This is a genomic window from Microbacterium sp. NPDC055521, assembly GCF_053619695.1.
Genome location: NZ_JBSHJX010000006.1, coordinates 112,128 through 169,798, shown reverse-complemented (window position 1 = coordinate 169,798; position 57,671 = coordinate 112,128). Strand labels below are relative to the sequence as shown.

General features: G+C 70.6%; 45 protein-coding genes (2 of these 45 cut by a window edge). 35 read left to right on the top strand and 10 right to left on the bottom strand.

What is annotated here, in order from left to right; genetic code table 11:
- The 31 genes from ACWGSM_RS08415 to ACWGSM_RS08265 form a co-directional block, all read left to right on the top strand.
- On the top strand, positions 1–5,091 hold the 3' portion of the coding sequence (locus tag ACWGSM_RS08415) for an Ig-like domain-containing protein (RefSeq protein ID WP_452322468.1). It extends 828 nt beyond the left edge of the window; 5,091 of the gene's 5,919 nt are visible here — the last part of the coding sequence; the start codon falls outside the window, past its left edge; its stop codon occupies positions 5,089–5,091.
- 46 nt (positions 5,092–5,137) lie between these two features.
- A complete protein-coding gene (locus tag ACWGSM_RS08410) occupies positions 5,138–6,103 on the top strand; it encodes an AAA family ATPase (protein ID WP_452322467.1) in 966 nt (321 codons plus the stop codon).
- Positions 6,100–7,473, top strand: a complete 1,374-nt coding sequence (locus tag ACWGSM_RS08405) for a DUF58 domain-containing protein (RefSeq protein WP_452322466.1) — start codon at positions 6,100–6,102, stop codon at positions 7,471–7,473. The genes ACWGSM_RS08410 and ACWGSM_RS08405 overlap by 4 nt, the downstream gene beginning before the upstream one ends.
- On the top strand, positions 7,470–10,010 hold the full coding sequence (locus ACWGSM_RS08400; protein WP_452322465.1) for a transglutaminase domain-containing protein: 2,541 nt from the start codon (positions 7,470–7,472) through the stop codon (positions 10,008–10,010). Before ACWGSM_RS08405 ends, ACWGSM_RS08400 begins: the two co-directional genes overlap by 4 nt.
- On the top strand, positions 10,007–11,542 hold the full coding sequence (locus ACWGSM_RS08395) for a DUF5684 domain-containing protein (protein ID WP_452322464.1): 1,536 nt from the start codon (positions 10,007–10,009) through the stop codon (positions 11,540–11,542). Before ACWGSM_RS08400 ends, ACWGSM_RS08395 begins: the two co-directional genes overlap by 4 nt.
- Positions 11,539–12,366 carry a PP2C family protein-serine/threonine phosphatase gene (locus tag ACWGSM_RS08390; protein ID WP_452322463.1) on the top strand — a complete coding sequence of 276 codons (828 nt, stop codon included), beginning with the start codon at positions 11,539–11,541 and terminating at the stop codon, positions 12,364–12,366. Before ACWGSM_RS08395 ends, ACWGSM_RS08390 begins: the two co-directional genes overlap by 4 nt.
- A gap of 1 nt (position 12,367) precedes the next feature.
- Positions 12,368–12,961 (top strand): hypothetical protein, encoded by a 594-nt coding sequence (locus tag ACWGSM_RS08385; protein ID WP_452322462.1) that lies wholly within the window; start codon positions 12,368–12,370, stop codon positions 12,959–12,961.
- Between the two features lie 121 nt (positions 12,962–13,082).
- A complete protein-coding gene (locus ACWGSM_RS08380; RefSeq protein ID WP_452322461.1) occupies positions 13,083–19,187 on the top strand; it encodes an Ig-like domain-containing protein in 6,105 nt (2,034 codons plus the stop codon).
- A gap of 59 nt (positions 19,188–19,246) precedes the next feature.
- Positions 19,247–20,218 carry an AAA family ATPase gene (locus ACWGSM_RS08375; RefSeq protein ID WP_452322460.1) on the top strand — a complete coding sequence of 324 codons (972 nt, stop codon included), beginning with the start codon at positions 19,247–19,249 and terminating at the stop codon, positions 20,216–20,218.
- Complete coding sequence (locus ACWGSM_RS08370) at positions 20,218–21,480, top strand: DUF58 domain-containing protein (RefSeq protein ID WP_452322459.1); 1,263 nt, start codon at positions 20,218–20,220, stop codon at positions 21,478–21,480. Before ACWGSM_RS08375 ends, ACWGSM_RS08370 begins: the two co-directional genes overlap by 1 nt.
- The gene (locus tag ACWGSM_RS08365) at positions 21,477–23,864 is read left to right on the top strand and encodes a transglutaminase domain-containing protein (RefSeq protein WP_452322458.1); all 2,388 of its coding nucleotides are present in this window, start codon (positions 21,477–21,479) and stop codon (positions 23,862–23,864) included. Before ACWGSM_RS08370 ends, ACWGSM_RS08365 begins: the two co-directional genes overlap by 4 nt.
- Positions 23,861–25,162, top strand: a complete 1,302-nt coding sequence (locus tag ACWGSM_RS08360) for an RDD family protein (protein WP_452322457.1) — start codon at positions 23,861–23,863, stop codon at positions 25,160–25,162. Before ACWGSM_RS08365 ends, ACWGSM_RS08360 begins: the two co-directional genes overlap by 4 nt.
- Positions 25,159–25,968 (top strand): PP2C family protein-serine/threonine phosphatase, encoded by an 810-nt coding sequence (locus ACWGSM_RS08355; protein ID WP_452322456.1) that lies wholly within the window; start codon positions 25,159–25,161, stop codon positions 25,966–25,968. Before ACWGSM_RS08360 ends, ACWGSM_RS08355 begins: the two co-directional genes overlap by 4 nt.
- The gene (locus ACWGSM_RS08350) at positions 25,965–27,302 is read left to right on the top strand and encodes an FHA domain-containing protein (protein ID WP_452322455.1); all 1,338 of its coding nucleotides are present in this window, start codon (positions 25,965–25,967) and stop codon (positions 27,300–27,302) included. The genes ACWGSM_RS08355 and ACWGSM_RS08350 overlap by 4 nt, the downstream gene beginning before the upstream one ends.
- Entirely contained in the window at positions 27,299–28,942 is a 1,644-nt protein-coding gene (locus ACWGSM_RS08345; RefSeq protein ID WP_452322454.1) for a serine/threonine-protein kinase, read from the top strand. The genes ACWGSM_RS08350 and ACWGSM_RS08345 overlap by 4 nt, the downstream gene beginning before the upstream one ends.
- Entirely contained in the window at positions 28,939–29,652 is a 714-nt protein-coding gene (locus tag ACWGSM_RS08340) for a hypothetical protein (protein ID WP_452322453.1), read from the top strand. Before ACWGSM_RS08345 ends, ACWGSM_RS08340 begins: the two co-directional genes overlap by 4 nt.
- Complete coding sequence (locus ACWGSM_RS08335) at positions 29,649–31,049, top strand: RDD family protein (protein ID WP_452322452.1); 1,401 nt, start codon at positions 29,649–29,651, stop codon at positions 31,047–31,049. Before ACWGSM_RS08340 ends, ACWGSM_RS08335 begins: the two co-directional genes overlap by 4 nt.
- Before the next feature lie 22 nt (positions 31,050–31,071).
- A complete protein-coding gene (locus ACWGSM_RS08330; protein WP_452322451.1) occupies positions 31,072–35,580 on the top strand; it encodes an FtsK/SpoIIIE domain-containing protein in 4,509 nt (1,502 codons plus the stop codon).
- Between the two features lie 231 nt (positions 35,581–35,811).
- Positions 35,812–36,099 (top strand): WXG100 family type VII secretion target, encoded by a 288-nt coding sequence (locus ACWGSM_RS08325; protein WP_313355075.1) that lies wholly within the window; start codon positions 35,812–35,814, stop codon positions 36,097–36,099.
- Between the two features lie 214 nt (positions 36,100–36,313).
- Positions 36,314–36,601: a WXG100 family type VII secretion target gene (locus tag ACWGSM_RS08320; RefSeq protein ID WP_313355075.1), complete on the top strand. Its 288-nt coding sequence runs from the start codon at positions 36,314–36,316 to the stop codon at positions 36,599–36,601.
- A gap of 73 nt (positions 36,602–36,674) precedes the next feature.
- A complete protein-coding gene (locus ACWGSM_RS08315; RefSeq protein WP_452322450.1) occupies positions 36,675–37,013 on the top strand; it encodes a hypothetical protein in 339 nt (112 codons plus the stop codon).
- Positions 37,010–38,257 carry a hypothetical protein gene (locus tag ACWGSM_RS08310; RefSeq protein ID WP_452322449.1) on the top strand — a complete coding sequence of 416 codons (1,248 nt, stop codon included), beginning with the start codon at positions 37,010–37,012 and terminating at the stop codon, positions 38,255–38,257. Before ACWGSM_RS08315 ends, ACWGSM_RS08310 begins: the two co-directional genes overlap by 4 nt.
- Positions 38,258–38,277: 20 nt before the next feature.
- Positions 38,278–38,784, top strand: coding sequence for a hypothetical protein (locus ACWGSM_RS08305; RefSeq protein ID WP_452322448.1), 507 nt, complete (start codon positions 38,278–38,280; stop codon positions 38,782–38,784).
- Entirely contained in the window at positions 38,781–39,359 is a 579-nt protein-coding gene (locus ACWGSM_RS08300) for a hypothetical protein (protein WP_452322447.1), read from the top strand. The genes ACWGSM_RS08305 and ACWGSM_RS08300 overlap by 4 nt, the downstream gene beginning before the upstream one ends.
- Positions 39,356–39,913: a hypothetical protein gene (locus ACWGSM_RS08295; protein WP_452322446.1), complete on the top strand. Its 558-nt coding sequence runs from the start codon at positions 39,356–39,358 to the stop codon at positions 39,911–39,913. The genes ACWGSM_RS08300 and ACWGSM_RS08295 overlap by 4 nt, the downstream gene beginning before the upstream one ends.
- Positions 39,914–40,041: 128 nt before the next feature.
- The gene (locus tag ACWGSM_RS08290) at positions 40,042–40,329 is read left to right on the top strand and encodes a WXG100 family type VII secretion target (RefSeq protein ID WP_313355075.1); all 288 of its coding nucleotides are present in this window, start codon (positions 40,042–40,044) and stop codon (positions 40,327–40,329) included.
- 162 nt (positions 40,330–40,491) lie between these two features.
- Positions 40,492–40,677: a hypothetical protein gene (locus ACWGSM_RS08285; protein ID WP_452322445.1), complete on the top strand. Its 186-nt coding sequence runs from the start codon at positions 40,492–40,494 to the stop codon at positions 40,675–40,677.
- Positions 40,677–40,958, top strand: coding sequence for a hypothetical protein (locus tag ACWGSM_RS08280; protein ID WP_452322444.1), 282 nt, complete (start codon positions 40,677–40,679; stop codon positions 40,956–40,958). The genes ACWGSM_RS08285 and ACWGSM_RS08280 overlap by 1 nt, the downstream gene beginning before the upstream one ends.
- 3 nt (positions 40,959–40,961) lie before the next feature.
- On the top strand, positions 40,962–42,521 hold the full coding sequence (locus tag ACWGSM_RS08275) for an EI24 domain-containing protein (protein ID WP_452322443.1): 1,560 nt from the start codon (positions 40,962–40,964) through the stop codon (positions 42,519–42,521).
- Positions 42,521–43,018, top strand: coding sequence for a hypothetical protein (locus tag ACWGSM_RS08270; protein WP_452322442.1), 498 nt, complete (start codon positions 42,521–42,523; stop codon positions 43,016–43,018). Before ACWGSM_RS08275 ends, ACWGSM_RS08270 begins: the two co-directional genes overlap by 1 nt.
- Positions 43,015–43,668, top strand: a complete 654-nt coding sequence (locus tag ACWGSM_RS08265) for a hypothetical protein (protein WP_452322441.1) — start codon at positions 43,015–43,017, stop codon at positions 43,666–43,668. The genes ACWGSM_RS08270 and ACWGSM_RS08265 overlap by 4 nt, the downstream gene beginning before the upstream one ends.
- Positions 43,669–43,679: 11 nt before the next feature.
- Here ACWGSM_RS08265 and ACWGSM_RS08260 read toward each other — a convergent pair whose 3' ends face one another.
- Together ACWGSM_RS08260 and ACWGSM_RS08255 are read right to left on the bottom strand one after the other, a co-directional pair.
- Positions 43,680–44,138, bottom strand: coding sequence for a recombinase family protein (locus ACWGSM_RS08260; RefSeq protein WP_452322440.1), 459 nt, complete (start codon positions 44,136–44,138; stop codon positions 43,680–43,682).
- Between the two features lie 78 nt (positions 44,139–44,216).
- The gene (locus ACWGSM_RS08255; protein WP_452322439.1) at positions 44,217–45,206 is read right to left on the bottom strand and encodes a malate dehydrogenase; all 990 of its coding nucleotides are present in this window, start codon (positions 45,204–45,206) and stop codon (positions 44,217–44,219) included.
- Positions 45,207–45,304: 98 nt separating this feature from the next.
- Here ACWGSM_RS08255 and ypfJ point away from each other — a divergent pair, with 98 nt between their 5' ends.
- Complete coding sequence (gene ypfJ / locus ACWGSM_RS08250) at positions 45,305–46,183, top strand: KPN_02809 family neutral zinc metallopeptidase (RefSeq protein WP_452322438.1); 879 nt, start codon at positions 45,305–45,307, stop codon at positions 46,181–46,183.
- 2 nt (positions 46,184–46,185) lie between these two features.
- Here the strand turns inward: ypfJ and ACWGSM_RS08245 are convergent, their stop codons facing one another.
- Both ACWGSM_RS08245 and ACWGSM_RS08240 read right to left on the bottom strand, forming a co-directional pair.
- Entirely contained in the window at positions 46,186–47,946 is a 1,761-nt protein-coding gene (locus ACWGSM_RS08245) for an aldehyde dehydrogenase family protein (RefSeq protein WP_452322437.1), read from the bottom strand.
- 37 nt (positions 47,947–47,983) lie between these two features.
- Positions 47,984–48,247 (bottom strand): glutaredoxin family protein, encoded by a 264-nt coding sequence (locus tag ACWGSM_RS08240; protein ID WP_452322436.1) that lies wholly within the window; start codon positions 48,245–48,247, stop codon positions 47,984–47,986.
- Between the two features lie 134 nt (positions 48,248–48,381).
- On the opposite strand from ACWGSM_RS08240, the gene ACWGSM_RS08235 reads away from it, so the two are divergent.
- On the top strand, positions 48,382–49,575 hold the full coding sequence (locus tag ACWGSM_RS08235) for a glycosyltransferase (protein ID WP_452322435.1): 1,194 nt from the start codon (positions 48,382–48,384) through the stop codon (positions 49,573–49,575).
- A 3-nt stretch (positions 49,576–49,578) separates the two neighbouring features.
- Here the strand turns inward: ACWGSM_RS08235 and ACWGSM_RS08230 are convergent, their stop codons facing one another.
- The gene (locus ACWGSM_RS08230) at positions 49,579–49,953 is read right to left on the bottom strand and encodes a hypothetical protein (RefSeq protein ID WP_452322434.1); all 375 of its coding nucleotides are present in this window, start codon (positions 49,951–49,953) and stop codon (positions 49,579–49,581) included.
- 109 nt (positions 49,954–50,062) lie between these two features.
- Here ACWGSM_RS08230 and ACWGSM_RS08225 point away from each other — a divergent pair, with 109 nt between their 5' ends.
- Together ACWGSM_RS08225 and ACWGSM_RS08220 are read left to right on the top strand one after the other, a co-directional pair.
- On the top strand, positions 50,063–50,563 hold the full coding sequence (locus tag ACWGSM_RS08225) for a MarR family winged helix-turn-helix transcriptional regulator (protein ID WP_452322433.1): 501 nt from the start codon (positions 50,063–50,065) through the stop codon (positions 50,561–50,563).
- Positions 50,564–50,680: 117 nt separating this feature from the next.
- Positions 50,681–50,938 carry a DUF6458 family protein gene (locus ACWGSM_RS08220; RefSeq protein ID WP_271638677.1) on the top strand — a complete coding sequence of 86 codons (258 nt, stop codon included), beginning with the start codon at positions 50,681–50,683 and terminating at the stop codon, positions 50,936–50,938.
- Between the two features lie 84 nt (positions 50,939–51,022).
- On the opposite strand, the gene ACWGSM_RS08215 is transcribed toward ACWGSM_RS08220, so the two are convergent.
- From ACWGSM_RS08215 to ACWGSM_RS08195, 5 genes are all read right to left on the bottom strand, one after another.
- The gene (locus tag ACWGSM_RS08215) at positions 51,023–51,943 is read right to left on the bottom strand and encodes an NADP-dependent oxidoreductase (RefSeq protein WP_452322432.1); all 921 of its coding nucleotides are present in this window, start codon (positions 51,941–51,943) and stop codon (positions 51,023–51,025) included.
- Positions 51,944–52,076: 133 nt separating this feature from the next.
- Positions 52,077–53,552 (bottom strand): deoxyguanosinetriphosphate triphosphohydrolase family protein, encoded by a 1,476-nt coding sequence (locus ACWGSM_RS08210; RefSeq protein WP_452322431.1) that lies wholly within the window; start codon positions 53,550–53,552, stop codon positions 52,077–52,079.
- Between the two features lie 39 nt (positions 53,553–53,591).
- On the bottom strand, positions 53,592–55,358 hold the full coding sequence (locus ACWGSM_RS08205; RefSeq protein WP_452322430.1) for a sulfatase: 1,767 nt from the start codon (positions 55,356–55,358) through the stop codon (positions 53,592–53,594).
- A 36-nt stretch (positions 55,359–55,394) separates the two neighbouring features.
- Positions 55,395–56,642, bottom strand: a complete 1,248-nt coding sequence (locus ACWGSM_RS08200) for an MFS transporter (protein WP_452322429.1) — start codon at positions 56,640–56,642, stop codon at positions 55,395–55,397.
- 152 nt (positions 56,643–56,794) lie between these two features.
- A protein-coding gene (locus ACWGSM_RS08195; protein ID WP_452322428.1) for an aldehyde dehydrogenase family protein crosses the window boundary here: on the bottom strand, positions 56,795–57,671 show its 3' portion. 509 nt of this gene lie beyond the right edge of the window; only the last 877 of its 1,386 coding nucleotides appear in the window; its start codon lies off the right edge, out of view — the gene reads right to left on this strand; it ends in the stop codon at positions 56,795–56,797.

Below are 57,671 nucleotides of genomic sequence, written 5' to 3'. Positions count from 1 at the left end.
CGCGGCGACGACGTGCTGATCGCCGACTCGAACGGGCTGGTGTCGGTGACGCTGCGCAGCGGTGAGGTCGAGCGCCTCGCCGACGCCGACGGCGTGCCCGCCGCCCCCGTCGTGGTCGGCTCGACGCGATACGCGGCGTGGGTCGATACGGGTTCGGCGACGCTGTGGTCGGACGGCGGCGTCACCGCGCTGACCGTGCCCGGCGCGGCGCTCGAATCGGCTGACATCCAGCCGGTCTTCCGCGCCAACGGTGATCGCGCGGTGCTCACCGAGCTCGCGACCGGGCTCATCTGGACGGCTCCCGACGGCCGGCTGGTGCCGCTCGAGCAGTGGGATGTCGACGACGAGACGCAGGAGCAGGAGGGCCGGGTCGTCGTCGAGGACGTCGCCGAGCAGCTGCCGCCGAACGCGGTCGACGACACCTTCGGGGTCAGGCCGGGGGAGCAGGTCGTGCTGCCCGTGCTGCTGAACGATCACGATCCGAACCGCAAGGACGTGCTCACGATCGACGCGTCCTCCATCGAGGGCGGACTCGCAGACCCCGCGTTCGGCGAGCTGTCCCTGGTGGGCAACGGTCAGTCGCTCGTGGTCGACGTGCGGGCGACATCCGGCCAGACCACCTTCAGCTACACGGTGACCGACGGCGCGGCGGTGTCGCAGCCGGCGACGGTCACGCTCACCGTCGCCGCAGACGACGCGAACACGGCGCCCGTCTGGTGCGGCGTCGACGGCTGCCGGCAGGACTGGCCGTCTCCCGAGCTGCTGCCCGGGGGCAGCACGATCGTGCCGGTGCCCTCGGGATGGGTCGACCCCGAGGGCGACCCGTTCGTGCTCAGCGACGCGTACGAGGTCGACAGCGCCGATCCCGTCATGGTCGTGCCGACCGCAGACGGGCGCGTCGCGATCCGGCACACCGACCCCAATGAGGCGGATGCCGTGATCCCCGTCACGGTCATCGTCGCCGACTCCCGTGGTGCCGCCACCGAGAAGACACTCGAGGTGCGGGTGAGCAGCAGCCCCGCGATGCAGGCCTCGCCGGTGGCGATCACGGCGCGCATCGGCGAGCCGCAGGTCGTGCGCATCGGCGATCATCTCACCGGGGGATCCGGCTCGTACCGGCTCGTCGACGCGGTGCAGACCGCCGCGACCGCCGAGGGGATGACGGTGGTGCCGAACACGGCATCCGGCGACGTCGAGGTGACCGTCCCCGAAGCGGGCCAGTACGTCGTGACGTACACCGCGCAGGACACGACGACCCAGGCCGAGCAGTCGGCGGTCATCCGGATCACCGCCGTCGACGGTGCCGCGTCGCTGAGCATGGCGCCGGTGACCGCCTTCGTCCGCGAGGGTGAGGACACGACGGTCGACGTGCTGCGCGCCGTGCAGAACACGAGCGGACGCGTGCTGATTCTGGCCGGGGCGGTGAGCTCGACCCCGCAGCTGACGGCGAACGTGGTCGGCAACGAGCGTCTCCGCGTCAGCGGCACGACCCCCGATGGCGAGCCGGGTGTCATCGGCAAGGCCACGGTGACCGTGGCCGACGGGTCGGGGGCCGCGGTCGAGGGGACGGTGACGGTCTTCCTCGCGGCGCCGTCGACCGTCATCCGGCCGATCGTGTTCCCCGACGCCGTCACGGTGCGCGCCGGTACCCTGACGCGGATCGACGTCACCGCGAACGACGTCGCACCGCGCGGAGAGCCGCTGATCGTGCGACCTGACGTCGGCGGATCCGACCAGGAGGGCGAGCTCGTGTTCGCCGACGGCGGTGCGCTGCGCTACCTCGCACCGGCCACCCCCGGCACGTACCGCCTCACCTACGCGGTGTCGCTCGAGCGCCGCCCTGAGCTCTTCGACAGCGGATCGGTGACGGTGACCGTCGTGCCCTCCGGCACCAACCGCGCACCGAATCCGCCGACGCTCACCGGACGCGTGCTGAGCGGGCAGACCGTGTCGCTCACCGTGCCGGCGAACGGCGTGGATCCGGACGGCGACCGCGTGACCCTCGCGAGCGTGGATCAGCCCGATCGCGGCCGGGGGACGGCCACCATCTCCGCCGCCGGTGACGCGATCGTCTATCGCGCCCCTGCCGGCGGGGTGGAGGGCGGGCAGGTGACGTTCCGGTACTCGGTCCGCGACTCGCAGGGCGAGACAGGCTCGGGCCGGATCCGCATCGGCGTGCTCGACGCAAGGGTGACGGATGCCGCGCCCGTCGCGTACAGCGACTACGTCCGCGTCGAGGCGGGCTCGGCGACGCCCGTGGTGCTGCACCCCGCGGCGAACGACTCCGACCCGGGGCAGGGTGAGCTCGAGATCGTCGATCTCGTGCCCAACGCCCCCGCGGTGCCCGGCAACCCGCTGCACGCGCGACTCGACGCGCTCATCGACCCCGCCACGTCGCTCGACGACGGACGGATCGTGCTGCGCGCGGGTGACATCGCGGGCACGAATTCGTACTTCTACACGGTGCGCTCGACCCGCACGGCGAGCACCGCGCAGGGACTCATCGTCGTGTCGGTCACCGACGGCGCCGTCGTCGATCAGCCGGTCGTCTCCGACACGGTGCTCACCGCCCGCGACCGGGCCGAGCTGGCGTCGGGCGGCATCGACGTGCTCGGCGACCGCGTGCAGTGGGCGTCGGGCGACGTGCGGTCGCTGAAGCTGAGCCTGTGGGGCGATGCCCGCGGATACACGGTGAAGGGCAGCCGGATCATCGGCACGGCCCCGCAGGACGGCGATCTCGTGCCGTTCCAGGTCACCGGCACGTCGCCTGCCGGGCGCGACGTCGTCGGGTACGGGTTCCTGCACATCCCCGCGTTCGACGACATGCGCGTGCAGCTGAAGCAGGGTGTGAAGCCGGTGGTGGTCGACGAGGACGCCTCGAAGACCTTCGACGTGCGCGAGCTGCTCGATCTGCCGGCATCCGACGATGTCGACCTCGGCGACGGTCCGTTCCTCACCCAGCGTGCGGCCGCCGGCTGCACCGCCGGTTCCGGCACGACGGCGGTGTACGCGGCGGGACGCGACGCCCCGTGGTCGGACAGCTGCCTCGTCTCGGTGCGCCTCGACGGGCAGCGCGCCTGGTCGTACGTCGACGTGCCGGTGGGCATCCGCCCGTCGGCGCCGCAGCTCGTGCTGTCGTCGATCTCGCACACGGTCGCTCCGGGTGCCACGACCGACATCGACCTGTACACCGGGATGGCCTCGTGGGAGGGCGGACGCGAGGGCGACCGCTCGTCGCTGCAGTACCGGATCGCGTACGCGGGACCGTCCTTCATCGTCACCCAGCAGGGTGCGACGCTGAGCGTCGAGGCGCGAGCGGATGCCCGCTCCGGCGCCGTCGAGCAGGTCGCCGTGACGGTTCCGTCGGACGGCGAGCCGACGGCCGTGCTGCGACTCGTCGTCGGCGCCGCACCCCCCGACGCCCCGCGTGGCGCCACCCTGACGCGTCAGTGCGTGGTCACCAGCGGCGGATGCTCGATCGACGTCGTCGATGTCGCCGGCGAGTACGACCCGTTCGCGGGCAAGCCGGGAGCCGGACTGCAGCTGGTCTCGCTGGGCGCGGGAGCCCGCTGCGATGTCGCCGCGCTCACGGCGGCGAACGGCCGAGCAGTCACCGTCAGCTGGCCGGCCGGCGGGCAGGCGCCCGGCGGGCAGTGCACGGTGCCGTTCACGGTGTCGGATGCTCAGGGTCGAACCGGCGGCGGTACTCTCACGCTCGATCTGCAGGGGTTCCCCCAGCCGCCGGCCAGCCTCACGACGATCGGCTTCGGCCGCTCCAGCGTCGAGCTGGAGGTCGCGCTGGGCGAGGCGGCGCGTGCGCATCCGTCACTGACCGGCGTGACGATCCTGCGCGACGGCGCACCGGCGGGCGCCGCCTGCCGGCCGGCGGGCAGCGCATACCGGTGCACGGTGAACGGCCTGGTGAACGGGGTGCCGCACGCGTTCACGGCAGCGGCGGTCAACGCCGTCGGAACGTCGGCGACCACCTCGGCGCACACCAGCTGGGCGTACCAGGCGCCCGAGATCTCGAACGCCACCGCGACCCCCGTGTACCGGCACGGCAGCAGCGACCGCGGCAAGGGAGTGGTCTCGCTCGCCGTCACCGCGGCGAACGACGCCCGCGCGTTCCGGGTCGCCGAGACCGGTGACGTGATCCAGCGCACCGGGGCCACCACGACCGCCGAGCTGAAGCTGGCTCCCGGAGCGCAGACCATCACGCTCGTGCCGGTCAGCCAGTTCCAGCCGCCCACCGGCGGTGGCAACGAAGGGGCCTCGTACCCCGTCTCGGTCACGGTCGCCGGCGCCCCGTACTTCGATCCCGCTCAGACCCAGGCCACCGCCGTGTCGAACACGGCCGTGAACCTGTCGGGCATCGCGCCGCAGGCCAACGGCAGCGCCGAGCCGCTCGAGGTCGTGTACCTGGCGTGGCGATCGGGCAGGGTGACATGCAGCGCCGACGATTCCGGTGCCCTGCAGGTCTCCGGAGCGGACGTCACCTCGTCGTCGCCGTCGCTGCAGGGCCTCGAGGCGTACCAGGCGTACAACGTGAAGGCCTGCGTGTCGAACGGCTACGGCGTCGCCGAGTCGACCACCGCGCGGGTGTTCACCTTCACCTTCGTCGACGGCCCCGGCGGCGACACCACGTACAAGGTCGGCGAGAACCCCACCCGTCACGGTGATCGGTACTCGTACCCGCTCGCCTCGGCGCCCGCGATCAACGTCGAGCCGGGCTTCGTGGCCCAGTACCAGATGTACGGGTCGTGGCGCAGCGACTTCACGCTGAGCGCGGACGCCTCCCCGGGGCAGGTCCGCGCCCGGGCCTGCCACGCGACCGAGACCGAGCGATGCTCCAACACCGTGAACATCACCGCGACCACGGCGCCCACCATCGTCGAGGTCGACTTCGCACAGTGCCTGCCGGTCGCCGACCCGTCCGCCGCCGTGCGGGTCTCGTCCGCCGCCCGCGGCTCGTACCGGGTGATGTCGGTCGAGCTCGCTGACGCGCCGGGCTCGTTCGACGTGACGCTCTCGTGGAACGCCGCGTACGCGACGCTGTCTCCGATCACCCAGAGGATGACCGGATGCCCGTGACCTTCGGCGGCGCACCCGCCGCCCGCCCCCGTCGAGAGGATGCTGCATGACCATCGCCCCCGAACAGGCCTCCTGGTTCGCCGAGACGTTCTCGCTCCTCTCCGAGAACGTCGAGCAGGCCATCCTCGGCAAGCGGCACGTGATCGAGCTCGTGCTCGCGACCGCGGTGACCGGCGGCCACGTGCTGCTCGAGGACTTCCCCGGCACGGGCAAGACCGCGCTCGCACGCTCCATCGCCCAGACGGTCACGGGCACGAGCACGCGGATCCAGTTCACCCCGGACCTGCTGCCCGGCGACGTGACCGGCATCACGGTGTACGACCAGAAGGCGGGCGAGTTCGAGTTCCACGCCGGTCCCGTGTTCGCCAACATCGTGCTCGCCGACGAGATCAACCGGGCGAGCCCGAAGACCCAGTCGGCTCTGCTCGAGGTGATGGAGGAGGGAACGGTCACGGTCGACGGTGTCAGCCGGGCCGTCGGCTCGCCGTTCGTCGTGCTGGCCACGCAGAACCCGATCGAGCAGGGCGGCACGTACCGACTGCCCGAGGCGCAGCTCGACCGCTTCATGATCAAGACCTCGATCGGCTACCCCGACGACGCGGCCACGATGCGGATCCTGCAGGCGGCCCCCGAGGCGCAGAAGAAGCTCGCGCCGCTGGTCGGCACCGACACTCTGCTGACGATGGGCGAGATCGCCAGGGGCGTGTACGTGAACCCGCTGATCTCCGACTACATCATGCGCATCGTCGATGCGACCCGCCGGGCATCCGAGGTGCGCCTCGGTGTCAGCGTGCGCGGCGCGCTCGCCCTGTCGCGGCTCGTGATGACCTGGGCGGCGAAGAGCGGACGCACGTTCGTCACCCCCGACGACGTCCGCGAGCTGGCTGTGGTGGCGCTCGCCCACCGCCTCGTGCTCGAACCCGAGGCGGAGTTCGACGGGGTCACGGCGGTCGCGGTGATCGGGCAGATCCTGCTCGACGTCGACCCCCCGCGCGAGAACGGCACTGCGTGAGCTTCAGCACCGAATCGCGGATCACGAGGACGGCGGCGCGCACCAGCACGTCGACCCGCACCTCCACGGTCACGCGGTACTCCACCACGACGCAGCGCGGTGCCGTCCGCGGTGCGGTGTCCGGCCTGCGCCGGACCGCGCGCGCCCTGGGGCGGGCAGGCCGCATGGCCACCGCGTGGGTGCAGGAGACGGTGACCGCCGCGGGCGCGCTCGTCGTGTGCGCACTCGTGCTCGGGGTCGCCGCCGGACTGGCCTTCGGATGGGTGGAGGCATGGGCGGTCGCCGCGATCTCGCTCACGCTGCTCGTGCTCTGCATCCCGTTCGTGCTGGGTGCGCACGACTACCGCATCGGACTCGCGCTCGACCGTGACCGCGTGGTGGCCGGCTCCGAGATCGCGGCGACTCTCGATGTGCACAACCACGGCACGCGCCTGTCGCTGCCCGGCGTCGTCGACGTGCCGGTCGGCGACGGGCTGATCGAAGCGCATGTGCCGCTGCTGCGGCCGGGCGCGCAGCACGGGGAAGAGCTGACGATAGCCGCACACCGCCGCGGGGTGATCGACGTCGGCCCGATGACCATCACTCGCGGCGATCCGATCGGACTGCTGCGCCGTGAGCTCAGCTGGCCCGACGTGCAGCGCATCCACGTGCATCCGGTGACCGTCGCCATCCCGAGCACCGCAGCCGGTCTCATCCGCGATCTCGAGGGCACGCCCAGCACCACGCTCGTCGATGCGGACCTCTCGTTCCACGCGGTGCGCGAGTACGTGCTCGGCGACTCCCAGCGCCACGTGCACTGGAAGTCGACGGCCAAGACCGGCCGGCTGATGGTGCGTCAGTATGAGGAGTCGCGCCACGCGCGCATAGCCGTCCTGCTCGACCTCGCCGCCGACTCGTACGACGGCGACGACGAGTTCGAGAACACGGTCAGCGCCGCGGCGTCCCTCGCCCTGCAGGGCGTGTTCGAGGGCCGCGACGTGCTGTTCGCCGTCAGCGGGATCGTGTCCGAGCACGACGCCACGACGACGCAGTCGATCCGGACGCTGTCGACCCTCACCCCGCGCACGCTGCTCGACGGCACGTCGACGCTCGATCTCGCCGACGACGTGATGCGCCTCGAGGCGGTCACCGCGCTGACCGCCCAGGCCTACCCCGACCTGTCGATCGCCTTCCTGCTGACCGGATCGCGGATGCCGACAGACCGGCTTCGTCGCGCCGCCGTGCGGCTGCCCGCGGCGGTCGAGGCGGTGGCGGTGCGCAGCGAGCCCGGCGCGGAGCCGACGCTGCGCAACGCCCGCGAGCTCTCGGTGCTCACTCTCGGCGCGCTGGGCGACCTGCCGAAGATGCTGGCCAGGGGAGCGCTGCGATGAGCGGGACGGATGCCGCCGCGCGGGCACGCCGTCGGCCGCCGGCCTCGCGTGCCCTGACCCTGTGGGCTCTCGCCTACCTGCTCGTCGGCGTGGCGCTGACGACCGCCGCCGCATGGCCGGTCTACGAGTCGCCGCGGGCGATCGTCGTGGCCGCGACGGGTGGGCTGACCGGCATCGCCGTGGGGCTGCTCGTGCACACGCGTCGGCTCGGGCCGGTGCTCGGCACCATCGCGGTGGTCGGCGCCTACCTGGTGCTCGCCGTACCTCTTGCGGTGCCCTCGGGCCTGACCTCCGCTGCGGCGTTCGGTGCGGCGCTGCGTGACGCGGTGCTGGGGGTCGTCGTCGGCTGGAAGCAGATCCTCACCCTCGCGCCGCCGCTCGGTGAGTATCAGGCCGTGCTCGTCCCGCTGCTGGTCGTCAGTCTGTTCGGCGCGTTCCTCGCGAGCCTCCTCGCCCTGCATCCCGGCCGGCGGGCGGCGGCTGCGGTCGTCGTGGTCGCGGCGATGGGCGTGTTCGGCATCGCCTTCGGCCTCTCGGCGCCTAGCCCCACGATGACGCTGGGACCCGTCTCGCTCCCCGCGCCGCGGGAGCTGGCCGTCGGTGTCGCACTCTTCATGGCGTCCCTCGCCTGGCTGGTCGGACGATCCCGGCTGCAGCGTGCTGCCGCTCTGCGCGCCGTCGCCGCTCGCGGCGTCGCTCGCCGCGGCACGCCGCTCTGGCCGACCGTGCGCCGTCGTCTGCTCGCCGGCTCTCTCGTGGTCGTCGCGCTCGCCGCCGGCGCCCTCGTCGCCCCTGCGGCGGCGGTCTGGTCGGACCGCTCGGTGCTGCGCGATGCGGTAGAGCCGATGATCGTCGTGCGCGAGCAGCCGAGCCCGCTCGCCTCGTACCGGTCATGGTTCGCCGGCGATCACCTCGACGCGACCGTGCTGAGCATCGACGGCGACGCGGGCGCGATCGATCGCATCCGGCTGGTGACGCTCGACCGGTACGACGGTCAGGACTTCCACGTCTCACCCGAGGCCCGCTTCAGCCGGCTGCCGCGCACCGACGCGCCGGGGCCGGGCAGGTCCGAGCTGGAGATCACGATCGGCGATGCCTACCGCGGCATCTGGATGCCGGTGCCGGGCGCCCTCGTCGCAGCGCCGAAGTTCGCGGGCGCGCGTGCGGACGCGCTGGCCGACGGCTTCCACATGGACGACGGTGGCGACACGGCCATCACGATCGCCGACGCGCCCGGCGGCGGCAGGGGACTGGCGCCCGGAGATCGCTACACCGTGCTCGCCGAGGCCGCCGCCGGAGATCGTGACGGCTTCTCGGCGGCGCAGGGCGGCGAGTCGCTGCTGGATGCGCAGGCGCACCCCGAGCTCGTCGACTGGGCGCAGCGTCAGGAGCAGCCGCGCACCGGCGCCGGGTATCTCGAGCTGATCGACCGGCTGCGCTCGCGCGGCTACCTCAGCCACGCGCTGCTCGACGACGCGGCTGCCGCCGGGTGGATCACCGACCTGAAGTCGGAGGGGTACTCCTTCGCGGCCAGCTATGCGGGGCACTCCTCGGCTCGCGTCGAGGAGGTGTTCGCCTCGCTGCGCCGGCAGGAGGTGAAGGTCGGCTCGGACGCCTCGCCCGAGATGCTCGTCTCGGCGGTCGGCGACGACGAGCAGTTCGCCGCCGCCGCGGCCCTGCTGGCCAGGTACTGGGGCCTCGAGTCGCGAGTCGTCATCGGTGCGCGCCTGGCCGCCGCCGAGGAGGTGCCCGGCATCGCCCCGTGCACCGATGTCTGCACCGGCGCCAGCATGAGCGCCTGGGTCGAGGTGCGCGCACCGGGAGCCGAGTGGGTCGCCGTCGACGTCACACCGCAGTTCGCGCTGCTGCCCAGCACCATCACCGAAGGCGAGCAGCTTCCCGAGCATCCGACGATCCCCGAGCAGCCCCGCAGCGAGGCTCTCGACCCGCCCCCGGCGCAGAACGACTCGCAAGCCGATGCGGCGCCGCTCGAGCAGAGCGACTCGCCGCTGCTCGGGGGGTTCCTGCCCGTGGTCCGCACGATCGCGATCAGCCTCCTCGCGGTGCTGCTGCTCGCGCTGCCCCTGCTGACCCTGCTCATCGCGAAGGCGATGCGTCGGCGCGCGCGCCGCACCGCCGACGATGCCGAGCTCGGTCTCGTCGGCGCCTGGGAGGAGCTGGTCGACCTCTACGTCGACAACGGCGTGGCGATGCCGGCTGAGGGCACGCGGGTGCAGCGTGCCCGGTCCGCGGGACGGCCGGCGGCCGAAGAGCTCGCCCGACTCGTCGACACCGCCGTCTTCGCACCGCATCCGCCCGCCGACACCGACGCCGCGAGCGCGTGGGCGATCGTCGATCGCGAGCGGTCAGAGATCGAACGGGCCACCGGACGGTGGCAGCGGCTTCGCAGCCGTCTGCGCATGCGGTCGCTGCTCGACCGGATCCGGCCGCGCCGGGGGTCGGCGCTTTCGGTTCGCAGGCCGGTGCTCGATACGCTCACAGTGGCCGGCGCGCGCCGGCAGGAGGAGGACGCATGATTGCGCTCGCAGACCCGCGCTCGTTCGAGACGGCGGCCGGGCCGGGGATGCCGTTGCCGACGATCGTCGTGATCGGCATCGCTCTCGTCGTGGGCCTGGGCTGCTACCTCTGGTACGCGATCGCCCTGTCGAAGCTGTTCGCGCGGCTGGGCGAGGAGGGCTGGAAGGGCTGGATCCCCGTCCTCAACGAGGCGACGATCCTCACGCTCGGCGGCAAGCCCGCCTGGAACGCCGTGCTGCTGTTCATGCCGATCGTGCAGCTGTACGGGCTGTACGTGAAGATCGTCGCGGTGCACCGCATCAACAGGCGATTCGACCGCGGCGCCGGCCTGACCGTGCTGGCCGTGCTGCTCCCCCCGGCCTGGGCCACAGTGCTGGTCGTCGGGCCGCTGCCCTACCCCGAAGGCGATCGGCTGGCCGGAATCCGTCCCGGTCCTCTGCGCAAGCCCGCGGATGCCGGATCCGCTGATTCGCACGGATTCCTGGCGCCGCCGATCCTGCCGCCCGGGTCGGTCGCCCCGCCCGCACCCACCTACAGCGGGGGTGGGGGGACTGCGCCGGGCGTCTCCGGGGCACCCGCTCATGCGGCGTCGTCGGTCGTCCCGCCCCTTGCGCCTCCCCTGGAACCCGCTCCGGCGGCCGGCCCGGCCGGCACAGCTGCCCCGGCCGATCGGCCGTCGGTGCCTGAGCACGTCGGCGGCTCGGCGGCTCTGATCGAGTCGGTTCCGTGGGCGTCCGGACAGCCGACGGTCACGGCACCCGCACCGCCGCCTCCGGCGGCTGCGCCGGGGGCATCCGCGGCGCCTGCCGCTTCGGTCCCGCCTGCTGCTCCAGCACCGGCGCCTGCGGCACCCCTTCCGCCTGCTGCTGCTGCTCCGGCACCGACGTCCGCTCCTGCCGCTCCGGCGGCAGGTTCCGCGCCGTCGTCGGACTTCGCGACGGCCGACACGGTCGACGCGCCGCCGGCGGTGCTGCGCGCCAGAGGCGCCGACTCGCCCTTCGCGCCGCCATCGGATGCATCGGGTCGTTCCCCGGTCACCCGAGCCGACCTGGCCGCGCAGGTCCGCCCGGCACCGACGCCACTGACGGCACCCGCCCCGGCGGCACCAGCCGGCGCCTCCGCTGTCGCAGCAGCAGCAGCAGCAGCAGCAGAAGACGACGACGAGGAGTTCGACGCCACGGTGGTCGTGTCCCGCCGACGCGGGGCTCGGCGCGTGCTCGTGCTCGACGACGGTCGGCGCTTCGCGCTGTCGGCGACGAGCATCGTCATCGGCCGCAACCCGGAAGGACAGCCGGGCGAGCAGCGACTGCCGATCCCCGACCGCACGCGCACGCTGTCGAAGACGCACGCCCGGCTCATCGTGCAGGGCGACGAGTGGCGCCTCACCGACCTGCAGTCGACGAACGGCGTCGTCGTCGTGGCGGACGACGGCGCCGAGACGCTGCTCGACCCCGGTGAGAGCGTGATCGGCGCCGGGCGATTCATCCTCGGCGAGGTCGGCATGCACGTGGCCGTGGAGTCCGCTTCGTGACGACGGGGGTGGTGCTGAACGTCGCCGCGCTCACCGACGTCGGCCTGAAACGGGCCATCAACGAGGACGCGGTGCTGGCGCAGTCGCCGGTGTTCCTCGTGGCCGACGGCATGGGCGGGCACGAGGCCGGCGACCAGGCCAGCGCCGCCGTGGTCGAGGCGTTCGCACCGCTGGCGGGGTCCCCCGTCTCGATGGAGGGGATCGGCGCGGCGCTGGCGCGTGCTAACGAGACGGTGTCGGCGATCTCGGCGCAGCATGCCCGCGGTGCGGGAAGCACCGTGGCGGCGGTCGCGCTGGTCGAGCACGACGGCGCGCCGCACTGGCTGGTGTTCAACGTCGGCGACTCCCGCGTGTACCGGCATCACGGCTCGACCCTCGACCAGCTGACCGTCGACCATTCCCTCGGGCAGGAGCTGGTGGATGCCGGCGAGCTGCGCCCCGAGCATCTCGCGAACTTCTCGAAGCGCAACGTGATCACCCGCGCGGTGGGCGCGGACGACAGCGTCGCCGACAGCTGGCTGGTGCCGGTGGTCGACGGCGAGCGGCTGCTGATCTGCTCCGACGGGCTCACCGGCGAGATCAGCGACGAGAGCATCCGCGCCACCCTGACGATGTGCGGCCGGCCCGAGACGGCCACCGAGGCTCTGGTGCGCCGCGCGAAGGAGGCCGGTGGCCGCGACAACATCTCGGTGATCGTGATCGACGTGGTGGCCGGCGGCGCGGTTGGCGCGTCGGACGGCACGACCGACAGCCACCTGCCGTCTGGTCCGCACACCGAGTCGATGCTCGAGAGCACCACGGTTCCCGTGCGGAGGCGCGGCTGACATGGGCGAACACGATCCCGGCTCCGCGACGGCCGGAGGGCTGACCCGCCGCGCGCGTCGCGGACGCGACGCCGACCCGCGCGAGGCCGGGGCCGCCGCCGCGCTGTCGGAAGAAGACCCGCTCGACGAGCACACGGTGGTGATCGACCGCGGTGACGTGCACGAGCGCACCGTGGTGATCGACCGCGGTGACGCCGACGAGCGCACCGTGGTGATCGACCGCCGAGCGCCGGCGCACGCCGCGCCCGAGGGATCCGGGACCGACCCGTCGACCGCCGACACGGTCATCGTCCGGTCTCGGCATCCGCACTCCGAAGCCGACCTGTCGACCGTGGACACGGTCGCCGCACCGCCCCGGCGAAGCCCGACGGAGACCACCCCCGCGATCTACAAGCCGCGTCCCGCGCCGATCGTGCCGCGCCGGCCGCCGGCGATCGTCGGCGGAGCGGCGCCGACGCGCGACAGCGGCGCCGTTCGGGCCTCGGTCGTGCGCCGCGACCGGCGGACGGGCCTCATCGCGGTGACCGCGGTCGTCGTCTCCTGCGTCGTCTCCGTGGCGGGGCTCGGCGGCCTGGCACTCGCGCTGCTGGGCTGACTCCGGCTCCCCATGGGGATCTCTCCCCATGGGGAGCCGGGACACGCCCGAGTTAGGATGAACACGTATGCCCGCCCCACGGTGACGCGGGGCGGACCAGCTGTGATTCCGGGGGAAATGCATGAGGGCACTGTCGTGGGTGCGGTCTCGACCGAAGACCGCGGCATCGATCGCCGGTGTGGCGATCGGTGCGGTGGCACTGACGACCATGGCGATGGCGTACGACGGACTGCCCACCACGAAGGTCGACCTCAACGATGCCGGCGTCTGGCTCACGAAGTCGTCGAGCTTCCTCGTGGGGCACTTCAACCACGAATCCACGGTGCTCGACGGCGGCATGCGCGCGGCGAGCGACGAGTACGACATCCTGCAGGACGGCGGGACCGTGCTGGTGGCCGACAGAGGTGCGAGCACGCTCACCGCCGTCGACCCCGCGCGGATGGCGCTGAGCGACAGCGCATCGGTGCCGGGCAGCGCCAAGGTCGCGCTCGGGGCGAAGACCGTGGCGATCCTCGACCAGAAGTCGGGAGATCTGTGGGTGACCGCGGCGAAGGCGCTGTCGGGGTTCGATATCAAGGGAGCGGATCCGACGGCCGAGCTCGGCAAGGGTGCCGATGTGACGGTCGGCCGCGACGGCACCGTGTTCGCCCTGTCGGGTGAACGCGGCGAGGTCGTCGAAGTCCCCGTCGACCCGGACGGACTCCCGCAGGAGCCGACCTCCCGGTCGGTCGGCGAGATCGACATCAGCAAGACGCCGAGCATCACCGCCGTGGGCTCGACGCCGATCGTGCTCGATGCCGCGGCCGGCATCCTGACCACACCGGGCGGGTTCCGCACCGAGATCGATCAGGCCGCCGACGCCGTGCTGCAGCAGGCGTCTGCGCAGTCCGAGGCCGTCGCCCTCGCCACGCCCACCGCGCTCGTGCAGGTGCCGCTCGACGGCGGCGAGCCGGTCGAGACGCAGGCCGACGGCACCGGCAACCCCGCCGTCCCGGTGCAGCTGCGCGGCTGCACCTACGGTGCGTGGGCGGTTTCGGCGACTTTCATCCGGGACTGCTCCGGCGACTCCCTCGACGTGAAGGAGACCATCCCCGGCGCGGAGGATGCCGCAGCGCTGACCTTCCGCGTGAACCGTGATGTGATCGTGCTCAACGACATCATCGGCGGCGCGGCGTGGCTTGCGAACAAGAGCCTGCAGCGCGTCGACGACTGGAGCGTGCTGGTTCCGCCGGAGGGCGACAGCGAAGACGACGAGAACACCACGCAGGAGACGGTCGAGACCTCGCTGCCCGACCGCAAGGAGGAGAACACGCCTCCGACGGCGGAGGACGATCCTGACCTCGGTGTGCGTCCGGGCGGCACGACCCTGCTGCCCGTGCTCGACAACGACAACGATCCCGACGGCGACGTGCTGGTCGCGTCGCTGGTGGGCAAGCAGCCGTCGGTGGGCGAGGTGCGTCCGATCCTCAACGGCGCTGCCCTGCAGATCTCCGTCCCCGACGACGCGACGGGCACGGCGTCGTTCGAGTACGAGATCGACGACGGTCGCGGCGGCAAGGACACGGCGATCGTCACCGTCTCGGTGCACGACGAGGAGACCAACGGCGCACCGCGAGCGAAGCGGGCCAGCAAGCTCGCCGTCGAGACCGGCGGTACCGTCTCGTACAACGTGCTGCCCGACTGGAGCGACCCCGACGGCGACGACCTGTATCTGAGCGGCGTGGTCGCGGCGGACGGCGACGAGGTCGAGTTCACCAGCGACGGCAGGATCACCTACCGCGCAGTGGCCAGCCTGCAGGGTCGCAAGGAGATCCTCGTCATCGTGTCGGATGCCATGGGCAAGGGCACCGAAGGCAAGATCCTGCTCGATGTCAAGCCTGAGGGCTCGACCAACCCGGTCACCAACGCCGACCACGTGGTCACCCGCGTGGGCGAGTCGGTGACCGTCTCACCGCTGGCCAACGACACGAGCTCGGGTCGCGAGCAGCTGCGCCTCGCCCGCGTCGAGGACACCCCCGGCGCGGAGCTCGATCGCGACTACGCCAACCGCAAGTTCACGTTCAAGGCGCAGGCGGCCGGCACCTACTACGTGCAGTACCTGGCGACCGCCGGCCCGAAGCCGGCGAAGGGCATCGTGCGGGTCGACGTGCTCGACAAGCAGCAGAGCGAGCTGCCACCCGTCGCGGTGCGCGACGTCGCCATGCTGACCAGCGGCAGCGAGGCGCTCGTCGGCGTGCTGGGCAACGACAGCGATCCGGCCGGCGGTGTGCTGGTCGTCCAGTCCGTCACGGTCCCGCCCAGCAGCGGGCTCAACGTCTCAGTCCTCAACCACGAGACGCTGCGCATCAGCGATCAGGGAGGTCTCGACGAGCCGGTGCGCATCACCTACCGGATCTCGAACGGCAGCGCGTCGGCGGAGGCCGACGTGGTCGTCATCCCGATCCCCGCGCCGACCAAGCTGCTCGCCCCGGTCGCCAAGGACGACGAGGCCGTCGTGCGTGCCGGTGACGTCGTGACGATCCCGGTTCTCGACAACGACGTCCACCCGAGCGGCGACAAGATGCACGTCGCTCCCGACCTGGTCGAGCCGCTGGTCGAACCCGAAGACGGGGAGGCGTTCGTCTCGCAGGATGCCGTGCGCTTCCGTGCGAGCGAGAAGCCGGGCACCGTCTACCTCACCTACGAGGCCGTGGACTCCCGCGGCCAGAAGGCCGGAGCGCACATCGCCGTGCAGGTGCTGCCGGTCGACGAGGACGGCACCAACGCCGCGCCGCGTCCGCGCGACCTGACGGCCCGCACGCTCGCGGGGTCGAAGATCAACATCCCCGTACCGCTCGACGGCCTCGACGCCGATGGCGACTCGGTCGAACTGATCGGGGTCGACAGCGCACCCGCCAAGGGCCGCATCGTCGAGCAGGGTGCGAACTACCTGACATACGAGGCGTACGACGACGCGAAGGGCGTCGACACCCTCAGCTACCGCGTGCGCGACCGCCTCGGGGCAGAGGGGCGCGCGACCATCCGCGTGGGCATCGCTCCGCCCGAGGCCACCAACCAGGCCCCGTACGCGGTGAACGACTCGGTCGTGGTGCGGCCCGGTCGCTCCGTGGCCGTGCCCGTGCTCGCGAACGACTCCGATCCCGAGGGCGATCAGATCGGTCTGATCAAGTCGGGCCTGACGCTGCCGCCCGACGTGGAGGGGATGTCGGCCAAGATCTCCGGTGACCGGATCATCGTCACCGTGCCGGACAAGGCCATGGAGACCTCGCTGCAGTACACGATCAGCGATGCGAAGGGCGCACGGGCGACCGCCGCGATCTTCGTGAAGGTCGACGAAGACGTCCCGCTGATGAACCCGATCGCGCGCGACGACCGCGTGCAGGTCGAGGACGTCGAAGAGGATCTCACCGTCGATCTCGACATCCTCCGCAACGACGAGGATCCCGACGGCACCATCGAAGGCGTCGACGTGACGCTCGAGGACGGCGCCCGGATGCTCGGCGACGGCAAGGTCCGCGTGACGGTGGGGGAGCAGCGTCAGCTGCTGCGCTACGTGATCACCGACCAGGACGAGCTCAGCTCGTCGGCCTTCATCTTCGTTCCCGCGCTGAATGAGCTGCGCCCGCGGCTGAAGTCCACCAAGCCGCTCGAGGTGAAGAGCGGCGAGACCAAGGAGATCCCGCTCGACAAGTACGTCGTCGTCGCCGGCGGCGGCAGTGTGCGCCTGACGGAGGCGTCGAAGGTGAGCGCCTCGTTCGCGAACGGCGATTCGCTCATCAAGGACACCACGACCCTGGTGTACACCTCGAAGGACCGCTTCTTCGGCGAGGACGCGCTGACGTTCGAAGTGACCGACGGCGACGGGCCGGAAGACCCGAACGGGCGCAAGTCCACGCTGACCATCCCCATCACCGTGCTGCCGCCCGACAACCAGCCGCCGACGCTGAGCAGCGCCGAGATGCAGATCGCACCGGGTGAGAAGGCGACCGCGCTCGACCTGGCCGGCCTGGCGACGGATCCCGATCCCAAGGACAACGGCAAGCTGCGCTTCTCGGTGACGTCTAAGCCGGGCAAGGGCATCGATGCGCGCATCGACGGCAGCACCCTCTACGCCGAGACCGGCTCCGAGACGCCCAAGGGCACGACGGCCACGATCGGCATCAGCGTGACCGACGGCACCACCGAACCCGTGCAGGGCACGGTGCAGGTGGCCGTGACCGCGTCGACACGCTCGCTCGCCGTCGCGAGCCCCGACTCGGTCGACGAGGCCGACCAGGGCGAGACGATCACCGTGCCGGCCCTGGCCAACGACATCAACCCGTTCCAGGCCGAGGGCAAGGCCCTCAAGATCCTCTCGGCGACCGTCGAGAGCGGCGAGGGGCAGGCCAAGGTCGCCGGCGAGGGGGTCGCGGTCACGTCGAGCAAGTCGTTCGTCGGCGTGATGGTCGTGCGGTACCGCGTCCAGGACGCCACCAAGGATCCCGACCGAGAGGTCGACGGCCGCATCACGGTGACCGTGCAGGGCGTCCCCGATGCGCCCGGCCGGCCCACGGTGACAGCCGTCGAGGACCGCACGGTCGTGCTCAACTGGTCGGCGCCCTCGAACAACGGCGCCGACATCTCGGGGTACACCGTGAAGTCGGTCTCGGGCAACCCGTACACGAAGACCTGCACGTCGACGACGTGCACCCTCGACGGACTCACCAACAACGTCGAGTACACCTTCGCGGTGACGGCGACGAACCGCGTCGGTGACGGGCCGGCATCACCGGCATCCGGGGTCGCGCGTCCCGACACCCGCCCCGACACGCCACTGCCGCCCAAGCTGAAGTTCGGAGACCGCGCACTCGACGTGACGTGGACGACGCCGACATCGAGCGGCTCGCCGGTCGAGTCGTACACGCTCGAGATCTCCCCCACCCCGCCGTCGGGGATGGGACAGAAGACCGGCGTGTCCGGCAACTCCCTGCGCTGGGAGGGACTCGAGAACGGCACGAACTACACCGTGCGCATCCAGGCGCACAACCGGGCTCCCGACCCCTCTGGCTGGAGTATGTACTCAGCGCCCGAGATTCCTGCGGGCCCCCCGGCCGCCGTCGCAGCGCCCCGCGTCAGCAGCGCTCCGTCGGTCGGCTCCGAAGCGCAGATGACCGTCAGCTGGGATCAGCCCGACACGAACGGCGCGCCCATCGAGCAGTACGAGCTCGTGACGTACCGGGGCGGCGCCGAGGTGTCGCGGACGGCGACGGGCACGGCGACCTCGCAGACGGTGCGGGTGCCCACCAGCACCGCCGACTACACGTACGCGGTGCGCGCGAAGAACAAGGCTCCGCAGTGGGGCCAGCTGGGTCCGCGATCCGCGCCGCAGCGCGCTTTCGGCCAGCCCGGCGCACCGTCGAGCGTGACGGCGACGCCGAAGGATCGCGCCATCGCCGTCGGATTCACCATGACGGACGCCGCCCGCAACGGCGCCTCCGAGGGCGAGATGCGCTACCAGTACCAGCTGAACGCGCAGGCGTGGCAGGCCTGGGACGGGCGCTCGAACATCCCGGCCAACAACGGCACACCCTCCACGGTGCGCGTGCGTGCCTACTCCGTGGTCGGCGGGCAGCAGTCCAACACCGGGCCGTCGACCGCGTCGAACTCCGTGACCCCGTTCGGTGCGCCGTTCGCGCCGACCGGGAACGCGACCAGATCGGGCGACCGTTCGGTGGAGGTCAGCTGGAACGCCGGAGGGTCTGACAACGGCCGACCCATCACCACGTACATCAGCGTGGACGGCGGCGGCTGGCAGCAGGTCGCCAAGAGCGGCAGCAAGATCGTCGGCGACACGTACAGCACGCAGCACACCATCCGGGTGCGGGCGACCGCCTCGGAGGGCGGTTCCGCGGAATCGCCCACGTACAGTGCGACCTCGGGCCCCAAGCCCGACACCACTCCGAAGGCGTGGCTCTCGCCCGGTCCGGCGGTGTCCGGATGCACGGTGGTCGGTGGCGGCGGGACCTGCCATCGCTTCAAGCTGACGACCAACCAGTACTTCAAGGCCGGCGACTACAACATCGAATGCTGGGCCGGCAACGACTACACGGGCAACAACGCCGGGTACCCGGTGAGGATCCCCTCCGGCGACAGCGTTCAGATCAATTGCTACAACGGATACAGCACCGACAAGCGAGTCAGGATCATCGGCGGCGATCCGGGCAACGCGTACGGGACGTTCGGCTAGCCGATGCGGCTTCGCTTCGTGCGCCCGCACTTCAGGACACAGACAGGAAGACACTTCAGATGAGCATGACCCCCGAACAGGCAGCCTGGTTCCAGGGCACCTTCCACCGCCTCGTCGAGAACGTCGACAAGGCACTGCAGGGCAAGAGCGAGATCGTCGGCCTCGTCGTCGCCGCGATGCTCGCCGAGGGGCACGTGCTGCTCGAGGACGCACCGGGCACGGGCAAGACCAGCCTGGCGAAGGCGCTGGCCGCGACCGTGCAGGGCACCAGCTCGCGCATCCAGTTCACGCCCGACCTGCTGCCCTCCGACGTCACCGGCGTGACGATCTACGACCAGCGCGAGCACCGCTTCGAGTTCCACAAGGGACCGATCTTCGCGTCGATCGTGCTCGCCGACGAGATCAACCGCGCGTCTCCGAAGACCCAGTCGGCGCTGCTCGAGGTCATGGAGGAGTCGCGGGTCACCGTCGACGGCGTGACCCACGAGGCCGGACGCCCGTTCCTCGTCATCGCCACGCAGAACCCCGTCGAGCAGGCCGGAACGTACAAGCTCCCCGAGGCCCAGCTCGACCGCTTCCTGATCAAGACGTCGATCGGGTACCCCGACCTGGAGGTCACCGAGCGGATCCTGGCCGGCGCCTCGCAGCGCAACTCCTCGGCCGGGCTGGCCGCGGTGATCACCACCAGCGCGGTCGCCGATATGGCCGATCTGGGCGCCAGCGTGCATGTCGAGCCCGCGGTGCTGCGCTACACGGCCGAGCTCGCCGAGGCGACGCGCGCCGACTCCGCCATCCGCCTGGGCGTGTCGGTGCGCGGGGCGATCGCGATGATCCGCATCGCGAAGGTGTGGGCCGCAGCTCATGGCCGGCACTACGTCCTGCCGGACGACATCAAGGCACTCGCCCGTCCCGTCTGGCAGCACCGTCTGCTGCTGGATGCCGAGGCGGAGTTCGCCGGTACGACGGCCGACAGCGTGATCGGCCGCGTTCTCGAGAACGTGGCAGCTCCCCAGGCGCGCGCCGCGGTCTGATGTCGCAGTCGACGGTGGCGGAGGGGAGGGCCTCCGCAGGGCAGCAGGCGGGCTGGCGGGATGTCGCCGCTGTGCTCGGCGGGCGTGCGCTGCAGCGACTTCGGGTCGTCGCGCGCCTCGTGCGTCCGCTCGGATGGATGCTGATGGCACTCACGCTGCTGTTCTGGATCGTCGGCGCCGCGCAGGGCTGGCGTGAGCTGGTCGTCGCCGCCTGGGTGATCGCGTTCGTACTGGTGATCTGCGGGCTGTTCCTCATCGGCCGCACGCAGTACGACGTGTCGCTCGACCTCGCACGCACCCGGGTCGTCGTCGGCGAACGCGCGATCGGCGCGTTGAAGCTCGAGAACCGCGGCACCAGGGCGATCCTCCCGTCGCGCGTGGTGCTGCCCGTCGGCGCCGGCCGCGGCGAGTTCTCGATCCAGCGGCTCGCCGCCGGTCAGAGCGCCGAAGAGCTGTTCGCCATCCCCACGCAGCGCCGCGGCGTGGTCGAGGTGGGGCCGGTGAGCGTGGTGCGCGGCGACCCCCTGGGCGTGTTCGAACGGGCCCACCGCCGTGACGACCCCGTCGACCTGTTCGTGCATCCCCGGACGGTGCTGTTCGGCGGGCAGTCGCTCGGCTTCCTGCGCGACCTCGAGGGTCTCCCGGCCGCCGACCTCTCGCGCGACGACGTGTCGTTCCACGCTCTGCTCGAGTACCAGCCGGGCGACGACCTGCGGCACGTGCACTGGCGCTCGACGGCGCGCACCGGCACCATGATGGTGCGTCAGTTCGAGGAGACGCGCCGGTCGCACTTCGTGATCGGGCTCTCGCGTTCGCGTGGCGACTACCGCGACGACGACGAGTTCGAGCTCGGCGTCTCGATCGCCGGCTCGATCGGCCTGCGCGCGCTGCAGGACTCGCAGCGCGTCGACGTGCGCGTGCAGGGCCGCGAGCTGGCATCCGGCACCGGAAAGCAGCTGCTCGACTCGCTCTCGACCGTCGAGCAGTCCAAGGCGCGCGAGGGCGGCATCGCCGAGCTCGCCGGCGTGGTCTCGGCCGCGATGCCGCTGGCCAGCGTCGTCGTGCTCGTATGCGGCGACACCGTCGACGTCGAGGATCTGCGCCGCGCCTGCGCCCGGCTTCCCTTCGGTGCGCGGGCACTCGCCGTCGTCGCCCGATCGGGTCTCGACAGTCCCGAGCTGCGCCGCATCGGCGACGCGGATGTCGTGACCGTCGGAGCCCTCGACCAGCTCCCCGCCGCGCTGCAGAGGGTTCTCGCATGACCGCTCCGAAGACCGTCTCGTCCCGCCTGCGTCGCGGCTGGATCCTCGACATCGCCGCGGTCGGGATGCTGCTGATCGCCGCGCTCGTCGGCTTCTGGACCACCTTCGCCGGTCCCAGCTTCCTGCTCGCCGCCATCGGCGGGGTCGTGCTCGGGCTCGCCGTCGCCGCCGTGTGCGCGTGGCGCGGCTGGGGCATCCTGATCGTCACCGGCGCGACCGTCGCCGTCTACTTCCTCTTCGGCGGCGCCCTCGCCCTGCCGCACACCGCACTGCTCGGCGTCATCCCCACGGGCGACACCCTGGTGGGTCTCGCGACGGGAGCGGTGACGTCGTGGAAGCAGCTGCTGACCACGGTGGCCCCCGTATCGGCCGCCGACGGCCACCTGCTCGTGCCCTTCCTGATCGGCCTGGTGGCGAGCGTGCTCTCGGCGTCGCTCGCGTTGCGGCTGCGTCACCTGGCGTGGTCGCTGCTGCCGATCGTCGGCGCGCTGTTCCTGGTGATCGCGCTCGGCGTGCCGACCGCCGCCTTCCCGCTCGTGCAGGGCATCGTGATCGCCGGCGTCGCCGCCGGCTGGCTGTCGCTGCGCTCGTGGTGGGCGCCGCAGTCGTCGGCGGTGAACGTCAGCGAGGCGGATCCCGCTCGTGCCAGGTACATGCGCACCCGCCGGCTCGTGGGCGGCCTGGCGGTCGTCGCCGTCGCCGCGGGCGCCGGTGCGGGTGTGAACGCGGTCGTCAGCGATTCGGCGCCGCGCCACGTCTTCCGCGATGCGATCATCCCGCCGTTCAACATCCGCGACTACGCGAGCCCGATGCAGGGCTTCCGCAAGACGGTGCGCGACCAGAAGACCAAGACGCTGTTCACCGTGACCGGCCTGCCCGAAGACGGCCGGGTGCGCCTGGCGGCGATGGACGGCTGGGACGGCGTGGTCTACAACGTGACCGACGGCGGCCCGGGGTCGTCCAGCGCGTTCCTGCCGCTGCGCAGCGATATGGCCGTCGGAGCCGAGGGGGTTCCCGCCCAGCTGCGCTTCGAGATCGCCGACTACTCGGGGGTGTGGCTGCCCGGCACCACGATCGTCGACGATGTCACGTTCGAGAGCGCGCGCGCTGACGAGCTGCGCCGCAGCGCATACAGCAATCCGGCGACCGACACCACGGTCGTCACCGCGAAGCTCAAGAAGGGCGACGCGTACACCGTCGACGCCATCATCGCGCCGAAGGTCGGCGACGAGCAGCTCAAGGACGCGAAGTTCGCGAACATCAAGCAGAAGGTCTCGTCATACTCGCCGGAGGATCTCTCGGCGACGGCGGCCGACATCGTGACCGACGCCGAGACCCCGATCGAGCAGGCCAGGGCGCTCGAGACGTACTTCGCCGACGGCGGGTTCTTCAGCCACGGGCTCGAGGGTGAGGTGCTCTCGCGCGCCGGCCACACCGCCGAGCGGATCAGCACCCTGCTCGGCGGCGACCAGATGATCGGCGACGACGAGCAGTACGCGGTCGCGATGGCGCTGGCCGCGCAGGAGGTCGGCATCCCCGTGCGCGTGGTGATGGGCTACTACCCGGATGCCGATCGCAAGAAGGAGCCGGTGTTCGCCGCGACCGGCGATGACGTGCACGCCTGGGTCGAGATCGCCTTCGAGGGCTTCGGATGGATCCCGTTCGACCCGACCCCTCCCGAGGACAAGGTTCCTCAGGACCAGAACACGAAGCCGCGCGTCGACCCGAAGCCGCAGGTGCTGCAGCCGCCGCCCCCGCCGCAGGAGCCGGTCGACCTGCCTCCCACGGTGCCCGACGACCGCAAGCCGGAGGATGACAGCCTGAACGTGCTCGGCATCATCGGCATGATCCTCGCGATCGCGGGCGTCTCACTCGGCGTGCTGCTGCTGCTCGCATCGCCGTTCATCGTGATCGGGGCGTGGAAGGCCGCCAGGCGCCGAGCGCGCCGCAACGCCGAGCGTCATTCCGATCGGATCGGCGGCGGCTGGGACGAGCTGACCGATCGCGCGATCGATCACGGAGCGCGCATCCCGCCGGGCGGCACTCGGGTCGAAGAGGCCGGCGTCGTGGCATCCGCCCTCACCGTTCCGGCGGCCACCGCGCTGGCCGAGCGGGCCGACGGCCAGGTCTTCGGACCGGGCGAGCCGACCGCCGAAGAGGTCGAGGCGTTCTGGCGCGAGGTCGACGAGGCGGTGATCGGAATGCGTGGCGCGACCACATTCTGGGGTCGGATGAAGGCGCGACTCAGCGTGCGCTCGCTGACCGGGAACGGCCGGATGAGCGAACGCCTCCAAGAGCTGAGGGACGCGGCCGCCGCGCGCGTGCGCCGTGAACCTGGCAACATCGACAAGAACAGCCCGACGTCCGAGAGCGAGACCCCATGACGACGATTCCCCTCGGCGATGTGGCGCCGATCTCGCGACGGGTCATCGCCTACATCATCGATGCGCTGATCGCCGGCGTGCTGCCCGTGCTGGCCGTGGTCGTGACCGTGACCCTGACGGTCGGCGCGCTGCAGAACCCCGAGTCGGCCGCCGGTGCGATGCTCTCGGCGGCGGTGGCCTCTGGCGTGTTCGGGCTTCTGATGCTCGCGTGGTTCGTGGTCTACACGCTCATGCAGACCGGACGCGGGTCGATCGGCATGCGGGCGCAGCGCATCCGTCTCGTCGGGGCCGACGGCCGCGCCCCGGTCTCCTTCTGGCGTGCGCTGCTGCGCAACGTCGTGTTCGCGGTGACCGGAGCGTTCGTGGTGGGGATGTTCTCACCGCTGTTCGACGGGACGGGCCGCTATCAGGGCTGGCATGACAAGGTCGGCGGGGCGGTGATGCTGGATGCCGCGGCCGTGCCCGCGCGCGACGCCGCAGCGCCGACGACTGCCGCCGATCTGCCGTTGCCGAGTCCACCGGCGGTCGGCACACGCTCCGGTTTCGCGACGCCTCCTGCCGCGCCGGCGCCGAGCGGGCATCCGGATGCCGTGGACGAGACGGTCGTCGCGCCCCGGCCGTTCCCTGCGGCTTCCGCGCAGCCGGCGGACGCCGTGGCGGCGGAGCAGACGGTCGCCGCGCCTCGCCCAGGGAGCGACGCGTCCGGCGGCGATCCGCTGATCTCGTTCGTCCCCGGAGTGACGCAGCCCGGCCCGCCTGCAGCCGCGGCTCCGACGGCGCCGCCGGCTCCTGCTCCGGTCGCGCAGTCCGCCCCGGTCGCGCAGTCCGGCCCGGTCGCGCAGCCCGCCCCGGTCGAGCAGCCCGCCCCGGTCGGCCAGTCTGCTCCACTCGAGCAGTCTGCTCCGGTGGCTCCGGTGGCCCCGGCATCCGCACGCGCGGACGACGACGTGGAGTCGACGCGGATCAGCATCCCCGGCCACCGTCTCGTGTTCACCTGGGACGACGGGCAGCGTGTGACGGTGTCGGGTCGCACCGTGTTCGGGCGCAACCCCGAGCACGAGCCAGGGGCGGTGGTCGTCGCCGTGCGCGACGAGACCCTGTCGCTGTCGAAGACTCACTTCGAAGCGGCATCCGCGCCGTCCGGCGGCTGGATCATGGACCGGCAGTCGACCAACGGCACCGTGGTCGTGCGCGAGGGCGTGCGCATCGCATGCCCGCCCGGACAGCGCGTGCCGGTGCGGCTGGGAGATGCCGTCGAGATCGGCGACCGGATCCTCACGATCGGCGGCTTCGCATGACCGCCCCCGTGCTCGTCAACTCCGGCGCGGCGACCCACACCGGCCGGCGCCGCGTGCTCAACGAGGACGCTCAGCTGGCATCCGCCCCCGTCTTCATCGTCGCCGACGGGATGGGCGGTCACGAGGCGGGGGAGCGCGCGAGCGCGGCCGTCGTCGACGAGTTCGCGAATCTCGTCGGACGGGAGTCGCTCAGCCTCGATGACGTCCGCCAGACGCTGGCCAGGGCCCGCCAGGTGGTCGAGCATCTCGCGACGACCGGCGAATCGCGTGCGGGCACGACTCTCAGCGGTGTCGTCATCTCGTCGGTGGACGGCCTGGGGTACTGGCTCGCCGTCAACATCGGCGACTCGCGCACGTACCGGTTCTCGGACGGCGAGATGGAGCGCATCACCGTCGACCACTCGGTCATCCAGGAGCTTCTCGATTCGGGTGAGCTGAGTCCGGACGACGCATCGCACGACGCGAGGCGCAACATCATCACGCGGGCGATCGGCGCCGGCAGCACCGGCGACGCCGACTTCTGGCTGTTCCCCGCCGAGCGCGGCGACCGGATGCTCGTCTGCTCCGACGGCCTGACATCCGAGATCGGCGAAGCGCGCATCTGCGAGGTGCTGCGAGGTGAGCCCGACCCGCAGCGCGCGGCCGCGCAGCTCACCGCCGAGGCGGTGCAGGCCGGCGGCCGCGACAACGTCACCGTCGTCGTCGTCGACGCCATCTCGGTCGCTTCACGGCCGGGCACGACCGTGCTCTCGGACGTCGATGACGACACCCGGCCGCGGGAATCATTGAATGGAGGGGTTCGATGAACCAGTTCGCGTACCGACCCGGCAGCTGGCAGGTGATCGCGGAGCAGCACGGGATGATCGCCGTTCCGGGCGACACCCCGGCCGAGAGGATCGCAGTCCTGACCGCGATGATGCGCGACGGCGCACCGCAGCTGACCGAGGTCATCGACGTGCTGACGGGCGGAACCATATCGACGCTCGGCTCGTTCGCCGTCGCTCTGCTCGGCGAGGGCTTCGCGCGTTTCGCCGTGCGCGGCGACATCACCGTGGCCGTGAGTGGCACGGACGGCGACGAGGTCGTCTCGGGGGCCGAGATCAGCACCTGGACCGAGCGGTACATCACTCACCCACGCTCGTTCGCCGTGTCGCTCGAGCCGGCGCGGTCGACCCCGTCGCTCAACGTGCGATCGGGCACGGTGCTGGCGTCGTCGGTCGCGTTCCCCGCCGAGGGCCTGCCCACGGCGGACGAGGATGCCGCCGTGGCCACCGAACAGTCGGTGCAGGCCGAGCTCACAGGTGAGGATGGCGGCGTGCTCGCCGCGGAAGCGCCGGCTCCTGAGGCATCCGCCGGCGAGACGCAGGCTGACGAAGTGCAGGCCGACGAGCCGCCCGCCGACGAGACGCCCGCCGATGAGCCGGCAGCTGAGACAGAACAAAGGAGCGCGGAGGATGCTGGGCTCCCCGAGACCGAGGCGATGCCGGTCGCGGTCGCGCACGATGCGTCGGGCGCGGATGCCGGGTTCCCCACGCTGATCCCCACCGAGTACACCTTCGCGCCCGTCCCGCCCCCGCTGCCGGACGACGACGCGCTCGACGCCACCGTCCACTCCGCGCCGAGGGGCCCCGCCGCACCCCCTGCCGCGCTCGAGGGCGACCACGACGGTTCGACGATCTCTCTCGCCGAGCTGCGACGCATGCGCGAAGAGGCCGGCGAGGCGCCCCCGCAGGCGACCGCGACCGCCGGGCCGGACACTCCGACGGAGATCCTGCCCGCCGTCGAGAACCCCGTCGCCGCGCACGGATCCGCCCGCCTGTCGACCGGTCAGGTCGTCACGCTCGATCGCATCGTGATCATCGGCCGTCGCCCGCGCGCCACCCGCGCGAGCGGAGACGACCTGCCGCACCTGGTCGCCGTCGACAGTCCGCAGCAGGACATCTCGCGCAGTCACCTCGAGATCCGTCCCGAGGGCGATTCCGTGGTCGTCATCGATCTGCACACCACGAACGGCTCGACGCTGCTGCGGCCGGGCGCCGACCCGATGCGGCTGCACCCCGGCGAGCCGACACTCGTGCTCAGCGGCGACGTCGTCGACCTCGGCGACGGCGTCACCGCCACGTTCGAGGGACTCACATGAATCGCACGCCGTCGCCTCCGCCGCAGCTGCCCGGCTTCACATTCCTGCAGCCGCTGGGAGCAGGCGGGTTCGCCGATGTGTTCCTGTACGAGCAGGAGATGCCGCGCCGTAAGGTGGCGGTCAAGGTGCTTCTCGCCGACCGCATCACGACGGGGGCAGCGCAGGAGTTCACCGACGAGGCGAACGTGATGGCCATGCTGTCGACCCACCCCGCGATCGTCACGATCTACCAGGCGGGGGTCGCCGGCGACGGCCGGCCGTACCTCGTGATGGAGTACTGCCCGCGGCCGAACCTGCAGGCGCGCGCGCGACGCGAGCCGTTCTCGGTCGCCGAGGCGCTGCGCGTGGGCATCCAGGTCGCCGGAGCCGTCGAGACCGCGCACCGCGCCGGGGTGCTGCACCGCGACATCAAGCCGGCGAACATCCTCGTCACCGAGTACAACCGACCCGCGCTCACCGACTTCGGGATCGCGTCGACGGCCGGCGCCGTCACCGAGGCGGCCGGCATGTCGATCCCGTGGTCGCCGCCGGAGTCGTTCGCGGAGCCGCCGCGCAGCGGACCGCGCACCGACGTGTACGCCCTCGGCGCCACGGTGTACACGCTGCTCGCCGGCCGCTCGCCCTTCGAGCGTCCGGGGGAGCGCAACACGAGCGCCGACCTCATCGAGCGCATCGAGCGCATGGCCGTTCCCGTGCTGGCACGTGCCGACTCGCCGGGCAGCCTGCAGGCGACACTCGCGCGATCGATGGCGAAGAATCCCGACGATCGCTATCCGAGTGCGGTGGCCTTCGCCCGGGCGCTGCAGAAGGTGCAGATCGAACTCGCGCACTCCGTCACCCCGATCGACATCGTCGACGAGCATCCGTCGGCCGACGAGCTGCGCGATGACGACGACGGCCTCACCCGCGTGCGGGAAGTGCAGTCCATCAGCCCCGACACGCCGGCGGCGACCCGCCCGTCGGCGGCCACCGAGCCTCGGCTCGCCGGCGGCGGGATGATCGGCGTCCCACGATTCGACACCCCCGCTCCGCAGACCGCTGACGAGCACACCGTGCGGCGCGGGACCGCGCCGGGGACACCCGCCGACGACGCCGACGAGCGCACCCTGCTGCGCCCGCCCACGATCCTCACCCCGAGCCCGCCGAGCGCGGCGGGCGTTCCCCCGCAGGCCCCCGCGGAGACCGCCGCCGCGGCGCCCGCCGACGAGGCTGCGGCACCGCGCCGTCGGCGAGTCGGCCCATGGCTGTGGGCCGCGGCGGCCGCCCTCGTCGTCGTGATCGGCGGCGGCATCTGGGTGGGCGGCAGCCTCAGCACGGCCGCACGGCCCAGCGCCGCACCGGCCGACGACGAAGAGCCCGCACCGCAGGACGTCATCTCGGGCATCGTCCCCCCGGTCGACGACCTCACCGGCACGCGCAGCGGCGACGCGGTGACGTTCACGTGGAGCAACCCCAGCCCGGAAGAGGGCGACTCGTACATCTGGGCCGAGGTGACGCTCGACGGCACGATGCAGGCGCAGACCACCGAGAAGACGACGGTGACGCTCGAGGGGGCACATCCCGGCCGCACGTGCATCGACGTCAGCCTGGTGCGCGCCGATCGCCGATCCGCGCAGGAAGTGAGGGGGTGCGTCGAATGAGCACCGTGACCGTGGAATTCGCAGGAGAGTACTTCCCCGTCGAAACATCGACGGCGTTCACCGTGGGCAGGGAGGGCGACCTCGAACTCGACGACAACCTGTTCCTGCACCGGCACTTCCTCGAGATCGCGCACGACGACGGCCTGTGGTGGCTCACGAACATCGGCAGCCGCCTCTCGGCGACCGTCACCGACTCGGCCGGCGGCGTGCAGGCCTGGCTGGCTCCGGGTGCGCGTCTGCCGCTGGTGTTCGAGCGCACCACGATCGTCTTCACCGCAGGTCCCACCACGTACGAGATGACCGTGCACTCCGCCGAGCCGGCGTTCCGCGCGATCCGCCGCGAGACCGAGGGTGACGGCGCGTCGACCATCGGCGCTGTGCCGCTGACCGAGAGCCAGAAGCTGCTCATCCTCGCCCTCGCCGAGCCGCAGCTGCGTCGCGACGGAACGGGGATGAGCGAGATCCCCAGCTCATCGAAGGCGGCGGAGCGCCTGGGCTGGACCGTGACGCGCTTCAACCGCAAGCTCGACAACGTGTGCGACAAGCTCGACCGCATCGGCGTGCCCGGCATGCGCGGCGGACAGCGCAGCTTCGCCACAAACCGGCGCGCCCGGCTCGTCGAGCACGCGGTCGCGTCGCGACTGGTGACGCGAGAAGACCTCGTCATGCTCGACGCGCCCCAGAGCGAACCCGAAGGAGAGCTGGATTGATCTGGGAGATCGACGACGGCGAGAAGCAGATCGAGGGACTCGACGCCGCCGGGCATCCCGACCCCGCCTACGCTGCCTCACTCGGCCTGCTTCCTGCGCCTTTCGGGCGGCGGACGATGGCCACGCTGATCGAGCTGCTCATCCTCGTGCTGTTCGCCCTGCCGGCCATGCTGGTGGCGACGCCGGCGCTCGTCGAGATCGTCAGCGGCGCCGGTGATGTCGGGACGATGCTGTCCGCCGGCGCGCTGGTCTGGCCGATCGTCACACTCGCCGTCGGCAACGTGCTCGCGACCGTGTTCATCGTGCTGCAGCTCGTGCTGCTGGGGCGGAAGGGCGTGACCGCGGGCAAGGCCATCTTCGGTCTGCGTTCGGTCAACGCGCGCACCCTCGAGCGCCCCGGCTTCTGGCGCGGTGCGGTCGTGCGCTATCTGGTGCTGTCGCTGTCGTTCCTGTTGCCGCTGCTCGGACCGCTGCTCGTGGTGGCGCTCTCGCCGTTCTTCGACTCCGAGCGCCGCGGCCGCAGCTGGCTCGACCAGGCGGGGGCGACATGGCTGGTCGACGCGCGCCGCGGACTGAACCCGTACGACGTGAAGCGCATGCGCATCGCCCGCAAGTCGGTGCGGATCACCGAGCACGAGCGCGGGCCCGCGCTTCCCTCGCTCGCCACGCCCGTCGAGCGCGACGCTCCTGCCGAGTACACGCCCTCGGGACGGCTGTCGGGCGGGGTGATCGGCGCGCACCGCAGGATGACGTCGTCCCAGCCCACCGCGCCAGGTGCGGCACCTGCCGCAGCCGCGGCCCCCGCCCCCGCGGCGCCGTTCGCCCCCGCTGTCGCGCCGAGCGGAATGGTGGATGCCGTGCCGCCACCTCTCGTGGCCGGCCAGCTGCTCGATTCCTTCGCCTCGAGAGGCGCGGCCCCCGCGGCAACCGAGGCGCCCGCCCCCGCAGCATCCGCCCCTGCCGCGCCCGCCCCTGCCGCGCCCGCGCCGGCCGCTGCGGCGGCACCCGCTGCGCCGGTCGCGCAGCCCGTGGCGCCCGCCCCCGCAGCATCCGCAGCCGCGGCCCCGGCCGTGCGCGCGGTGCTGCGACTCGACGACGGAAACCGCATCGAGGTGCGCGGTGCCACCCTGATCGGCCGTGCGCCGGCGCCGGTCGCCGGCGAGGGCGCCGTGCAGCTCGTCGCCGTCGCTGACGACACCCGATCCGTCTCGAAGACCCACCTCGCGATCCTCCCCGCACGACGCGGGGTGCTCGTCATCGATCGCGGATCCACGAACGGCAGCGCCATCGCCCGCGACGGCGCCGAGCTGCCCTTGACGCCCGGCGACCCGGCACCCGTGCAGACCGGCGATGTGGTGCGCTTCGGCGACCGCACGCTGACGGTCGAGCGGGCATGAGAGTCGACAACCAGGAGAACCGATGAGAATCAAGCTGACGCTGCGGCGCCCAGGCGTCCCCCTGGCCGACATCGTCGTCATGGCCGACTCGACGGCCACGGTCGCCGACGTCGCAGGGCAGATCGCCGGCACCGACCCGCTGCGCTCCGTGGACGCGGCCGGCGGCGATGTGCTCAGCCTGTCGGTCGCGCCCCCGACCAGCGACGAGCTCGTCACGCTCAACCCCGATCTGCTGATCGGCGATGCGCCGGTCGGCTCGGGATTCCTCACCGAGGTCGTCAACCTCGGACCGAACCGCGCGGCCACGACGATGCTGTCCAGTCGCGCGGCGGCACTGCTCACGGTCGTCTCGGGGCCGGCCGCCGGTCAGGAGTTCCCGCTGCCCGTGGGGCACTTCTTCATCGGCCGTGACACCGCGAACGACGTGGTGCTCGCCGATCCGCTCGTCTCGAAGCGGCACGCGCGCATCGAGGTGGCATCCACCTTCGTCGAGATCGTCGATCTCAACTCCGCGAACGGCATCCTGGTCGACGGCGGTCTCGTGCAGCGACTGAGGGTCATCCCCGGTCAGAAGTTCACCCTCGGCGACTGCGAACTGGTCGTGCACCTGGTCAGCGACTACGACGGCTCGGCCGCCGCCGATCCGGTTCTCGAGCGGGGCGGGGCGCTGCTGTTCAACCGCAGCCCGCGCGTCGAGGAGCGCTATACCGGCGCCGACCTCGACGAGCCGCGCTACCCGAAGGACCAGGTGCAGCGGCTGTTCCCGTGGCCGATGCTGATCGCGCCGATCCTGCTCGGCGCGGCGATGTTCTTCATCTTCGACAACCCGCGGTCGCTGCTGATCATGGTCATGTCGCCGATGATGATGTTCGGCAACTTCATCTCGCAGAAGACGAACATCGGCCAGCGACTGCGCAAAGAGGTGGAGTCGTTCGAAGAGCAGTTCGAGCGCCTTGAAGAGAAGCTCTACCACGCGCAGCCGCGCGAGCGCGCGGTGCGCCAGGCGGAGGTGCCGGCGGTGGCGATCGTCTTCGATGAGTCGATGCGCCTGGGGCCGATGCTGTGGACCCGGCGCCCTGAGCACTGGAACTTCCTCGCCGTGCGCCTGGGCACCTGCGAGGACGAATCTCGCACCAAGGTCAAGCGGGCCGAGGTTCCGGAGGCGCTGGTCGAGTACGTCGAGCGCGTCGACCGTCTCGAAGACCGCTACCGGATGATCAGCGACGTGCCGATCCTCGAGTCGCTGCAGAGCGTCGGCTCGATCGGCGTCGCAGGCCCCACCTCGTCAGCGAGCGACGCCCTGCGGGGACTGGCCGTGCAGCTGTTCGGCATGCACTCGCCCAACGAGCTCGTCACCGTCGCGATCACCGAACCCGGCTGGGCGAACGAGCTCGACTGGCTGAAATGGCTGCCGCACACCTCGAGCGAGCGCAATCCGTTCAAGGACGTGCCGCTGGCCGACTCGGCCTCGACCGGCGCCGCGCTGCTGAACGGGCTGGAGGAGCTCGTCATGCGTCGGGCGAAGGCGGCATCCGCTCCGCGCCCTCCCTACGGCGACGACTGGGACCCGACCTTCTTCGGCACGGACGTGAAGCGGGCAGCCGAGGAGGCGAGCTTCCCGGGTCAGACCGCGGTCCTCGTCATCATCACCGATGACGCGCCCGTCGACCGCGCCCGGCTCACCCAGATCCTCGAACGAGGCGCCGACGTGGGCGTCTACGGGCTCTTCGTCGCGCCCGTGGTCGAGGCACTGCCGGCCGCGTGCCGCAGCTTCATCGACGTGACAGGCGGGCTCGAGAACGCGCGCGTCGGCACCGTCCGCAACGGCGTCTCGTACACCGGCGTGCAGGTCGAGGGCGTCTCGCACGCGTACATGACCATGTTCGCGAAGCGCCTCGCACCCGTCGTCGACTCGAGCACGGTCGTCGAGGACTCCTCCGACATTCCGAACTCGGTGATGTTCCTCTCGCTGGTCGGTGGCGAGGTGGCATCCGACCCGACCGCGGTCATCGACCGCTGGCGGCAGAACAACACCATCATCGACCGCTCGGGCGCGCCGCAGTCGCGGCTGAAGAAGGCCGGCAACCTGCGCGCCATCATCGGCCAGTCGCAGACGGATGCCATGACCCTCGACCTGCGCACGCAGGGCCCGCATGCCCTCGTCGGCGGCACCACGGGAGCCGGAAAGAGCGAGTTCCTGCAGGCGTGGGTGCTCGGCATGGCCGCGGCGCACAGTCCCGACCGCGTCACGTTCCTGTTCGTCGACTACAAGGGCGGATCGGCGTTCGCCGACTGCGTCGACCTGCCGCACACGGTCGGGCTGGTCACCGACCTCAGCCCGCACCTCGTGCGCCGGGCGCTCACCAGCCTGCGCGCCGAGCTGCACCACCGCGAGCACCTGTTCAACCGCAAGAAGGCGAAGGATCTGCTCGAGCTCGAGAAGCGTCGCGACCCCGACACCCCGCCCGCGCTCGTGCTCGTGATCGACGAGTTCGCCGCGCTCGCCGGAGAGGTGCCCGAGTTCGTGGACGGCGTGGTCGACATCGCCCAGCGCGGGCGCTCTCTCGGCATCCACCTGATCATGGCCACCCAGCGGCCCGCCGGCGTCATCAAAGACAACCTGCGCGCCAACACGAACCTCCGGGTCGCCCTGCGCATGGCCGACGAGTCCGACTCGAAGGACGTCGTCGACGACCCGGTCGCGGCATCCTTCCCGCCGTCGATCCCCGGTCGCGGCATCGCCAAGACCGGGCCGGGACGTCTCGTGCCGTTCCAGTCGGCGTATGCCGGCGGCTGGACGACCGACGAAGAGCAGGTCGCCGAGGTGAAGATCGCCGAGCTGCGCTTCGGGTCGACCCAGCTGTGGGAGGCCGAGCAGGCGCCAGAGTCCGACTCGCACGACGAGGACCTCGGTCCCACCGACCAGAAGCGCATCGTCGCGACGCTGGTGAAGGCGTCCGCCCAGGCGGGTATCCCGGCGCCCCGCCGGCCCTGGCTCGACGACCTCGAGCAGGCCGTCGACATGCGCGATCTGCCGCTGCGCGGCGACGGCGAGATCCTGCTCGGCAAGATGGACGTGCCCGCGCGCCAGCTGCAGGAGCCGACGTACTTCGTACCCGACAGGGACGGCTCGCTGCTGGTCTACGGCACGAGCGGCTCGGGCAAGTCGACCGTGCTGCGCACTCTGGCCATCGCGGCCGGGCACGATCCGAAGAGCAGCGTCGAGGTGTACGGGCTCGACTTCGGCTCGGGGTCGCTGCGCAGCCTCGAGGTGCTGCCGCACGTCGGATCGATCATCGCGGGCGACGACGCCGAGCGCGTGCAGCGCATCCTGCGCTCGCTCGCGCGCGTGCTCGACGACCGCGGCAAGCGCTTCAGCGCGGCGAACGCCGCGAGCCTCACCGAATACCGCGAGATCACCGGGCGCGACGAGTCACGCATCCTCTTCCTGATCGACGGCTTCCCGCAGTTCCGCTCGGAGTGGGAGTCGACCACCGCCCGGATGCCGTTCTACCAGACCTTCATGCGGATCCTCGGCGAGGGTCGCCCGCTGGGCGTGCACGTGGTCGCGACCGCCGACCGCTCGGGTTCGGTGCCCACGGCGGTCAGCGCGAACGTCTCCCGACGCGTGGTGCTGCGTCTGGCCGACGAGTCGGCGTACGCGATGCTCAACGCGCCGAAGGACGTGCTCGACGAGCGCTCCGCCCCGGGCCGCGCCATCATGGACGGGCTGGAGACGCAGATCGCCACGCTCGGCGGCACACCCAACGTCGCCGAGCAGACCAAGCTGCTCGAGAAGTTCGCGGCTGAGCTGCGCGCGGCCGGAGCGCGCGAGGTCGCCGAGATCGGCGCGCTGCCCACCCGGCTCTCGGCGCGCGATCTGCCCGAGCGGGTGGCGGAGTTCCCCGTGCTCGGCGTCGCCGAAGACACCCTGTCGGCGCGCGACTTCGATCCGGTCGGCACCTTCGTGGTGGCGGGGCCGCCGCTGGCGGGCAAGACGAACGCGCTCAAGGCGATGATCACCTCGATGCGGCGTTTCGACCCGGCCGTGAAGCTGTTCCACTTCGGTGGACGCCGCTCGCAGCTCAAGGAGTACGCCGACTGGACGCGCAGTGCCGTGACACCCGACGACGCGAAGGAGCTCGCGAAGGAGATCGCCGAGCTGGTCGCCGACGACACCCTTCCCGTGCGGGTGATGATCGTGGTCGAAGACGTGCCGCAGTTCGCCGACAGCCCGGCCGAGCGGGAGATGAAGGCGCTGTTCCAGGCGATCAACCGCAGCGACCACTTCCTCGTCGGCGATGCCGACGTGACGCAGGTGACCAGCGGCTTCGGGTTCATCGGCGACTTCAAGGCGGGCCGCAAGGGCATCATCCTCAAGCCCGACTCCTTCGACGGCGACGCCGTGTTCAAGGTGCCCTTCCCCAAGGTCAAGCGCACCGACTTCCCCGAGGGTCGGGGCATCTTCGTGCAGGCGGGGCGCCAGGTGACCGTGCAGCTGCCGCTGATCGAGGGAGAGCTGCTGGCGTGAGAGAAGCCGAGCTTCGCATATCTCGAGAGCGGGGTCGTGCCGGCGAGGCTCTGCGGCGCCGCGATGACGACCCTCGGTTCCATGCCCTGAGGCGCTGATCGCGTTGTCCAGGAGCACCGCTCTGCCGGCGATGGGGAGTTGTGCCCATCGACGGTTTGTGGCGGGTGTTGTTAGTTTGGGGGTGTCGGGCCGGGGTGGTCCGGACTGAACGATTTACCGGAGGTGTTGACGATGGCCGATTTCGGTGCGTCTTATGCGGAGATGGAGCAGGTGGCGTCGTCGCTGTCGCAGGCTCGTGATGACATTCAGGGGCAGTTGGACACGCTGAAGGGTCAGGTGGACACGCTGCTGGGTGAGGACTTCAAGACGCAGCATGCGTCGGGGAAGTTCGGTGAGGGTTATGGGGAGCTGACCACGGGTCTGAAGACCGCGGTGGATGGCATCAATGACATGTCGGAGTCGCTGCTGGGCATGATGCGTGCGATCCAGGATCTGGATCAGCAGCTCGCCGGCAGCTGAACCCGGGCGCGAGCTTTCCGAGGGGGTCGACCATGACGGTCGGCCCCCTCGTCGCATCCAGACGACCTGCCGACTGCGTGCAGGGCTGCGACGCCGATGACGTGACGCGTGCATGGGGAGTTGTCCCCATGGTTCCGGGGTGCGGGCGTCTTGTAGCGTGAGGGGTGTCGGGCCGGGGTGGTCCGGACTGAACGATTTACCGGAGGTGTTGACGATGGCCGATTTCGGTGCGTCTTATGCGGAGATGGAGCAGGTGGCGTCGTCGCTGTCGCAGGCTCGTGATGACATTCAGGGGCAGTTGGACACGCTGAAGGGTCAGGTGGACACGCTGCTGGGTGAGGACTTCAAGACGCAGCATGCGTCGGGCAAGTTCGGTGAGGGTTATGGGGAGCTGACCACGGGTCTGAAGACCGCGGTGGATGGCATCAATGACATGTCGGAGTCGCTGCTGGGCATGATGCGTGCGATCCAGGATCTGGATCAGCAGCTCGCCGGCAGCTGAACCCGCACGAACCACGCGGAGGGGCCGGGCGACGTCCGGTCCCTCGTTCGAATGACACGGAGGGACTGCAGAAGTGGTCGACATCATGCTGGACCTGGAGAGGCTCCGGAAGACCAAGAGCGGTTTGAAGGAGTCCGTCGACGCGTTCGAGGCCGCAGCCGCCACCAACGACCAGCTCGAACAGGCCATCGGCAAGCCCGACGGCCGCTCCGAGCTGAGAAGCCGCGTCTCGGATTTCGAGTCCGACTGGAAGTCGAACCGCGGCAAGCTGCAGAAGAACCTCGATGAGATCCTCAAGCAGCTCACCGGCATCATCGACGGCTGGGACGAGTGGGACACGAACACAGCTGATGACTTGGAGACGCCGACAAGCACGACCGGGGTCTCTGTCGGAAGGGCGACGGCGCGATGAGGTCACCTTTCACTTCGAATGAACTGCGTCCGCTGGAGGGCGAACCCGGCACGATCTGGGCCGACGGTCAGGCATTCGTCGAGCTCGCCACCACGATGGACGAGACCGCGGAGATGCTCGTCGAGGTGGGCGATTCCAGCATCCACAAGAGCAAGGGCACCGACAAGCTCGCGGATATGGCCAAGGACTCCTCCGCAGACCTCTCCGACGCCGCTGTCCGCTACGAAGGAACCGGAAAGGCGCTGCGCACCTACGCCGACGCCCTGAGGAAGGCCCAGAACTGGCTCTCGCTGCACCAGGATGAGGTCGAGAGGGCCGAGAACGAATACCAGACCGCTCTGGAGGCCAAGGAATCTGCCGACCGCCAGCTGGCGTCGGTGGAGCACCAGTGGCCCTGGGAGGACGAGCCGAGCCAGGAGGACAAGGATGCCGCTTCCGGTGCCGCGTCGTCCGCGCAGACCTCGCTGAACAGCGCCGAAAACGAGCGGAACAGTCAGTGGCGCAGCTTCGACCACGTGTTCGAGGAGTGGTCGGACGCCTACGACGACGCCGTCGCGGGCGTGCAGAAGGCGATGGATGCGGCCGACAACGGCGACGGATTCTGGGGCCTCGTCGACGACCTGCTCACGGTCATCTCCGTGGTTCTCGTCGTGCTCACCGTCGTGGCACTGATCATCGGCGCGCCGTTCACCGGTCTGCTGGCGGCGGTCATCCTCGGGCTCACGCTTCTCAGCCTCGGGCTCACCGCCCTCAAGTGGGCCGACGGCCGTGCCACCCTCGGCGATGTGGGGCTCGCGGCTCTCGGGCTGCTGCCGTTCGGCATCGGCAGAGCGCTCTCGAAGGGCGTTCCCGCGCTGAGCGCAGTCGTCAAGGGCGGGCGGGGCGTAGTGACCTCGGTGATCCGCTCGGGACTGCCGCGGGTTCGACTGCTGCATCCGTCCACCTGGGGAACACCGTTCCAGTGGCTCGCCGCGCCCATCCGCTCGATGAGCGGACTGCCCAAGCCGGGCATGTTCGTCAACCCGCTGCGCACCATCGCCAACGGCGGCCCCGAAGTCCAGCAGATCCAGCGGTTCCTGACGACCATGAAGGGCTCCGGGTGGGGCTCCAATCCTGCCGTGCAGCAGTTCGTGACGCAGACCGCCACGCAGCTGCCGGGAAAGTTCACCCAGTTCCTCAACGCGGTGTCCTGGACCGGGGCTGCCGGATTGACCGGATACGGCGCTGCCACGGCACCGTGGTGAGAGGCCGTAGGTTAGGGGATATGTCTTCAGCCCGCGCCCGTCTGCAGAAGAGAACCACGACGCTCTACCTGCTGCTGAGGATGCTGCAGGCCGCTGTGCTCATCGTGTACCTGCTCGGCTCCCTTCTGCTCGCCGGGGGTCAGGTCAGCGTTCACGGTTCGCCCATCTGGGACGCCGCCGTGGACTTCCCGCTGTTCTCCCTTCCGGGGTGGCTGATGCTGACGCTCTCGGTCACCGGCGTCCTGCTCGTGGTGGTCGTCCTCGTGCTGTCGCGAGTGGACGACGCCGGTCGCGTCGTCGGCGCCTTCTCGGCGACCGCCGCAGCCACCGTCGCCTCGTTCTTCTTCGCGTGGGCGCTGCCCGAGGGGTCGGGAGCGGATCTTTCGCTGCGGTGGGCGGCGGCGTTCACCGACGCTGCGGTTCTGCTCGCCCTGCTCGTCACAGCCGGCACCCTCGCCCTGATGTCGGACCGCCGACGTGCACGGCAGGGTCTGCCGCTGTGGTCGGGGATGGACGACGAAGCATGACCGACGAGCAGCCCGGGGGCTTCAGCATCCTCTTCCCGCCGGGCTGGACCCGGTACTTCGTCGATGACGAAGGTCGCAAGGCGCTCACGTCGCGCCTGTCCGCACAGATCCGCGCCCTCGGACGTCCCGACCTCGACGTCGAGGCGCGGATGCTCATCAACCAGCAGTGGAAGCAGCTGCAGGGCCGCCGGGTCGGAGCCGTCTACCTTCCCGACACGACTCACGACGATTCCGCCCCGCTGCCGATGTCGTTCGCGCTGATCCAGCATGTGGCGCAGGCGGGAAGCGATTTCGAGTCGTCGTTCCGCGGGATGGCCCACGGCCGCGTCGAGGCCTTCGACACGGTCATCGGGCGAATCCTGCGCACAGACAGCGAGCGGCGCGGCAAGGAGGAGCTCGCCGAGGTCATCGGGCGCCAGATCGACTACGGCATCCCGCTGCCCGGGCAGGGCGAGGGGCGCGGGATGATCATCTCGGTCTCGATCACCACGCTCGACGAGACCGATCCCGCTCTCGTCGCGGGTCTGGCGGAACTCAGCGACACGATCGTGGAGACGTTCCGATGGCGGCAGTGAGCGGCTTCAGAGTGCAGCCGGACCAGGAAGCCTGGCTGACTCTGCCCATGACCTTCCCCTTCAACGATCTCGCTGACGATCTGGCCTGGGCGGCCGAGGTCGCGCAGGACCGGGCCGCTGAGGGCGCGCCCGCCGCAGTGCGCACCGCCATCGCCGAGAGCGCGCTCGCCCTGGTGCGCGCGGATCCTCCGCTTCCAGGCGTGCAGGAGCGGTTCTGGTGGATGCCGTCGATCGGCCGTACTGCCGTGGTCGCGCACCTCACTGCCGTCGAGCTCGACGACTCCCTCAGTGCAGAGCCGCTCGACTCCTTCGCGCAGCTGGGCGTGGGCGGGATGGTGCAGGTGATCGCGCCGATCGAGGGCTCCCCGTTCGAGGAAGCGCTCGACTGCGTGCTCATCATCCCCTTGGGGGAGGAGAGCATCGCACTCCGACGGCAGATCGGCCGGCGGGCCGGGACGCTCGTGCTCATGGACGTGTTCGTCGAGGACGGCATCGCGCTGTACCAGGCGGAGCAGGATATCTCCGCGCTCTTCGCCTCCGTTCAGCTGCGTTGAGACCGCAGCTCGCCGGGCGGACCGGTGATGGGGAGTTGTGCCCATCGACGGTTTGTGGCGGGTGTTGTTAGTTTGGGGGTGTCGGGCCGGGGTGGTCCGGACTGAACGATTTACCGGAGGTGTTGACGATGGCCGATTTCGGTGCGTCTTATGCGGAGATGGAGCAGGTGGCGTCGTCGCTGTCGCAGGCTCGTGATGACATTCAGGGGCAGTTGGACACGCTGAAGGGTCAGGTGGACACGCTGCTGGGTGAGGACTTCAAGACGCAGCATGCGTCGGGCAAGTTCGGTGAGGGTTATGGGGAGCTGACCACGGGTCTGAAGACCGCGGTGGACGGTATCAATGACATGTCGGAGTCGCTGCTGGGCATGATGCGTGCGATCCAGGATCTGGATCAGCAGCTCGCCGGCAGCTGAACCCGGGCGCGAGCTTTCCGAGGGGGTCGACCATGACGGTCGGCCCCCTCGTCGTATCCAGACGACCTGCCCGCGGATGGGGAGTTGTGCCCATGGCCGGGCTGATGCTCGCGCGGATAGCGTGGACTCACCGGCTGAGGGGCCGGTGCCGAAGGGGGAGACATGTCTGACGACGACCTGCGGACAGCGCTGGCCGCATTGCGCGTGCGCATTCCTCAGTCGGCTCAGGATGCCGACGCTCTGCGCGCCGAGGTGCGGGCGGCGGATGCGGCACTCGGGCGTCACCTGCGCGCTGCGGCGACGCAACGGCAGGCCAGCAGCGAGCACCGCCGCCGTGGGGACTCATGATGACCGACGTGCGGATGGACCTCGCGCGGCTGGAATCGACCGCGCAGACGGCGAAAGGGCTCGCGACGACGTTCGACGAGGCCGAGGACTTCGCCGACGACATCGGCGGCCTCACCGGACACGGCGGCCTCGCCGGCACGATCGACGACTTCGGAGGCAAGTGGGACATCGCCCGTGAGGATCTGCGCGACAACCTGCGCTCGCAGGCCGACTTCATGCAGGCCATCGTCGACACGTTCCGGGATCTCGACGCGACGATGGCGCAGGAGGGGGAAGGGTAGCGCATGAGCGTTCTTCCCGGGCATCCGGCCGAGCTCACCTCCCGCGCGGCCGACCTCGTCACCTCCGCCGAGGTGATCTTCAACGTCATCCAGGAGCTGCGAGGCATCGTCGCCGACGACGAGGGGAAGGCCGTTCAGGCCCTCTACGAGCAGAACGACGAGATCTCGTCGCAGCTCGAGCGGATCCATCCGCGGTACAAGGGCACGGCGGATGCCATCACCGAGTACGCCGTCGCCCTCACCGCAGCGCACGACGATGCAGAGCGCGCCCAAGACGACCTCGACGACGCCCTCCTCACGCAGGGGCGCGCCGACCGCGCGCTGGCGGATCTCACCGACCAGGTGAACACGGCCGATGAGCCCGCACCGTCTCTCACCGACCGGATGCCCGGTGCGCAGCGCGCGGCCGACGATGCGGCAGCCGCCGTCGCCTCGGCACGGGATCGGATCGACGCCGCACGCGAGGCGATGAACGAGGCCGCCGAGACGGCGATCCGCCGGATCGACGCCGCGATCGACGCGACGAATGAGGGATTCTGGGACGGCGTCGGCGATTTCTTCTCGGGCATCGGCGATTTCCTCGCCGGGGTCGGGGAGTGGATCGGCGACTTCCTGCAGGGCGTCGTCGACCTGCTCAAGAGCATCGCCGACACGATCGTAGCGATCCTCGGGGCGCTCGTCGTGCTGCTGCTCGTCGTGGCCATCGGCGCGCTGTTCGGCACCATCGGGCTGATCATCGGCGCCGTGATCGCCGGCGTTCTCGCGGCCTTCCTCATCTGGAGCGTGCTCTCGGACGTGACCAAGGGCACCCCCGACGTGAGCCGTGCCGACCCGTACCCGCATCCCGAAGACCGGCCGCAGGACCCGACACTCGCCACCGTGCTCGACGGCACGGGTGAAGTCGACAGCCTCGGCAAAGAGGCCGAAAGTGTCGTGAAGATCACGAAGGTGCTCGGCCCCGACGGCTGGTACTACACGGTCACGCTGCCCAGCACCCAGGAGTGGCTCTCGCGATTCGGCGACCAGGGTGCGGTGAACGACCTCGACAGCAACCTCGCGCTGATGCTCACCCCGGCGTTGCAGACCCAGTACGAGCGGGCCGTGCTCGAGGCGATGGACCAGGCCGGAGTCGGTCCGGATGACCCGGTCATGCTCGTCGGGTTCAGCCAGGGCGGCATCATGGCCGGTCACCTGGCGGCGTACAACTCGGACTACAACTGGCGGGCCGTCGTGGCATCCGGCGCACCGATCGATCACATGCCCATACCGAGCGACATCGATGTCGTCTCCGTCCAGCACAACGGCGACCCCGTACCGCGGCTGGATGCCCTCGCCGGCGACTTCGACAGTATCGAGCACGGGTCGAACTGGACGTCGATCCGCGTCGATCCGCCGGAGCCGAACCCGGTGCTCGGGGTCGATGCCGGCGCGCACAACGCCGACGACTACGCGGGGACGTTCGAGCAGCACCTCGCGCAGGTGCAGAAGAATCATCCGAGCCTCGGGAACTTCTTCGACGAGGATGGGTACGTGAACACCTCTTACTACCACTGGACGGAATGATGGTCAGTCGCACAGCGGGAAACCAGGGACTGCTCGCCATCGCCCTGGCGGGAGCGCTCATGACGGGGACGCTGGGAGGGTGCGCGGCCCTCTCGCAGGGCCCCGACCGATCAGAGGAGATGACGACGGTGGACTTCGGAGATGTGTCGGATGCCGTGACAGCGGTCGTACCGAGGGTTGTGGACGTGCGCGACCCCGGCCGCTCGCAGAACGGTCTCGGGCACCGGTTCAGCCTCGGACTCGTCACGGATTCGGGAGAGCCGTTCACCGCGGAGGAGCTCGACGCAGTGGTCGAGGCCATCTGGACGTCGCTGCCCTGGGAGCCGAACACCATCAAGCTCACCGCCGGGACCGACGCCGGTCAGGGGGGCGAGATCGTCGACCTTCGCGGGGCTGCGGACGAGCTGGAGCATCTTCGCGTGCGCGGTGCAGGGCAGGCCGGTGTCAGCCTCACCGGGATGTCGTCTCGCTACGGGGAGTGGACGGAACCGGAATGAGCGCGCCGGAGCTGCGATTCCGGCTCCCTGGACGGTGGTTCTCGGTCGATCTCTCGAGCGTCGAGGCCACCACGGTATCCATCCGCCGCATCGCGAAGGAGTCCGTCGGAGGACCGGCCGACGACCGCGCGCCCGAGCGCGCGCGGGTGCGACAGCAGCTGCAGGATGCTGTGGCCGCCGGCTCCCGCGGTGACATCCGGGCGATCATGTTCTCGACCGAGATCGCGCTGGGTGCGCCGCTGCCGGTCACACTTCTCGTCTTCCAGCCCAGCGACCTGCGGATGAGCCCGGCGATCGGCACCGCACCGGATGCCGTCCTCGCGGTCATGGCAGAGAGTCTGAAAGAGCTCGATCCCGTGGCGCACGTGTCGATGGCCGAGGTGCGCGGTCCCGGTGTTCCGGCGCTGCGCACGCACCGCACCGAGGCCGTCACCGACGGCAGCGAGGCCGACGGCGCCACCCGGCTGATCGCGGACTACTGGATCCCCGTTCCGGAGACGAAGCAGGTGCTGCTCGCACGCTTCTCGACCCCGATCGGCGAGCTGGAGAACATGATGTGCGCCCTGTTCGACGAGTTCGTAGCGGCCGCGTTCTTCGCGAGTGAGCGCCCGCCGTCGCTGCGCGAGCAGCTGCTGACCGCGAAGCGCTGACGGCGCCCGGTTCAGCTGGGCGCGTCGGCCAGGTGCCGGGCGTGATGCCCGAGCACCTTCACCATGATGCCGCGCCGGCGCAGCTCGGAGACCGTGCGCGACTCCTCGTCGCGGTCCCGGCCCAGCGCGTGCACATTCGCCACCACCAGCACGTCGCCCGGGCGCAGCGTCTCGATCAGTCTGGCCAGGCGATCGCCCCAGCTCTCCAGGATCTCGGGAGCGGGATGGCGGAAGCCCTCGATCGGCACGCCGAAACGGGTCAGATCATCACGCTGCCGGGTCACCGACGGCATCCCGTCGCGCGCGACGACAAGACCCACCAGACGGGTTCCCTCCGGGCGGGCCGACCACCAGCCGTGATCGTCGTTCGCCAGGCACTTCGGGCAGCTCGCGGCCGCATGCGGCAGATGCAGCGGACTGGTCAGCGCAATCTCGGCCTCGCCACCGTTCGGGTTCATCGCATCACTCATCGCCGCACCTCCGGCATCCATTCTGCCCGAGTCCGCCGTCAGCGGCGGCCCGGACTCCGAGCAGTGGAGCCGTCGTACTCAGATCAGCCCGAGCGATCGCACCGTCTCGCGCTCGTCGACCAGCTCGGCCACCGACGCGTCGATGCGGGCCCGCGCCCAGGCATCCGGCTCCAGCCCCTCGACGATCTGCCACTGCCCACCCGACGAGCGGACCGGGAACGAGCAGATCAGTCCCTCCGGCACCCCGTACTCGCCACGTGAGACCACGCCCGCACTGGTCCAGTCGTCGGTGCCGTGCACCCAGTCCCGCACATGATCGATGGTCGCGCTCGCCGCGGATGCCACCGACGACGACCCGCGCACCTCGATGATCTCGGCGCCGCGCTTCGCCACCCGGGGGATGAACGTCTGCTCCTGCCAGGCGCGGACGTCCTTCACCGCCGCGGTGAGAAACTCGGCGACCGGCTCGCCGTCGAGGGTCGCGTGCGAGATGTCGGGAAACTGCGTCGCGGAGTGATTGCCCCAGATCGGCACCCGACGCACGCGGGCGACCGGGGCGCCGAGCGTCTGCGCGAGCTGCGCCCGTGCGCGGTTCTCGTCGAGCCGGGTGAGGGCGGTGAACCGCTCGGCGGGAACCCCGTCGGCCGACGACGCGGCGATCAGGGCGTTCGTGTTGGCGGGGTTGCCCACGACGGTGACGCGGATGTCGGATGCCGCGGCCGCCGCGATCGCGCGGCCCTGCGGGCCGAAGATGCCTCCGTTCGCCGCGAGCAGGTCGCCGCGCTCCATGCCTGGGCCACGCGGGCGGGCGCCGACGAGCAGGGCGAGGTTCGCGCCGTCGAACCCGACCTCGGCGTCATCGGTCACCTCGACGTCGTCGAGCAGAGGAAACGCGCCGTCCTGCAGCTCGAGGGCCGCGCCCTCTGCTGCGCGCAGTCCCTGCGGGATCTCGAGCAGTCGCAGTCTGACGTGCTCGTCCGGTCCGAGCATGTCTCCCGCCGCGATGCGGAACAGAAGCGCGTAGCCGATCTGTCCGCCGGCACCTGTGATCGTGATCGTCGTCGCCATGATGATGAGCCTAAGCCCCGCCTCCCGGTCGGATGAGGGGTGTGCGCCGATTCGTCAAGCCCTCAACGCCGGATCCCGCGGCGCGCTACCTTTTCAGCATGACTTTCAATCCGGACGCCGACATCTCGGGCAACACCACGCGCCGCCGCGGGCGGGGCGCCGCGATCGCCGGTGGTGGCGTGGGCGTGCTCGGACTCGTCGCGCTGGTCGTCGCCATGCTCGGCGGTCCCGACCTCACCGGGCTGGTCGGCGGAGCACCCGGCGGCGGGAACGCACCCGCCTCCGGCGGGGAGAGCACCCTCGCCGAGTGCGACACGGGCCAGGACGCGAACACCGATGACGACTGCCGCATGGCAGGGGCCCAGGTGCTGCTCGACGACTACTGGCAGAAGCACGTCGACGGATACCAGCCGCCCACGATGAACGTGGTCGACGGTGCGACCTCCACCCAGTGCGGCACGGCCTCGAACGCCGTCGGGCCGTTCTACTGCCCGCCCGAGCAGGGCGTCTACATCGACCCGGCCTTCTTCCAGCTCATGCGGGAGCAGTTCGGCGCCTCGGCCGGCGAGCTCGCGCAGCTGTACATCGTGGGGCACGAGTGGGGGCACCACATCCAGAACATCACCGGCACGATGGACAAGCACCCGAACAACGGCACCGGCCCCGACAGCAACGGGGTGCGCACCGAGCTTCAGGCCGACTGCTACGCGGGCGCGTGGCTGGGCGACGTCGCCGATCAGAAGGACGGCAACGGCGTCGCGTACGTCAAGAAGCCGACCGAGGAGCAGATCGCGGATGCCCTGAACGCGGCGTTCACGGTCGGCGACGACCACATCCAGGAGCAGCAGGCCGGCCGGGTGAACCCGGAGAGCTTCACGCACGGCACCAGCGAGCAGCGCCAGGCGTGGTTCGCAGACGGCTACAAGAACGGTCTCGGCGTGTGCGACACCTTCGCCGTCTCGGGCGACAAGCTCTGAGATCAGGCGCGCAGCGCCCGAAGCAGGGTGCGCACGAGCGCCGGGATGCCGCCGTGCGCGCGGAACCGGGTGAGGCCCTCGCACACGGCAGCGCCCGTGCGGGCGGAGACGAACCACGGGGGCTTCGGCAGGATCGTCACACGGCCACCGCCGTTGAGCACGGGCAACGACCGCGGGAACGGGCGGAACGGCCCGCGCACCACCGATCGCTCCACCTCGTCGAGCAGCAGGGCGTTGTGCACCACGCCGATGCCGCTGCCCACGTCGTCGAGGGTGTTGCCCGGGAACGCGCCCCAGGTCAGCGTCGGTGTGATGAACCCGAAGGCCGTCCACGAGTTGATCGCGATCGATCCGTAGCGCAGCTCGGCGATCGCACGTTCGAACCCGGTGCCGAGCGACTTCTCGGTCACCGGATCGATGAGCAGGTTCGCGCCGAGGGTGCCTTGCAGCTCGTCGTTCGCGTGGGCGATCGCGGCATCCAGGAACTCCTGTCCGGTGCCGGGCAGCTCGACGACACCCAGCACCGGGGCGAAGTACTCGGTCGACTGCATCGCCGCGGCATCGTCGCCATCGCCGATCTCCACCAGCAGGCGGTCGGCCAGCACCAGGGCATCCGGATAGTCATCCGCCGCCTGCCGGATGCGCGACGGCGAGCCGGGGTACCAGATGGGCCGCTCGGGGGCGGCCGCGTACGCGCGCCGCAGGGCGGCACGGAACTGCGCGGCCTGCGCCCACTCCGACGACATGATCACGACCTGCCCGGCGATGCAGTTGTGCCCGCCGTTCTGCAGACGCATGGTGACGATGTGCTCGGCCTGGAAGGCGATGTCGGCGGCGCTCCACTCGCCCGGCACGACGATGATCGGCGAGACGCCGCCGAGCTCGGCCGTGATCGGCTTCTTCAGCAGCGGACGGTTCTCTCGCCGACGTCGTGCGGTCGCCTCCTGTTGGGCTGCTGAGCCCGTCGAAGCACCCCACACGATCGCGTCGAAGGTGGCGGCCGAGCCGGTGATGTGCACGTGCACGAGGTCTCGATGCGCGGTGAGGTACGAGCCGACGGCCGGCCCGCCGCGCACGATCCGCAGGAAGCCGGGGGCGATCAGCGGTGCCAGCGCGCGCTCGTACACGGGCACGAGTACGTCCTGCGTGGGGTTCACCTTCAGCAGCGCCACGCGATTGTGCGCGAGAAGCTCGTACAGCACATCCAGCACGGGGATCGCGGTGATGTTGCCCGCGCCCAGTACCAGGCCGACGCCGCCCGCGGCATCCGCCGACCGCTGCGTCAGACCCGCGTTCGCGCGGGCCGTGATCGGGGTGACGCCCGGCCGCAGCCACACCTCGCCGCTGAACCCGGACAGCAGGAGACGATCGAGCCCGGTGAGAGGGAACGCGCTCACCCTGGTGCGCCCGCCGGGTGCGCGACCGACCGTCACGCCGTCGAGTGGTGAGCGTCCGTCGGCCAGCTTCGCGAGGGTGTCGATGTACGCGTCGAGTGCGCCGAGCACCGAGTACGGCCCGCTGAGCCACTCCTCGCCGCGCAGCGGATGCCTGCGGTCGAGTCCCTTGGAATCGGCGGCGGTGTTCGCCCAGTCCGTCGCCGCGGCGGCGACGCTCGTGCGCAGCGCTCGCAGCAGGGTCGCGCGCTGACCCACGGTGAGGTGCGCCCATGTGCGTGAACCCTGCTGCAGCACGTCGACCTCGGCATCCAGCGCCACGCGCTGCGCCTCATCGAGTTCGGCGTCGAGGGCCGTCTCCTGAGTCATCGTCGTCTCCTGGTGGCGGTGCGGAAGCGGACCGAGATCAGATCAGCGAGAGCTCGCGCAGCTTCGACTCGACGTCGTCATTGCTCGGCTCGACGTGGTGACTCGCGTCGGGGTAGACGACGACGGGAATGTTCGTGCGGCCCGAGATCTCCTTGGCGACGTCCGCCGCCGCCGGGTCGGCGACGAGATCGATGTAGGTGTACTCGACGCCCAGCTGGTCGAGCTGCTTCTTCGTGCGGACGCAGTCTCGGCACCAGTCGGCGCCGAACACGGTGATGGTGTCGGATGCGGGAGCGCTCATGCTCCCAGCCTACGGGGGCGCACCCGAGCGGGCGCCGAGTGGCGCCGCGGCAGGGCGTCGCATGAAACGATGGATGCTGTATCGCCGCATCACCGCGCGACACCCGACTCAGAGGACACCGTGGAGGAGATCACGTGAGCGCCCCCTCCCTTCCTCCCGTGACCGTGATCGTGCCGACGTTCAACGAGCGCGACAACGTCGCCGAACTCGTCGTCCGCACCTCGGCCGCGCTCGCCGGGATCACGGCCGAGATCCTGTTCATCGACGACAGCATCGACGGCACGATCGACGAGATCGCCCGCGTCGGAGCATCCTCGACCGTCGCGGTGCGCGGCATCCACCGAGACCGCAACACCGGTGGACTCGGCGGCGCCGTCGCCCTGGGCCTCGCCGAGGCCGTCCACGACGTGTGCATCGTCATGGACGGCGATCTGCAGCATCCGCCCGAGCTGCTGCGCGCCATGCTCGCACGGTACGCCGAGGGCGGGGTCGACGTCGTCGCCGCCTCACGCTACATCGGCGGGGGTGATTCCGCGGGGCTCGGCACGGCCGTGCGCTACGGGGTGTCGAAGGCGGCGACCGTCGTCACCAAGGCGATGTTCCTGCGGCGCCTCTGGCGCAGCACCGACCCGATGACCGGGTTCTTCCTCATCGACCGCTCGTACATCGATCTCGACGAGCTGCGACCGCAGGGATTCAAGATCCTGCTCGAGATCCTCGTGCGCGGCGGGGAGCGGCGTGAGCTGCGGATCGCGGAGGTGCCGCTCGAGTTCGGCGCGCGTCGGCACGGCGACTCGAAGGCCAGCCTGCGACAGGGAGCCACCTTCCTCGCCCACCTCGCCCGCCTGCGGTTCGGCAGGATGGGACGCTTCGCCGTCATCGGCGGCATCGGCGCCGTCGTGAACATCGGCATCATGTGGGCGCTCACCCACCTCGGCGTCGACTACGTGCTCGCTGCGATCGTCGGCGCGGCCGTCACCATCATCGGCAACTTCGTGCTGCAGGAGCTGTTCGTCTTCCGCGACGACCGCCAGGACGCTCCGCGGCTGTGGGTGCGCTTCGCGGCATCCGTCTCGTTCAACTCCGTCGAGGCGGCCCTGCGTATCCCGCTGATGGCGCTGATGGTCGAGACCTGGCACATCTCCAGCGTGATCGCCACGGCGATCTCGCTGGTGGTCGCCTTCTTCGCGAGATTCCTGTTCCACGCGCTGGTCGTGTACGCGCCCCGGCGGCGCGCGGATGCCGCGGACGAGCCGCCGGTGGACACTGCGGCGCTCCGCGTCATCCGCGCCATCGACGCCGAGGCGATGCGACCGGGAGAGCTCTGAGACTCAGGCGTTGACGGCCGTCGCGGCGTCATCGTCCGGAGTGTCCGACTGCTCGTCGTGACCGATGCTGCGGGCTTCGAGGTACGAGCACAGCTCGGCGGCGACCGCGAGCTCGCTGGCGAGGGAGTGCAGCTGGTGGCTGTTGAGGGTGGTGTTCTCGTCGTTCGGCTCGAGCGTGACGTTCCACCGGGCCTCGCCGATCTGGATCGGCTGCATGAAGATGCTGACGGAGGAGTTCTTCACCGGCACGATCACGAGCCCTGTGTCGGAGCCGTCGGAGCCGTCCTGGATGATCACACGAATGAGATCGCCCGCCTCGCGCGCGGAGCGGAACTCCGAGAGCCAGGTCTCCAGCGTCTCCTTGCTTCGAAAACTCACAGATCTCCTCCGTCGCTGCATCGTGCGGTCGGCTCGACCGCGTGGGTCCCCTTGCCCTCTTCTATCATTGCTTATGCGGGCTGTGCAGGCGCTCGCCGAAGGAGTGAGTGTGGCGCAATCACAGACAGACGGCTACTGGTACGGCGAGCGCGAGCGTGCGCGTGAGGTGCTTGAGGCGCTCCGGACGTACCGTGCGGCGGAGCGGGCCATGCGTCGACGCACTCGCGACGAGATGTCGATGGGCGAGAACGAGCTTCTCGCCCTGCGCTATCTCTTCCGCCAGTCCGGGCACGCAGCCCGGCCGGCCGACCTGGTCGCGTACCTCGGTATCTCGCCGGCGGCGACCTCGGTGCTCATCGATCGCCTGGAGCAATCGGGTCATGTGCAGCGGGAGGTGGACGACGCCGGATCTCCGAACGCCGTTCGAGCCACCGCGCATGCCGACGAGGATGTGCGCCAGACGCTCGGTCGCATGCACGAGCTGATGTACTCGGTGGCGGCGGGGATGGATGCCCAGGCGCAGGCGAACGTCACCGACTTCCTTCGCGCGATGGCCGACGCCGTCGACAAAGTCGCGTCCGAGGCGGAAGACCAGCCCCCGCAGGGCTGAGACCGACACGACCCCGATCCGCGTCGGTGTTGTCAACCCCATTCTTCGGCGCTCTTTCCCTTGGGATTCTGGGCATCAGGCAGGCCGGACGGCCCGCCCTATCGAAGGGAGCAAGAGATGACCATCGGCACCGGAGTCGTTCTGTTCGTCATCGGAGCGATCCTCGCTTTCGCACTCAACATCGACGTCGGTTGGGCTGACCTCACGATGATCGGCTACATCCTGATGGGTGCCGGTGTCGTCGCGTTCATCGTCGGTCTGCTGCTGATGGCGCGTCGCCGTCGCACCGACGTAGTCACTCGCACCGAAGCCGCCCCCGGCGCGTACGAGACGCGTCGCTCCACGCGCGCGGCGGGAGACGAAGAGGTCTTCTGACCGGAGGAACGTTCGCGCCCGGGTCCCGAGTGAGGCCCGGGCGCGAACTCTGTCTGCGCCCGATCGCGCGAGGGGATCGACCGATCAGGGGACGATGACGAGCTTGCCGCGGGTGTGACCGCTCATGCTGGCCTGGAACGCATCGGCGACACCGTCGAGCGGGAACGTCTCGGCGACCTCGACCCGCAGCAGCCCCTCGTCGACGAGCTCCGCGAGACGCGCGGTCTGCGAGCCGTCGGGGCGCACCCAGATGTACCGGCCGTCGTGCGACATGACCTTCGGGTCCGCCGTCGAGACATGCGCGCCGCCCTCGCCGAGCACATCGAGGGTGGTGTCGAGCTGGCCGCCGATGAAGTCGGCGACCGCGTCGACCGTTCCGCCGGCGATCTCGCGCACGCGTGCCGCCAGTCCCTCGCCATAGGTCGTCGGCTCGCCGCCCAGAGCGCGGATGTACTCGTGGTTGCGCTCGGATGCCGTGCCGACGACTTTCGCACCTCGTGCCGCGGCGATCTGCACGGCGAAGCCGCCGACGCCGCCCGCGGCGCCGTGGATCAGCACGGTGCGCCCCGACAGGTCGCCGAGTGCGTCGATCGACCGCAGCGCCGTGCCGCCAGCCAGCGGGAGGGCCCCCGCCTCCTCCCACGAGAGCGATGCCGGCTTGCGCGCGACCGCCGAGACGGGAACGGCGACCCGCGCCGCGAACGTGCCGGCGCTCACCGTGTCCTTGCGGGCGTAGGCCATGACCTCGTCGCCTACGGCGAATTCCGGGGTGTCCAAGCCGACCGCGACGACGACGCCCGCCACGTCCCAACCCGGGATCACGGGGAAGTGCACGGGCATCAGAGCGTCGAGCCCGCCCGCCATGACCTTCCAGTCGACGGGGTTCACGCCCGCGGCCCGCACCTCGATGAGCACCGACGCCGGCGGCAGCTTCGGCTCGGGCACCTCACGCACCTCGAGATCATCGAGATCCGTGGAATACCGGTCGTACACGACAGCGCGCATGGTGCCTCCTCAGAATGGGGGTGGATGGCATCCACTCTTCCACGCGCCGCGCCTGTGGGCGCGAGACTTCTCTACCAGCGTGAGACCTGCGTCGCGTGGCGCGGTTTCGTGCCCGAAAGCAGGTCTCGCGAGCTCACAGACCCTGCCCGGCATCCCAGAGCCGCTCGGTGCGGCCGGCGAGCAGCGCGTCGAGCGAGATCGCCTGGGCGTCGGTGAGCGATGCGACGTAGTCGATGATGCCGCGCCCCCGGCCGAGCGTCTCGACGTCGGCGCCCGCCCCCACGTCGTCGATGCGGCGGTGGTCGTCGGTGGCGAGATCGACGAGGTCGATGAGGCGGCGCGGTGCGCGCCGCGCATCGCGCGGATCGTCGAGCCATGCGGTGAAGCCGTCGACGAGCCGCTCGAGCACGCTGGCCTGACCGCGCTGGTAGACCGCGAGGTCGGGGCGCTCGAGGATGAACCGCTCGTGCAGGAACTTCAGCACCGCCACCTCGTGCCAGGCCTGCCGGTGGAGGCTGACGTGCCCCGAGCGGATGTCGGGATGCCGGTGCACCTCGATCGACGACTGCAGTCGCGCGATCCAGGCGGTGGTGAACCGCGCGAGGGCGCGCTCGCTGGCGAGCGATCCGTCGAAGGGCTCGGCGACGAGGCCGTCGATCACCTCGGACGACACCTTGGCGACGGCTTCGCTGAAGGCGTCGGGGTCGGCGATCCAGCCGTCCTTGACCTGCATCCGGCGCCACAGCAGCTCGAGGGAATGGCCGGGTGTGCGAGTGTCGGATGCGAGAGTCGACTGCTCCGCGGCGCGCAGCTGGGCGAGGTTGCGACGCCACGACCGGAACTCCGCCGACAGGGTCGCCGGGTTCAGCAGTCCGGCGCGGTAGAAGTCGTCGAGGTCGTGCAGCGAGTACGCGATGTCGTCGGAGAGGTCCATGATCGAGCACTCGACGGTCTGCTGCCCCTCGGCGATCGCCGGGTATGCAGAGAGCGCCTGCCGGGCATCCGGCTCGTCGATGGCGTAGAAGCTGAACTTGCTGCCGCCGCCGCGTCTCGACCCGCCCTCGCCACGCAGCCAGGGGTATTTGAGCACCGCGGCGCGCACTGCCGCGGTGAGGTTGAGGCCCACACCGGGGCGGTCGTGCTCGTCGAGACGGGTGAGGATGCGGTAGGTCTGCGCATTGCCCTCGAAGCCCTCGGCGAGGCCGAAGCGGGTGCGGGCGAGGCGGTCGAGCGTCTGCTCGCCGAGGTGCCCGAACGGCGGATGCCCGAGATCGTGCGCCGCGGCAGCAGCCTGCACCACGACGGGGTGTGCGCCGCCGAGCTCGGCGACGATGCGGTTCGCCTCGTCTGTGCGCGTGGAGAGGTGGGTCGCGATGGCTCGCGCGACCGCCGCCACCTTGATCGAGTGCGTCAGCCGGTTGTGCACGGCGAGGCCGGCGCCGGCCTGCGAGATGACCTGGGTCACCGCCGAGAGGCGCGAGTAGTACGGCGAGAATCGGATGCGCTCGACATCGACCCGGAAGTGCGGATGCCCTTCCGCGCGCTGGAACTCGTCGAGCGTCTCGGGCAGTCGTCGCATCTGGCGGGGATCATCCGGCTGCTGGGGCATGGATGCCAGTGTGCCACGCGCGCATCGCCCGCTTCGCTCTCAGAGCCGCGCGGCGATGCGGTGCAGCGCGTCGTGCGGCACGAGCCCCGCGGTCACCGTGGCGATCTGCGCCAGCGACATCCCCATCGCCTCTTCGGGCAGCGGCCCGTCGACGATCGGGCCGAGTTCGTCGCGCAGCACGCCACGGGCGTGCTCGTCGGCGAGCAGCTCGCGCACCGAGCGCATCGCCACCGCCGAGTCTCCGAGCGCCGACAGATCGGCACCGCCCACCGGGCCCGCTGCGCCTTCCGCCTGCTGCCGAGCCAGCACCAGGTGCTCGGCGCTCGGGGCACTCGACGCGGGCAGCCCGAGCCGTTCGTACTGATCGGCCGGTGCGTCGCTCTGGCGCATCAGCTCGACGAGCAGGCCGATCATGTGCAGCTCGAGCTCGTCGTCGACGAGCGGGTTCAGCTGCTGCGGGTCGCTCTCGAGATCGAACAGCTGCGACCCGAACGCCGCAGGGTTGGTCGGAGCGATGGCCGGCACCTTCAGCACCGGCATCCCCTTCGTGAACGGCAGCGGATCGACGAGCTCCGCGTGACGGAGGGCGTCGGCGCCGAAGCGGCCGCGCATGCTGGTCGGCATCAGCGTGTAGTCGAACAGGGGCTGATTGTCTGCGGTCACGCACGCGCGCATGTACACGTAGCGTCCGTCGGTGACGTTGGCGTGGCCGCCGTGCAGGCCGAACAGGGCCGCATCATGCAGCGGGAGCTCGGAGTCCAGCACGGGCAGAATCGAACGGCCCTGCATGTCGGGGGTCGTGTCGAGCCCGAAGTGATCGAGCAGGGTGGGCCCGAAGTCGATCGTCTGCACCAGGGCATCCCGGCTCTCGCCGGCGACGGCCGAGCGGGGATCCCACACGAACAGCGGCGTGTGGATCGTCTCCTCGTAGAACGGCGGCACGTTCTTGCCCAGCCAGCCGTGCTCGCCCAGCAGCAGGCCGTGATCGGTGCACACGATCAGCATCGTGTCGTGCCACAGGTCATGCTGATCCATCGCGTCGAGCACGCGCCCGAGCGACCGGTCGCACATCGACAGCAACGCGAGGTAGCGGTCGCGCAGGTGGGTGAGCTCGGCGTCGCTCTCGGTCACCTGCTTGTAGTCGGGCCAGTCGAAGTCGACCCCGTCGGCGACCGTGGGAGTGCCGTAGAGCTCGTGGTACTGCGCGTAGCTGAAGAACGGCTCGTGCGGATCGAAGGTCTCGATCTGCAGCATCCAGCCGTCGTCGGCCTGGTTGGTCTCGATGAACTCCAGCCCGGCGTCGAACGTGCGGGTCTGCGGGTGGTCGGCCTCGTCTGTCAGGTGCTGCCGGTTGACGGCATCCTGCCGGCGCAAGGCGTGGTTGCTCGCGTGCGGGGTGACGTTCGACATGTCCGGATCGGCCACCTGCCCCTTCCACTCGTCACCCTCCTGGCCGCGGAAGAACTCGAAAGTGCGGAAGCGCGGGTGATACGTCGCCCCGCCGTCGAGCCAGTAGTGCTGGTGGTCGGTGACGAGGTGCGTGTGCACGCCCGCCTCGTCGAGCATCTGAGGCACCGAGTCGTCGAAGGGCTCGAGCGGTCCCCAGCTGCGGTGCAGGAAGTTGTAGCGACCGGTGTGCATCTCCCGCCGCGCGGGCATGCAGGGCATGCTGCCGCCGTAGCAGCGGGTGAAGCGCGCGCTGCGCTTGGCGAGGCGTTCGAAGTTCGGCGCGTGCACGCCCTCGGCGCCATAGGGCGGCAGGAATGCGCGGTTGAGGGTGTCGAACAGCACGACGATGGCTTTCACGGGTCTCCTTCGGCGGCGGACGGTGGGGCGCGGTAGTCAGCGCACCGAGCGGATGCGGTAGACGGCCACGCCGCCGAGGGCCATGATCACGGCGGCGATGACGTAGAGCTGGGTGTAGCCTGCCACGCTCAGCACGAGCCAGCCCACGAGGGCGGCGATGGGAAGGTGCTGCGCGGCGTTGACGATGCCGAGGTCTCGGGCACGTGTGGTGACATCGGGCAGCACGTCGGTGAGCAGAGCCTGGTCGACCGAGAGGAACACCCCGTATCCGATGCCGAGCAGCACGGCCGCGACGATCGAGGCGCTCCAGGTCGGCACGAACGCGAGGGTGAGCGCGGCTGCGACCTGCAGGCCCGCGGAGGCGGCGACGAAGAATCGTCGCGAGCGCAGTCGGTCGGTGAGTGCGCCGCCGGCCCACGAGCCGAGACCGCTCGCGACGAGATACACGAGGATCAGCACGGTGAGCGCCGATTCCGGGTTGGCCAGCTTGAGCGAGTCGGAGAGGAAGTAGAGCAGGTAGGTGGTCCCCACGAGGTTGCCGGCGTTGACCAGCACGCGCGACACGCCCGCCCAGCCGAGGTCGTGATAGACCCGGGTGATCTGACGGATGCTGCGGCGCGGCGGTGTCGCGCCCGCGTCGCCGGAGCGGGCGGGCAGGGCGGGCTCGGCGTGTCCGAGCAGGAACGGGAGCGGCGCGATCAGCGCGAGGGCGGCGATGACCGCCCAGCTCCAGCCGACGTCCTTCACCAGCTCGGTCACGATGATCATGCCGCCTGCGAGGGCGATCACCTGCGGCACGCCCGCAGCCGCAGACGCGCGGCCGCGCTGCGCGGGCGGTACCTGATCGGCGATCATCGCCGACAGCGACACGAGCACCGCGGACTGCCCTACGGCCACGATCGCGAGCAGCACCGCAGCGAGCTGCCACGAGGGCTGGATCCCGACCAGGGCGAACGGCACGGTGGCGGTCGCGAAGCCGCCCAGTGCCCAGGTGCGGCGGCGACCGAATCGCGGTTCGCTGCGATCGCACAGCCAGCCGATGACCGGTACCGAGACGACGATGACGATGGCCATCTCGGCGATGAGGAACGAGCCGACGCCGATCTTCTCGGCCGGGTCGAGAGTGCTCGCCAGCTGCACCAGCATGAACTGCCCGGGAAGCATCACGAGCAGCCAGAACCCGAACCAGGCGAGGCCGAACGTCCACAGCCAGCTGCGGCTCACCGGGGTCTGCGCCGGGGGAGCGGACGCCGTGTCGACCGTCGGTCGGGCGTCGGCGCTCATGCTGTCGTCCGAGCGGCGCGGCTGAGCGGGTGCGGGTGGAACATCATCGTCTCCTCGGCAGACCACATCGTCCGCCCGTCAGAAGTGGGACGACTGCCCCACTTCTGGTGATGATAGGACCGCCGGGCACCGGATGCAAGTCGGCGGACGCGTCAGCGCCCGCGCATCAGCATCCGGCGCAGCAGACTCTTCACCCACCCCCGGTAGGGCGGGTAGGCCAGGCGCATCGTGTCGGGGCGCAAGGGCTTGTCGAGCACGCTCTTGAGATGGCTGAAGGTGCGGAACGACGCCTCGCCGTGGTACGCGCCCATCCCGCTCGTGCCGACCCCGCCGAACGGCAGCTGCGGAGCGCCGAGGTGCGCGGCCGGGGCGCCGAAGCTCACTCCGCCCGAGCTGGTCTCGGCGAGGAAGGCCCGGCGCACGCGGCGCCGACGGCTGAAGACGTACGCGGCCAGAGGCTTGGGCCGTGATCGGATGAAGGCGCGGGCCTCCGCGGCCGATCCGACATGCACGATCGGCAGGATCGGCCCGAAGATCTCCTCCTGCATCAGGGGCGAGTCCGCGTCGACGCCATTGATGACGGTCGGAGCGACGTAGCGCTGCTCGAGCGATACCTCGCCCCCGAACGAGGGCGCGGCATCGGTCAGCATCCGCGCGAGGCGTTCGGCGTGGCGAGGGGTGACGATGCGGCCGTAGTCGGGGCTCGTCGCGGCATCGGACCCGTACATCTCCCGCGTCGCGCGTTCGAGGTGCGGCACGAGTGCCCGAGCGGTCGCCGGGGTGGCGAGCAGGTAGTCGGGCGCGACGCAGGTCTGGCCTGCGTTGAGCAGCTTGCCCCACATGATCCGTCGCGCGGCCACCGCGAGGTCGACCGAGTCGTCGATGTAGGTGGGCGACTTGCCGCCGAGCTCGAGGGTGACCGGTGTCAGGGTGCGCGCGGCCGCGGTGGCGACGATGCCGCCCACCTTCTCGGATCCGGTGAAGAAGATGTGGTCGAAGCGCTGCTCGAGCAGCTGGCCGGTGACCTCG

Excerpts from the sequence above, each read along its gene's own strand:
- ACWGSM_RS08410 (WP_452322467.1), top strand. The coding sequence starts at position 5,138 with ATGACCATCGCCCCCGAACAGGCCTCCTGGTTCGCCGAGACGTTCTCG.
- ACWGSM_RS08400 (WP_452322465.1), top strand. The coding sequence starts at position 7,470 with ATGAGCGGGACGGATGCCGCCGCGCGGGCACGCCGTCGGCCGCCGGCC.
- ACWGSM_RS08395 (WP_452322464.1), top strand. The coding sequence starts at position 10,007 with ATGATTGCGCTCGCAGACCCGCGCTCGTTCGAGACGGCGGCCGGGCCG.
- ACWGSM_RS08385 (WP_452322462.1), top strand. The coding sequence starts at position 12,368 with ATGGGCGAACACGATCCCGGCTCCGCGACGGCCGGAGGGCTGACCCGC.
- ACWGSM_RS08380 (WP_452322461.1), top strand. The coding sequence starts at position 13,083 with ATGAGGGCACTGTCGTGGGTGCGGTCTCGACCGAAGACCGCGGCATCG.
- ACWGSM_RS08375 (WP_452322460.1), top strand. The coding sequence starts at position 19,247 with ATGAGCATGACCCCCGAACAGGCAGCCTGGTTCCAGGGCACCTTCCAC.
- ACWGSM_RS08370 (WP_452322459.1), top strand. The coding sequence starts at position 20,218 with ATGTCGCAGTCGACGGTGGCGGAGGGGAGGGCCTCCGCAGGGCAGCAG.
- ACWGSM_RS08365 (WP_452322458.1), top strand. The coding sequence starts at position 21,477 with ATGACCGCTCCGAAGACCGTCTCGTCCCGCCTGCGTCGCGGCTGGATC.
- ACWGSM_RS08360 (WP_452322457.1), top strand. The coding sequence starts at position 23,861 with ATGACGACGATTCCCCTCGGCGATGTGGCGCCGATCTCGCGACGGGTC.
- ACWGSM_RS08355 (WP_452322456.1), top strand. The coding sequence starts at position 25,159 with ATGACCGCCCCCGTGCTCGTCAACTCCGGCGCGGCGACCCACACCGGC.
- ACWGSM_RS08350 (WP_452322455.1), top strand. The coding sequence starts at position 25,965 with ATGAACCAGTTCGCGTACCGACCCGGCAGCTGGCAGGTGATCGCGGAG.
- ACWGSM_RS08345 (WP_452322454.1), top strand. The coding sequence starts at position 27,299 with ATGAATCGCACGCCGTCGCCTCCGCCGCAGCTGCCCGGCTTCACATTC.
- ACWGSM_RS08340 (WP_452322453.1), top strand. The coding sequence starts at position 28,939 with ATGAGCACCGTGACCGTGGAATTCGCAGGAGAGTACTTCCCCGTCGAA.
- ACWGSM_RS08330 (WP_452322451.1), top strand. The coding sequence starts at position 31,072 with ATGAGAATCAAGCTGACGCTGCGGCGCCCAGGCGTCCCCCTGGCCGAC.
- ACWGSM_RS08325 (WP_313355075.1), top strand. The coding sequence starts at position 35,812 with ATGGCCGATTTCGGTGCGTCTTATGCGGAGATGGAGCAGGTGGCGTCG.
- ACWGSM_RS08320 (WP_313355075.1), top strand. The coding sequence starts at position 36,314 with ATGGCCGATTTCGGTGCGTCTTATGCGGAGATGGAGCAGGTGGCGTCG.
- ACWGSM_RS08310 (WP_452322449.1), top strand. The coding sequence starts at position 37,010 with ATGAGGTCACCTTTCACTTCGAATGAACTGCGTCCGCTGGAGGGCGAA.
- ACWGSM_RS08305 (WP_452322448.1), top strand. The coding sequence starts at position 38,278 with ATGTCTTCAGCCCGCGCCCGTCTGCAGAAGAGAACCACGACGCTCTAC.
- ACWGSM_RS08300 (WP_452322447.1), top strand. The coding sequence starts at position 38,781 with ATGACCGACGAGCAGCCCGGGGGCTTCAGCATCCTCTTCCCGCCGGGC.
- ACWGSM_RS08290 (WP_313355075.1), top strand. The coding sequence starts at position 40,042 with ATGGCCGATTTCGGTGCGTCTTATGCGGAGATGGAGCAGGTGGCGTCG.
- ACWGSM_RS08285 (WP_452322445.1), top strand. The coding sequence starts at position 40,492 with ATGTCTGACGACGACCTGCGGACAGCGCTGGCCGCATTGCGCGTGCGC.
- ACWGSM_RS08280 (WP_452322444.1), top strand. The coding sequence starts at position 40,677 with ATGACCGACGTGCGGATGGACCTCGCGCGGCTGGAATCGACCGCGCAG.
- ACWGSM_RS08275 (WP_452322443.1), top strand. The coding sequence starts at position 40,962 with ATGAGCGTTCTTCCCGGGCATCCGGCCGAGCTCACCTCCCGCGCGGCC.
- ACWGSM_RS08270 (WP_452322442.1), top strand. The coding sequence starts at position 42,521 with ATGGTCAGTCGCACAGCGGGAAACCAGGGACTGCTCGCCATCGCCCTG.
- ACWGSM_RS08265 (WP_452322441.1), top strand. The coding sequence starts at position 43,015 with ATGAGCGCGCCGGAGCTGCGATTCCGGCTCCCTGGACGGTGGTTCTCG.
- ACWGSM_RS08260 (WP_452322440.1), bottom strand. The coding sequence starts at position 44,138 with ATGAGTGATGCGATGAACCCGAACGGTGGCGAGGCCGAGATTGCGCTG.
- ACWGSM_RS08255 (WP_452322439.1), bottom strand. The coding sequence starts at position 45,206 with ATGGCGACGACGATCACGATCACAGGTGCCGGCGGACAGATCGGCTAC.
- ypfJ (WP_452322438.1), top strand. The coding sequence starts at position 45,305 with ATGACTTTCAATCCGGACGCCGACATCTCGGGCAACACCACGCGCCGC.
- ACWGSM_RS08245 (WP_452322437.1), bottom strand. The coding sequence starts at position 47,946 with ATGACTCAGGAGACGGCCCTCGACGCCGAACTCGATGAGGCGCAGCGC.
- ACWGSM_RS08240 (WP_452322436.1), bottom strand. The coding sequence starts at position 48,247 with ATGAGCGCTCCCGCATCCGACACCATCACCGTGTTCGGCGCCGACTGG.
- ACWGSM_RS08220 (WP_271638677.1), top strand. The coding sequence starts at position 50,681 with ATGACCATCGGCACCGGAGTCGTTCTGTTCGTCATCGGAGCGATCCTC.
- ACWGSM_RS08215 (WP_452322432.1), bottom strand. The coding sequence starts at position 51,943 with ATGCGCGCTGTCGTGTACGACCGGTATTCCACGGATCTCGATGATCTC.
- ACWGSM_RS08210 (WP_452322431.1), bottom strand. The coding sequence starts at position 53,552 with ATGCCCCAGCAGCCGGATGATCCCCGCCAGATGCGACGACTGCCCGAG.
- ACWGSM_RS08200 (WP_452322429.1), bottom strand. The coding sequence starts at position 56,642 with ATGAGCGCCGACGCCCGACCGACGGTCGACACGGCGTCCGCTCCCCCG.